Below are 57,671 nucleotides of genomic sequence, written 5' to 3'. Positions count from 1 at the left end.
AATTAAATCAACATCGTATTTAAGTACTTCCATTACGATTTCTTTGTTGTTTATAGACTGTATGTTTATTTCATCTATGAAAGAGGTCTTATTTTTTGCAGCCAAAAGCAACACATCATGATCTTTTTGTAAGGCTTTGCTTGCATATCGGATCGCATTTGCATCATTACTTATAGCAGTTAGAACAATTTTCTTATGATTTTTTAATTTAGGATCTAATGTTTTTAGTAATCTACCATTATGTTTAACAGCTACAAGTACTATGTCCTCATCTTTTTGAAACTCATTTGATAAGCTGTAAAATATTCTAGGTTGTAATTTGATTGCAGATAACATGAAGCTTTTGTTTTTTTCAACCGATGTACCTTGAATATAGGATAAATTTGTAATCTCCCGCTTAACCTCATCTAAAATTATTTTTAAAACATCCTCGTCGTTTTGTATTGATGGGTCAAAATATCTAATAGCTGGTGGGTAATCCTTTATTGTGATTAAGGCGATTTCTTTCTTCTTCTTTATATCCTTTCCAGCAAATTCAATTGAGTGGACTGTATTCTTTATTGCTGCTAATGCGATCTCTGTATCATTTTTCAAGGTATCTCCAGCGTATTGTAGAGCCCTTCCATTTTGTTTGACAGCCAGCAAAACAATGTCTTTATTTTGTTTTAAACGGTCTGAGGCAAATTGAATATTAAGCCCATCTTTCATTACCTGAGTTTTTACATAATCAAAATCGTTAAGAAGAATTTTATTGAGCCTTGCAAAAAGTTTGATGTCTCTTTGCATTGCTACATTCATGGTTTTCTTCGATTGGTCATTTAGGTGAGAGAGGATAGATGGATTCGTTTCTAAAGCTTTGAAAATGAATTCGTGATCTTTTATGTGTTGATCGATTAAGGTAATTTCTTTGGGGCGGTATTTTAAGACAGCAAAAATAACCTCCTCATCCTGCCTGAGGCGTGTGTCTATGTTTTTTAGGTAGCCGTAAGTTTCACTATTGGTGTTGTTTTTATTCAATTCAATTATCGATAATACAGTTTCTTTGTTTGTGCTTCCTAATTTCGCTTTCCATTGCTCAAGTGAGTCGAAAGTAAAACTATTGGTAGAAACAGATATATCAGCAATAACAGATCCACCGATAAACCCATCATCAAATTCGTGTTGAATGTAGGTACAACCAATTTTATCTGCACATATATGTTTCTTGTTCGTTATTGCCGAATAACAGGAGAAATTTTCTGAAGAATTTTTTGGTACCTTTAGTTCTGTATCGGAACTAGAGCAGTAATTAGTTACAAAAGTTATATCTTGATTAGTTTTATTGGCAATAATTAAGTGCCATTTATTATATTTAATATAAAAGTAACTGGTGGTCAAAAGCGATATAAATATAAATAGAGATATAGCTATTACAGATGTTTTAATTATTTTTGTCATAGCTTTTCTATTATTTTTATTATTTAGTTTTTGTGCTTATTATTTAATAATAATATATTGGCTAAACTTAATCTAAGATATTTGATTAAGGGTATGCATGAAGCTAAAACTTATAGTTTTGAATGGTAATAGAGTCAGAGTATAAAAAGTGCCAAAAAGTAGGGGGATGACTTAAAAACAGAGCCCATAAGTAATTTTCTGTTATTTATCCATAATTCGCTTTCTTATTCGCCATACGACTAATGGTATGCAAAGTAACATATAAAACTAATATACTAATCTGAATAAAAAGGAACGGTATAGATATGAATTCTTATGAAAAGCTTGCAATGATAATCGTCCCGTCAATGGGCTTAGCAGCAATTTTGTATTTCTTCGCATGGTATCTACCAGATGTAGAAAATGGGCATTTTAACGATAGTCAGCGTTTAAAGGGAGCATCTTATCAATCTAAGGTTGTCTATCAAAAAACTGGCACTTTAACTCCAATGAATAATCAAATAAGACATAATGTTAAGAATAATAATACTCATAAGAAAGGTTACATAAAATGGCAAGGTGAAAAAAAGGTTACCGTTATGCCAGAATCATTAAAAAACCGCAGATATAAGCAAACGAGTAATTACATACCACAACCCGTTTATAACGATATGAACAACCGCTTACAGTCTGATTATTCTCAAAAAATAAGATTACAAAAACAGGCTCAGGCTCGGAAGCAAAAGAAATTAGATAAAGACATTAATGATCGGGAATGTTCATACATTGAAGAAATGAAGGAAAGAGCTGAAGATCGTATGAAAAGAGGGTACAAAGCAAGCCAATATAATCGTCTAGAAAAGAAGCGAAAATTCTGGGCTAAAAAATACGCTAATAACTGCTTTGGCGGAATTAGATATCCAAGATAAAATATTAGACATCTATAGTTTGACTAATAACAAGCCCGATAATTTCGGGCTTTTTTGTATCCGCGATTTTTACTTAATCAAATATAAAAACCTCCTCAAACTAGGGGGGTGTCAAAGATCGTTTTTTATATTAACTAAGATTCTTAATTAGCATTGTTTCTTCCGCTAAAGATAGATAACGCCATTTACCGCTTTCGATGTTTGGTCTGAAACTACCAATACTGATTCGTGTTAGTTTTAAGACTTTTAAAGCGGTCGCAAATTTGGGATCTTTCAATGCGCCAAAAAGCCGACGAATATGCCGGTTTTTTCCTTCGTCAATCGCTACCCAAAGTTTTGTTTTTGCGCCTCCCGTGCCTTTTCTTTCAACACTGAGCACTTTCAGCATATCTTCTCTGCTTTCCACGCCTTTCAGCGCGGCTGCAATATGCTCGTCTGTTACGTGACCTCTGACCCAAATCTCGTAGACTTTGATGCAATTCCCCGGTCTGGTGAGTCTTTCACCCATTTTGCCGTTAGTTGTAAATAATAGAATCCCTTTGGATTCCAGGTCTAGTCGTCCGATGGGCATCCACCCATCATTAAAAACCCATTGAGGTAAAAGGTCGTAGACTGTTTTTCGTCCTAGCTCATCAGAGCGCGTGACGACATAACCCTTAGGTTTATTGAGCGCCAACAGTTTTCTCGAATCGTTCGCTGCTGTATTCATTGTTTTTTTCAGTGGGTGTTCTTGCACACTTAAGTGAGATTATTTTGAGTAAACGAAATAATGGCGAGTTTCCCTGTGCTTGAAAAAAGATATGAAATCAATAATTAGGGCGGGAGAGAAAATGTGGATTCAAGCAGTTATCTTTATCACTGTAACACACGTTCTTAAAATAGCTTGGTGAAATACCTACTGTTTATGAATTACCATTGAAAGCAAAGTAGGTCGGTTAAGGTACGCCATCCGACATTTGTATGAGAGCTGTAGTACGAGAGCTATTGTATGAGAGCTATAGTATGAAAATCATCATGGTCATGTCGGATGGCGCTAGGCTAATCCAAGGTACATTTTCATTGTTCATTGAGTAAAAGTGTTTGATAGTCAGACGGTGATATTTATTGGTTGATTAGACATATTTAAAATATGGACTAATATTTAACTATGAAACTTTTAAAATCCTTCAGTTTATTTTTAATGGTGATGTTTGTGTTTTCTGCACCTGCTTTTGCTAAACCGCTATTTAGTAAGAGTGAAATGGCTGCGATTCAAAAGTTAGATAAGGTAGTCGCTGAGATTGAGAGAAAGAAAAAAGAAACTAAAAGAAGACGTCAATCTGCAGCAAATGTTAGAAAAAATAACAAAGTAAAACCTTATGCATTAATAGATGGCGATGTTGATAAAAATACTTTGGATCCGGAAATATTTGGTAGTGATCCTAAGAATATTCAAGATAATTCCAGCCCTGATCCTCAAAACCCTGAGATATTCATGCTTGATGCGGATAACAATATAGTGCCAACAGTAGGGCGGGATGATATGGAACTCTTAGAAAAATTTAAAGAGAGGCTTCGCTAAGTAACGCGAGCTCCGGGAAAAGTTATCAAATAGCTTGTATGGCGCTTTGCTTATCCGACCTACATACTTTATTTGTCATCGAAAAAAGTACCTAAATACACGCGTAAGGTCTAGAGTTGTGTTACAGACGAGCTAGTCCTAAACTCCGGCATAAATATTCGGCTAAGGCCTCACCCTTCGGGTCGTCGTTACTGCGTTCCAGCGTTGTCTCGGTTGCACCTCGGCTGAGTTGTCCATTTCAAAAAACGAAATGGAAAGCTCATGGTAAGTAGAGGGGTAACTTTCTGATTTTTCTACGCCCAATAAACAACTAATTAACATAAAAACTAATTAAAATAAGTAATTAAGGGCTTTCCATACTTTAATTATGTTTTTCGATGGTATCTGTGTAAATTAATAATGTGAATTTACTCATTGCAAATAGTTAACATCGTTAGAGATATGATTAGAACGTATAGAAAAGACGAGCATAAGGCAGGGTTCATCGGCGTCCGTGTTGCTGTTATGGTCGATTCGAAATTAATGCAAAAGTATTATAGTTTTAAATCGACGGATAAATCAGAAGATGAGATTTTATCAGATGCTAAATCACTCCATGCAAAATGGATGATGGAAAAAAACCTGGCAAGTAGTAAACGCGATATTGCAGCTAAGGAATTGAGAAGAATCAGTTCTCCTTATTCTACCGGCGTTAAAGGCATTAAGTTTAGAATTTCGTACAACACCTGTTATTTTCATGTGCAGGGTACGACAAATAATATTCGTTTTCATAAGAACTTTAGTATTAACAAATACGGTTATGAAATGGCATGGTTTAAAGCCTGTGAGTTTCTACAAAAAAATAAAGACTATGCTTTATTCGATTCGATTTATAAAAATATACCGGTTAAGGAAAGGCTGTTAATCGTTTTCAGGTATTTATATTTTACGCAAAAGCAGGCAGTACATATTGGAGCACTTGCACCTGTGATTTCAGAAGATATTTTGGTGTCATGGTTTAAACAATTATTGATGCAGTTTAAAAATAACAAACCATTTAAGGCAGAAGTATTGAAATATATGAGCGATCATAATATTAAAGATGCTGAGCTTTTAAGTATGACTTGAAGAGATTAGTGGGATAAGTCGGGTGGCGCCATGCTTATCCAACCTACATTATTTTATTATTCATTCAGAAAAAGTGCCCGTAAGGTAGGGGGTGGCTTAATAAAAGCAATTCAAAGCACAATTACTACCTTCTATTCTTATGTCGCTTATCAATTCCGTGTGGATGATTTATTACTGTAAGGGTAATGAAAAAACTCACCATTCCCTATTTGAAAACACTGCTTTTACTGACCTTATTCGTCGGTTTGTTAGGTGTTGCCAAAACGATATTGCTGAATAAAGTGGGCAGTCTGAAACAACCATTGCCAAGTGTTTCGGATGCGTCGAAAACAATTGAATCACACGATTCTGTAGCTCATCAACAACCGATCAATAAGCAAACATCCTCTGCAAAATATGCTTTACCGACCATTTACGTATGGTCAGCTCAAGGTACACAGGCGAAACCTTCATCTTGGAATATTGGAGATGATGTTATTAAAGGTGTAACTGAAGATGAATTTGGGTTAGCGCATCAGGATATTGATCAGTCTTATTATTTTTTATTTGAGTTAGCGAGCGATGAAGATAATGAAATTGTTGATGTACATAAAGATGCAAATAAAGATGTAGCTAAACTTGCAACACTTAAACTCTCTGAGTTTAAAATCGCAGAGCAATTCACAGAAAGTATTGAAAACGATCTTAAAGATGCGCTGCAAAGAGCATCAATACCGAGAGCTACACCTAGCATTCAAGCCTCACCCATTGTCGCCATCTCATCTTTTCAGGATCACCTCGCGAGACAGGCTGAATTGCGTCTGCAATCGAATGTTACCTATGACGGTCGCTATGTGAAAATCGGCTATCCAATGGGTGATGTGCCTAAAAACATCGGCGTATGTACCGACGTTGTGATTCGATCATTTCGTGGTTTAGGGATTGATCTGCAACAACGTGTGCATGAGGATATGAAACGTAATTTCCATCGTTATCCGAATAATTGGCGATTATCTAAACCTGATACCAATATTGATCATCGGCGTGTCCCCAATTTGATCACATATTTTAAGCGTATTGGCGCATCCTTAGCCGTTACGCATAACCCTGCGGATTATAAAGTAGGGAATATCGTGACTTGGGATTTGGGTCAAGGGCTCACGCATATTGGCATTGTGTCTAATTCAGTTTCTGCGATTACGGGTAATCCGTTAATTGTGCATAATATCGGAGCAGGCCCTGAGTTAAACGACATGTTGTTCAAACACAGGATTACGGGTCATTTTAATTACGGTACTGCATTGTCCTCTTCGAGAATGAAATCGTTTGCGAAAAACAATGATTACTTGGATTACGTTGATTACGAGGGTGAAACCGGCTCATAAAAAAGTGCCTCTAAGCCGGGGGGTGGCAATTATTCTTTTCGTTTTTATCAGTTTTTATCAGGTTTCGCAACCGACATGTTTATTAAGGCTTTCGACCAGTCCATCAATATCAAAGCCGTGCTTAGCGATTGATTTAGGCACGATATGGTACAAACGCGGCATCGGGTAGAGCAAAATATAATCGTCGTTTTGCCGCCATTTCAGAATATTGTCCCATTTGACTATACCTTCGCCACTTGAAGAGCCTATGAATACGCCATTATCCTGTTGCTGTATGGTAAATTCTTCATGCATGGCTTTGTACTTGCGGTAATGTCGTTTTAGCATGTAGGGCGAGATGATGTATTTAATCAGTACCGCGACTAAAGTGCCTCCCAGCAATCCGCCGATTAATGCCCCCGACAAACTGCGCGGACCAAATACTTCTCCCAATACCAAAAGCACCACACCCAGAAGTAGAATGAGTTTTACCTTGGTGGTCGTTCTGCTAAAGAGTTTTCCGGCATTCACGTAATCTGCTTCAGTTATTCTGAATTTGGCATCCATGGTTTATTAAATCCCTCGTGCTTTTTTATAGGTTTTTATCATAGATAACTTAATACTATCTTCTTGACGAGTAAATCATATCCGAAATTTCTGGGGGGATGGATGCTTTGTTAATATTTCCAGATAGAAACTAAATAAAGTTATGTAAATGCTATGTGAAAGCGAAGTAAAAGTAATCATTGTAAAAAAGTGCCCCCAAAGCCGGGGGGTGGCTTAATAAACTATTTGAACCCTTTATTTCGTTATTTCTGAGTCTCACACTCAAGTGACTTATCAATGTTTCCATTTATGATCTAGACTTGATCCATTATGAAACATTTCTTATCGACACCCCTTGGTTCAATTCTTGGCAGTTTACTGTTTGCTGTGGTTGGTATCTTTCTGCTTAATCAAACAGGTTTAGTACCTAAGGTGATTGGCGTTTTATCCGTGCTGTTTTTTGGTGGTGGCGCTTTATTGCTGATTTGGCGAAATTATATGCAACGCCAGAAACAAAAAGAGGATGCGCGACCTTGTATCTGTGCGTCATCTATTGGTGATGTAATGGTTGAAAAACAAAACGTGAATGACGATGAGGTGTTAGAAGTTTGGGAAAGAGTGGGGACTAACCTTAATAAATCATTGCAGGGAATTTCTGCAATAAAATCGATAGGCGATGAGTTTGAGTGGTCGGTGATGGTTTCCTCAGGAGAGTTTTTCAGAAGTGGAGATGTTGCAACCGCATTCAACAATGAGATTTATCAGTCACTTGCTAAAGTACCCGGTGTAAAAACGGTAGTGCATGAAGATAATGAATACTGGGCTGTCGATGGTGATTGTCACGGAAAGGCTTTGGTTGAAGCGGCATCCTTAGCAAATGATGCTGTGTTACTGAAATACCAAGCCGGTGATTTTGATCAATGAGCCTGCGCGTTAACTTGTAGGCGTCAATCAAGTAGGTCGTATAAAACGTGATTGGATAACTTTGTTGGATCAACCTATGCCATGTATAGTGATGTCGTATTAAGCTCTGCTTAATTAGTGGCTAGATATACTAAGTTATTCAGTAAATATTTATTTTTGAATTTTTACTAGAAAAGCTGGTCTGATTTTAATAATAACAATAATCAACAAGGCAATATGAAACACTTATTCCGTCAATTAAACATTGCTAATTCCATTCTGTTAATCGTTTTATTTTTCGCAAATAGTCACGCTTATGCAGAAGAGTTTGTAACCTTTGCCAAGGGTTATGCCAAGGACAATTCTCAATTTCAAATCGAGATGCCAAGCTTATCTTCAAGCAAGCTGGATAAAATTAATGCTGCTGACATTATCAATAATAATATTGTCTTCAACGTGTTTAATTTTCAGCAACTGTCAGAGGTTTTAGATAATGCCACGGGCGGCGAGATTATTGTCGTAAGAAGCAACCTCAGAGATAAGCGTTACCATTACAAACAAAAGCGCCGTTTTAATGCGCCGGTGCTTATCCTTGGTATGTTGGGTCAAAATAGGGCGCCTTTCCTGGAAAATATAACCTGGGAAAATCTGCACAATGTCACCATCAGTCATTTTAAGGTCAGTAATTTATGGGATACCGCCCGAAATAATTACTCATGGCAGATCAGGAATTCAAATAACGTTCGTTTAAGCAATTTACACTTTAGCGATAAAAACAATAATCTAGTCGCATTAAAACGCGGAAAACTCGATACGATTCTGGCCAGTCAATCAGGTCTGCTGATTAAACAAAGTAACAACATTATCATCGATAGAACGCTGTTTACCGATTTGTTTCATGGGGTTGAATTTCATGATATGAATGGATTTTACGCGGTAGCCAATAAAGCCGTGAGAGTGGCGAGCGATATGTTTTCTGGTGGTGGTGTGAATAATGCATTATTCGATTCTAATTTAATGCATACCCGAACCCCTGTTTTTTATAAACAACGCTTTCGCAAAACACAGTATGTTCATAGCGATATGATCCAGTTATATACCAGTAAACAGAAGCGCAATAACACCAATATCACGATTCGTAATAATGTTTCGCTGGTGGGTAAGACACCGTTGAGGAATCCTAATTTAACGGGATGGCAGTGCTTTTTTACGCGTGATGAAAAAGGAGATTCTTTTTTTGGACGATTTAGGTCTTTGCCTTACGCCAATATAAAGATCATCAATAATTTCTGCGCCTCGAATCAACATCATGGTGTGACGCTATCCAGAGGGATTGATAACGTGGTTGCCGGTAATTTTGTGTTATTGGTTGATCAGGTAAAAAACAAACGACAGGCGACAGGTTCGATCAAAGTTTTTGAAAATAAAAACTGTAGAATTTTGGGTAATGTGTCGAATGAATTTGAATTCAAGAATATGTCGAATTGCCAAATTACGAATAATATAAATGGCTTTAAACCAGACTATAACAACATCATTTTTAATATGAGGGAAGCGATCCATTCAGCCCCACAACGCGCGGCGATTGAGGTTGCTTCAAGCTCAAATGATTTAAGCCGATTTTATACAAATACAGGTTTGCAAGAGAACCCATTGCAATACCTTGATTATTCGAAGTTAACCTTGGTGCCAGTTTTTTAGATGATTAGTGTGGGTCGGATGGCGCAATGCTTGTCTGACAGTTCAATCAATCATTCATTCATTGAAAAAGTGCCCCCGCAAAGCATAAATTATTCGGCTACGCCTCACCCTGAAGGGTCAGCTAAAGCTTTTGTCTCGCAAGCTCGGCTCTATTTACGTTTTCAAAAAACAAAAACCTAATATCATTCAAAGGTGGGGGGGGTGAAAATAAATTATACCGGTGAACTTGAAAGCACTAGATACAAATCCCCGTTGACGTCATAGGAAAATTAGCTTCAAACTGTTATGACTCTATCATGTTCAGTTTTTTTTGGGAAACTATGCCGCCAAAGATGCCACCAAAAATGGCGGCAAATTAAACTGCTGGAAGATGTATTTCCAGTAAACTATGGTTTATTTCTATTAAATTCACGTCTATTTTAAGGATTTTTGCTTGTAGTATATAAAGTAAATTAAACCCGAATTACACAAAAAACATAAAGTTAATTAAACTGAAATCGAATCAGTTTAAAAATAATTTCTTACAAATATTTCTAAAAGCTTAAAACTCTCAATCTGGTGGATTAATACATACTATTCCACAAGAGGAGTCTGGGGCGAGTGAACCATCATTGCACAAAGGAAGCGTTGCACCCCCATCCAATGAAATACAAGAATAATCATTCTCTTCTAAAGTGATTGTTAAAGCTTGAGCATTCGTGTTTTTAAATGTGTATGGAGTGTATGTATCTAACGTTCTTGTAATGTTTTCAGGAATATTAATAAATACAGCATCATTACCGGCATTAACTTCAGATATCATCTTAATTCCGCCACTGCCTGAAACAATTGCTGTGACACCTATTAAGGTAACAAAGAATTTTCCGGTATTAGCATTTTTTTGTTTGGAAATTTTAAGAGCTACTACGAACAATAGTAAACTCAATATAACAAGCATTGTTCCTGAAAGTGAAGGCACAGCTGTTGCTCCAGCTGGGAGAGCAAAATTAATGACGGGTAAACTAGCATCTCCGGCAAATACTGAAGAAGGTACTGCTATTAACAGCAATGATAAAGTAATAAGCTTTGCAAAAAATGTTTTTAATGTTTTCATTTTTAATCCTATCCTTAGATAATGTATTTACTTTCCAATTATGTGTTCAAATTAAAATATATACTTTGGTTAGTCTAGTTCACTTAAGCGTTATCATGATTCGACTGAATATTCCGTTATTACATATTCAGTTTTAAACTATAAAGCACTCTCAATATAATCCATCACTTCTTTACGCACTTTCTGAGTTGATACTTGCATCTTGTTGAGGTCTTTTTCAAGAACTACCAAAGCTTCTTGTAGGACCTTAACCATGCCCATTTCTTTGTCTATATAATACTCAGTTTCTGCAATCTGGCGCAAAGCATCGTGTGCTTTTTTAGCTTGCTTCTCATCATCTGATGATCCGCCAATTGAAACGCCCATGGATGAATTCTGATACGTCGCGCTTGGGGCAGCGGCCATTAAGTCTCTAATGGATGGGCTTACTTTTTTGCCGGAGTCTTTCAGTTTTACCAGATTTCTATCCATTACCTGAAAGGCATTAGACTTCATGTCCTTAACGGAGCTCTTAACCTGTTTACGCAATTGTTCATCAGCTGAAGTGGGTTTTTGCTTTAAGTAGGGCTTAACCTCAGCACTATAAAGGTCCTTACCTGCGGATAAGGCTTGATCGACCACCATGCCTACAGCAGCACCTAACCCCGGGGCCATGCCTGCAAAATCCAGCGACCCTAATGCAATTTGCTTGGGTGCATTACGAATGGCTTTTCGTGCGCCTTTGTTTTGTCCGAATACCTTGCTGTTATTTCCGTACCAGAGCGCGCGTTTGAATGATCCTTTAGAGCGGTTGCCAGCTTCTCCTTGAACATCTGTCCAAATTTTTTCAACATCAACTTTATTCAATTTTAATACTCCTTTATCGCGTTAAATTTTCAGTAATGTCTTAATCCTGTTGAAGGTACATCCCATGTTCCGCCGCGATCTATGGCCGTGGTGTTTTGTAATACCCATGCGCGAAGACGCGGTAACTCTTGCTCTTTCCAGCGTATGTATCTTAGTCCCTGAGTGACGAGTGTTTGGTTGTACTCTATGGCGCGTTGCAGATTGTTGTCTGAAGCGCTACTGGCATACACCCAAATGAGGTGCGCATAGACCTGTTGAGTACGAAAACTATTGCGTCGACCTGCATCGCGAGAGTCCCAACGGCTTTGATCGTAAACGCTTTGAAGACCAGTTAGATAGGTCAGTGGTGATCCCATTAATCTCATCACGAATTGGGGTAGCATTCTGGATAAGCCGGCATCGCGGATATTCTCTAGTACGTTTTGAAGCACTGATTGAAACAGCCGTATTGCCTGATTTGGGTTAGCATCAAGTGTGGTGAAGCTTTCGTATGACATGCTGGCACTCATACGGCGGGCTTCGGAGAGTAATGTGGCATGAAGTCGTTCTATCGCTTCATTGATGCCAGCACGTTCCAGTGAAAGCTCGAAACGTCTTTGATATTGTCGTTGAAGGTTGCTGTTAGTACCTGTTGTACCACGCGTTGTTGGTGAATTTTCTGGCGGTGGATTGGTTTCATAACATTGAGGATGCCTTGGCATCCTGTGTCTGACTCTTCTACCTCCCGGTAATATGTCGCACATATTATTCCTTTTTGAATGTTGTCATTTGCGTTGTTTTGCGATATCAGCGTATGCTATTAGTCGTTATTTTAAACGTGACTCAGGATTCAAAATGTGATCGATTTACATTTTTAGAAATTAATGAAAAAAAGTATCCTTATAAAACGTAAATATCATTCAAAGTAGGGGGGTGGCAAACGTAATCATGAAAAGCACACAGCACCATGTCCGAACAGCAATATTATTACTCGCCTTAATAGTTGGTTTAGTTGCTACTGTGCAGCTTTCATCGATCAAACATCACATATTCAAAGACGATACTCTTAACGGCGATGCCATTATCCGCGATGTCATTATCGGCGATGCAATTATTGACGATGTGAATATCGACCAGAGTACAAAGCCCAGCCACACTCAACTCACTACTGATCAGCAAGAAATCGATGTGGAGCCAGAGAGAGAATTAACGTTTCAGGATCACTTGGCGATTCAAGCTGAATTGCGCCTTCAATCTAATGTCAGATACGACGGTAGTTATCGCAAAATTGCATATCCTATGGGTGATGTTCCTGCAGATATCGGCGTTTGTACCGATGTGGTGATACGCTCATTTCGTGGCCTAGGGATCGATTTGCAACAACGTGTCCACGAGGATATGAAGCGTAATTTCCGTAGTTATCCCAACAAATGGAAGCTGTCTAAACCGGATACCAATATCGATCATCGGCGTGTGCCTAATTTAATGACGTTCTTCGAACGCGCTGGCGCATCGTTACCCATCTCGGATGACCCGATGGATTACTTAGCAGGTAATGTCGTCGCCTGGGATTTGAGTAAACCAAGTGGCAGTAGCGCGAAAGGAACAAACATGGTGCATATCGGCATCGTCTCGAATTACGTATCTGAACATACCAGTAATCCTTTAATCGTTCACAACATTGGTGGTGGCCCACAAATGAATGATATGTTGTTTGATTTCAAGATTATTGGGCATTACAAGAGTGAGGCATTATCTCCAGAATGATGCTGAAAAAAACTGCCTATAAGTAGGGGGGTGGCTTAGATATATTTATTAGACGCCAATAAATACTGATTCGAATAAACAATGATTATTTATAATAAAAAACTCGGTTAGTTGAATAGACAATTGAGTTAAAACCATCCGACGTTTATATGCGTTTTGTTAGGCATTTGTCGGATGGTCTTTTATGTATCAATACGATACCTTATAGCTGTTCCATTGAAATGAGTTCGGCTGTTCCGATGAGATCACCGTCTGAATTTCGGCCTTCACTAATTACCCATAATCCCGTGGCTTTATCAAACCAGATGGTATTTACCCCATTAGCGTCTTCCTGACGTATTTGATAAGTCGAGAAGGTTCCTGCGGTTACTGTTTTCTGGATGTTTACGCTTTCTATGGTGAATATGATATTTTGATTGTTTGTCATGGTGTTAGCAGATGGATCGGCACTAGATGTTACCGTGGTGGTTACGACCGAATCTGTTGTCCACGTTTGACCTTCACAAATTTCATCAGAGGCAACTCGCCAGTAAGGTGAATATTCATTGACCAGATTGGTTTCAATTTCACCTGTGAGTGAATTATTAGTCACTAAGTTGGTTTCTAATTTGGTAATGTCCCGAAAGTTATTGGCTATGGTATAGGTGAATGTCATATCACCCGTGCTGGAAATATTAAAGCCAGCAACATTTTGTTCGTAGGTGGTATCTAACGATAATGTTGTATTATTAGAGACAGTCACGGTTTCTGTTTCTGTACTAACGGTACTATCTTGATCGCTGGTTCTTTTCAGGGTGATTTTTTGTCCTACAATAGGGCGAGGTATTGTGATGCAATTTCCTGCGGAGCCACCTGTATCATCGCCGCCTGTTTCACCGCCATCATCAGAACCGTCGTCATTGTTACTATCACTGCCACTGTCGCTGTAACTGTCATCAGATTCTTCAGTATCATCGTCGTTTTCAGGATTTGTATCTTCTTCAGATGTCATATCTTCGGTCATATCGTCATTTGTGTCAGAGTTACTTCCTCCGCCACCGCAAGCCACAAAAGTGAAACAAATACTAAGTAGTAAGATTATTTTAAGTCGCATCGTTTTTCCCTCAAGTTGATAGATGTTTAGACTTGATCTGACAGGTATTGCTTACATTGTTTTTTCTGACATTTTCCAACTAACAGTCAAATCCAATATTTTCAATAACTCGATTAAGTCTGTTATTTGATACAACGAAATACGTATTATTGTTGTGTATATATGTGATTTGAACGATGTATCAGTATTTCTTATAGAAGCAAAAATAATATTCGTCCAGAAGTTTTTTGAGAGAAAAAAGTCTGATGCCTATTGGATAAATGACTTTAAAACGTCTAAAAATATATAAAAAATTATTAAGTAACTAATATTACAGGTTATCTAATTTAAACAAGCGGGTTAGTATTTCTATATCCAAACCGCGTTTTAACCAAGATTATAATGTTTAATTAAGATATATTTTAAATTCCTAACTCACCAGAAAGTACTTAAGTATGAAGAAACTTCCTGCAGACACTATCAGCCAGATAGTTACCCGTTTAAATTTTTTGTACGGTGAGGAGGTCGCAGAATGGTTTATTCCCGAGTTAGAACAGCGCATACAGAAATATCAGAAAGCGATTGATAAACACCATTTCAAAAGCCATTGGGATGAGAAAGACGTCACCCTGATTAGTTATGGTGACTCGATTCAATCGAGTTCACAGCAGGAAAGTACCAATCAAGGTACGCCTGAAAAAGCATCGCTACAAACCCTTAAAGAATTTGCTGATAAACGCCTCAGTGATTATTTTAATGTGATTCATTTATTGCCGATTTTTCCTTACACGTCTGACGATGGTTTTTCTGTTGCTGACTATCGTGTGATTCGGTCGGATTTAGGCACCTGGGATGATGTAGATAAGCTCGGTGAAAATTTCAATCTGATGTTTGATTTCGTATTGAACCATTGTTCGCGCGTGAGTCTGTATTTCTCTGATTTTCGTGCTGATCGCGACCCTTATAAAGATTTCTTCATTTACGAAGATCCAAACAAAGACTGGTCTCACGTGGTGCGTCCCAGAAGTACGCCGTTGTTGACGGATATCCCGACGCATTCCGGTATTCGCCATGTCTGGACGACGTTTAGTGCAGATCAGGTCGACTTAAATTACAAGAACCCCAAAGTGTTGTTGGAAATGCTGGATATTTTGCTGTTTTATATCAGCCAGGGTTCGCGCATTACGCGTCTTGATGCAATTGCTTTCTTATGGAAAGAAGAGGGCACGTCTTGTTTGCATTTACCTCAAACACACGAGGTGGTGAAACTATTACGCGATGTGACGGACGCGGTAAGCCCAGGGGCAATTCTATTAACAGAAACGAATGTGCCGCACGAAGAAAACATCAGTTATTTTGGTGAAGGCGATGAAGCCCAGATGGTGTATCAGTTTAGTTTGCCACCGTTGTTGCTACACGCGATTCACACCAGTAATACCCTTTACTTATATGAATGGTTGAAACATCTAACGCCACCGCCAGAGGGGTGTACCTATTTTAACTTTACGGCATCGCACGATGGAATCGGCGTTCGTCCACTGGAAGGATTGATTCCTGAAGATGAGCTAAAACAGTTGCTTGAGGATATGCGTGCCGGTGGTGCGTATATTTCTACCCGCAAGAATGTTGAAGGTAAGAATGTCCCGTATGAAATCAATGTAACGTATTTCGATGCGTTTAGAAATCCGGGTAATCAGTCTGCACCATGGCAAGTCGCGCGTTTTCTTCTGTCACAAACAGTTGCTTTGTCGATGCGTGGTATTCCGGGTATTTATATTCATTCCTTGCTCGCTACGCCGAACGATCACGAACACGTCGAAGTCACAGGTACGACGCGTTCGATCAATCGTCATCAATGGAATATTGATGAGTTAGAAGCTTTGCTGGAAGTACCAGAGAGTAGTACGCATCTTTTAATGAATGAGTATTTGCGCCGCATCAAAGTGCGCCGCGAGCAGGCTGCTTTCCACCCAGATGCAACGCAGGATGTGCTAGATCTGGATGACAAGGTGTTAGGCGTGGTGCGTGTTTCGCTGGATTGTAAACAGAAGATTGTGGCTTTATATAATTTCAGTAAAGTGAATCAGTATCTGGATGATGCGAAAATACGCCCGATTCTTGGTGAACCGGGCGAATGGAAAAATGTTCTCTATGACGTAGAACCAGAAAGAGAAGGCAATATGCTGGTGTTAAAGCCGTATGCCTGTCTTTGGTTGGCAGTGTCTGTATAACTCATCCGTATTTGAAGCGACGTTTGATTCGCTTCTTTTCATTTAATTATCAGGCGTTGTCCAGTTCAACCGCTTCCAGTATTTGATCGGTTAAATCTGGTACAGCGCTGAATACACGACGCCAGTTAGGGATGAAAGGCACTTCCATCGGGTTTTTCAGATAGGTTTCACCCGCTTCAATAATACTGCTGGCGAAGAGTTCGATGGTCTTTTCTTCGGCATGGATATCCATGGTTAAACCATTAATTTGCGCATCTGCGTTAAAGTTATCCAGCAAGTCTAATGCTTCGCGCAGGTAGGTGGCTTTTACTGCGCGGAAGAAGGCTTTATTCATCGCATGGCCTTCAGTACCTAATTTTCTAAACAGCGCTTTGGTAATTTCATGACTCATGCGAGACAAGCCTTGTGTGTGATCTTCGCCACCCATTTCCTGATGCTTGTGATCGTAATTATCGGCAATATCAACCTGACAAACGCGTCGTGGCGATGTGTTGCGATAAGCTTCGGAGAGTATGCCGATTTCCAGACCCCAGTCACTCGGGATTCGCATTGAGTTGAGCATGTCATCACTCATGGAGAATTCACCTGATAATGGGTAGCGGAATGCATCGAGAAATTCGATGTATTCGATATTACCTAATACCTTTTTCAGCGCCAGCAACATCGGTTGTACAAATAAACGTGTGACACGACCACTGAGTTGTTGTTTAGCATTTACGCGGGCGTAATAGCCCTTACAGAATTCAAAATCCAGTGCAGGGTTGGCAATGGGGTAAAACAGCCGAGCCGGAATTTCACGGGTATAGGTAAGAATATCGCAATCGTGTAGGGCAATCGCTTTACTGTTATTAGCAGCTAGAATATAGCCCATGCAGTACCAGACATTGCGTCCTTTGCCGGGTTGATCGGGCGCCAGTTTTTTGTCTTCCAGCATTTTAGCAACGGCTTTTAAGCGAGGTCCGTCATTCCAAAGAATGCGTTTTTTCTGGGGTAATCTGGAAAAGAACTCACGTGCATAATCAAACTGTTTTTGATCTGCCTGATCCAGACCAATGACGATTTCATTGATGTAATCGGCATGTTGTAGCTCATCTAAAATTCCCGATAATGCAGGGCCTTCCAGTTCAGAAAATAAGGAGGGCAGGATGAGAGTCATTGGATGTCTTTTGGATAGGCGTCTTAATTCATTCTCAATTTTTTCTAATGACGCACCCGGTAATTTGTGGAGTGTTGTAATTGGTCCTGTTTGTTTAAAGTCTGACATGACATCCTTTTTATTTTTGAGTGAGTTTCTTTCTGTAATTCTTTCTTTTGACTATCTGCTAGTTTGTTGTTGATCCCTGCAAGAGTTGCATTATTGCTTCGTTCCAACCAGCAGGGCCTTCTAATGTGGTTTTTATCAGGTGATTGGGTGTTGGTCTTTTATTCGCGTCGATAGTAAACGGTGTGCCTTTTGGGTTGCTGACGATAATCGCGACATTGGCTGCTGTCAGCATGTCTTTATCATTCGCACTATCGCCAAGGGCAATGGTAAAAGCTTTCGAGTTATTATTTAGATGTTTCTGCACAAAATGCATCGCTTCAACTTTATCGGTTTGTCCCATTACATGCCAAAAACGTCCACCCCGTTTTAATTCTAGACCATGTTGTTTTAAGTATTGACGGAAATCTTCGATCAGCGCTTCGTCATCTTCCCATAATAAGGGTTCACTGCCTTGGCGTTGGGCTGCATTTCTTGCTGCCTGAAGGCTTAAGCCAGTGTGTTCAACGATTTGCTCTGCACTCCAGTCATGAAAACCGTTAAAGCAATATCCATGTTCTCGTCTCAGGGCATCTAGCACCTGACAAATTGTTGTGTAATCTGCGCCTAAAATATGTGTCTGCGTTTCTTCAGGGTCGAAAATGATACTGCCATTTTCTGCAATTTGAGGGGTATTCATACCTAAATCGCTGGAAATCTGTGCAATTTCAGCAAGGGTTTTACTGGAGTTTATGATTACCGGAATGCCACGTTGTTTGAGTTGTTTTAATGCTGGTTGGGCAGCAGTGAAACGATAATCATGATGGTCTAATAAAGTACCGTCGAGATCAGTAAAAATTAACCAATTTTTTGTGTCGGGAAGTGTTGTTAAATCCATTTATTAAAAGCTGTTTTTTTAGGTTAGTTTTAAGTGTTTCATAGTGTTTTTGCTATTTTACTGAGCTCTCTCACGGAGCTGCTCACAGGGTGTTTACAGAACTTTTTCTATAAAAAAATATAAGAAAATATTAGAACCCCTTGTTTGATGTGAATGACTTCACCTTAACATTTATTTATAGCTTAGAACATTTAAACAAATAAGTAAGTTGATATGCGCCATGTTCAAGTACAGATTTAATCGCAACTGTGTCTATTTATCAGCAGATCTTGGTGCTAATTTACAAAATTAGTTTCATCCAAATTACTTTTTTTGGGTTTATAGACGTTACCTCGAGCATTGTCATGAGTAAATCACATCAGCTTCTCGCTTTCTTTGTTACCTTGATTTGGGGTACAAATTTCGTATTTATTAAATACGGTCTGGATGAGTTGCCACCATTTTTATTTGCTGCGATTCGCTTCTTTTTAGTGGCATTCCCTCTGGTCTTTTTTATGAAGCGTCCCAAAGCGGGTTGGGGGTTAATAGCGGCGTATGGATTGTTAATTGGTTTCGGCCAGTTTGGTGTGCTGTTTTATGCGATGCAAAATGATATATCGCCAGGCCTTGCATCTCTGGTGGTACAAACGCAGATTTTCTTCAGTATTATCTTCGCGATCTTTATGTTCAAAGAAACGATAAAGCCAGCGCAATGGATTGCATTGCTGATTAGTTTTTCTGGCATCGCTTTAATCGGCAGTAAGGTCGATGACAACACAACACTATTAGGTCTGGTTCTGGTGTTGATTGCGGCGATGAGTTGGGCCATGGGGAATATGGTGATCAAGAAAGCGGGTAAGGTTGATATTATTGCGTTTCTCGCTTATTCGTCGTTGTTTACCGTGCCTGTATTGTTTGCAATGTCGCTGTATTTTGAAGGTTGGACGTTGATGAAAAGCAGTATCCAATCGGCATCAATGACTAGCGTTTACGTGGTGTTGTGGCAAACCATCGGAAATACGCTGATCGGTTATGGCATCTGGAATTATTTAATCAGTCGTTACAATGCTTCGGTGGTGACACCCTGGGCGTTACTGGTTCCTGTATCCGGAATGATGGCTTCGTATTTGATGTTAGGTGAACCCATGCCGATCTGGAAAATTATTGCAGCATTATTGATCCTAACAGGCCTTGCGTTGAATATTTATATGTCAGTCAGGACGGTTAGGAAAGCCAGAGTTAGCAAAGTGGCTTAATGAAAACGTTACCGGTCAAATTGAGTATTAACGATTTGTAGTTAATGTCTTTGAAAAAAAGTGCCCCAAAGGTGGGGGGTGCCTATTGAAGTGTTGCTAGCGCTTCAGAACGAAGCGCTAGCATTAAGTTGATTGCTGATCGTAATTGGTATCTTTCTATTTTAAGCGAATTATCGACACCGAACCTATTGGGTCGATACTGTAATCATCGTTTGGCTCACCTTCATCAGCAGTAATGATCATGGTTCCATCTTTACTAAATGTAACCATATCAGGCAGCGCACCAACAACTGCAGAATCAATCAGGCTGAGCGTGTCGGTATCGTAGATGGCTACTTTTCCCGCATCTGTTTTTTCATCTGCCTGAATTGCCACAGCGAGTAAACCATTCGATACGGCCACTGAGTTTATTCCACCGCCTAGCGTACTGGTGCTAATGCTTGATTCGAGAACAGGGTTCGCAGTATCGCTGATATCGATTACATCGACTTGTGATGCCGTTAAGTCTTCACCGTTATTGAGTACAAATAAACGTTTAGTGGTTTTGTCATAAGCGCTGATTTCAGCCGCTGCTTCGCCACCCACAAGAACAAGACGTCCTGTATTCGTACCAAATTTACCATCAGCATCTGCTTCATAAATGGTGATGCTGCCTGACACTTCATTAGAAACGATCAGTGTTGCAAGTTCATTCGGGCTGTCATCAGCAGATATAAATAGAATACCTTCTGGGGCTACATCATCCGCATGGGTGAGCATTTCCACAAACGTTACATCACTTAAATCGCTAATATCATAAACAGCGACTGCGTTTGCGCGCTCTAATCCGATAAATGCCAAACGTTTGCCAGCGACAGTACCGATTGCGACATTCTCAGGTTCTGTACCTTTCGAGTCGCTTCGTCCATCAGGATAAACACCTGCTGTCACGGCTTGTTTGGCCAAGTCGCTACCGCTATCAAAAACGAGTGCACCTGTTTCGCCATTCCAGATACTGAATGAGCGTGCGCCATAACTATTCAAAGTTGTATAAGGCGTGCTTTGAGTAACTGCAGATGTCAGGTTTTGAGTGATGTTTAAACGACCTAAAATTGTCTCGTCTTGAAGGGTGGCAGCATCTGGAAATGCGCTTGCATTTAAAGTGATATCTTCAACGCGTGATTCTTCTACAAAGCCATCGTATTCGCGTGCATCACCTTCATTAGCAGAAACGATATACGTTACGCCATCTTGTTCGAAACTGGCGATACCATCTGGTTGATACATGCCTTTGAGATTTGGGAACGAACGCAGGATAACTGCATCGTCGTCTTTATCACTGGCGTCCAGTTCATTGCCCGCGGCGCCATGGTCTTTAAAACCCAATGGGAATATATCTGTGATTGTCGCTGACAGTAGATCTACTTTAGCGATACCATTATTTTCCTGTAATGAGACCCATGCTGTTGTGGAATCGGCAGAAACTGTCACATATTCAGGCTCAAGGTCAGCGGCTAAATCGGCATTTGGACCAAAAACACGTAAGCCTTTAGCTTCCAGAGCGTTCTCTTGAGCGTTGAATGATTGAAAGTCCAACGTTGCTACAGAATCAACGTATCCTTCGATTTTTGCGGATTTATCGTCGCTCGATGAATTACACGCAATCAGTGTAGATGAGAGCAGTAAAACTGCTAGAGGGGGAAGGTTTCGGTTTAAGCGCATGGTTAATATCCTACTCATTAAAAATTGCTGCACCATACTGAGTTATTGTTAACGTTTAATGACAGTCACGGATAAAAACAAGAATGTAATCGCCTATAGGGAAGGGTCGGTAACAAAGCGAAACTAAACTAAGTTTAAAAAAAAGATTAAAACAAAAGTTAAAACATCACTGTATTTAATAGAACTAGAAACCGTTTAATCAATGAGTGATAATCGCCCGCCTTGTTTATTTGATCGTTAACCCAATCTTTATTTTTTATTTCTAAACCTAAATCAAAACCTAATTCAAACATAAGAAGACTTTTATTATGGCTAAACTCGTAACTGAGACAGTGACAGATGTTCATCACTGGAATGATTCTTTATTCTCATTTAAAACCACTCGTGAACACAATTTTCGTTTTCATAATGGTCACTTTGTGATGATTGGTTTAGAGGTTGAAGGGAAACCGTTAACCCGTGCATACAGTATTGCCAGTGCCAATTACGAAGAAGAGCTCGAGTTTTTCAGCATCAAAGTTACGGACGGTCCGTTAACGTCTCGACTACGTAATCTTAAAATTGGCGATGAGGTATTAGTCAGCACCAAGCCAACAGGCACGTTGATTGCGGATAATTTGCTTCCTGGCAAGCACCTGTATTTAATCAGCACCGGTACCGGTTTAGCACCGTTTATGAGCATTATCAAAGACCCGGATATTTATGAGCGTTACGACAAAGTGATTCTTACACATGGCGTGCGCACGGTTTCTGAACTCGCTTATGAAAACTACATCTCCAACGAATTACCGAATAACGAATACTTCGGCGATTTAGTGAAAGAAAAGCTTATCTATTATCCCACTGTGACCCGCGAGGAATTTCGCAATCAGGGCAGATTATCCAATTTGATTCAGTCGGGTAAATTATTCGAAGATATCGGTTTACCCAAAGCCAATCCGGAAGACGACCGCTTTATGCTGTGCGGCAGTCCATCAATGTTAGAAGAGATGTGTGGCATTCTTGATGGCATGGGCTTTGTGGAATTTAACAAGGGTAAATTAGGACATTACGTGATTGAACGCGCCTTTGTAGAGCGTTAACGGGTTTCGTTAATACCGGCTAAAAAAAGCCCTGTAAGTAGGGGGGTGGCTTTGCTTAGATTAGCAAAGCCTGGTGTATGTTTGAACTTTAGTGCCTTAACATTATCTAGTCATTAACCTTATCAATTTACTGCACGGGCTTCGCAATGAATCATTCAAATCATAAATGGTTAGTTCTACCACTGTTTTTATTACTGATAGCCTGTGGTGGTGGATCAAATTCCAGTAGTGTCAATTCTGACGAAATAACTGGCAACACAGAAGACGAAGTCGATACTCCTGTAGAAACAGAAACAGAAACAGAAACAGAAACAGAAACAGAAACAGAAACAGAAACAGAAACAGAAACAGAAACAGAAACAGAAACAGAAACAGAAATTAATCCAATCCCGAGTTCTGCAAACCCAGCACAAGGGTTGACCGCGAATGATATGGCGTTTCACCCGATGCAGGATATCGCCAAACCTGCTTATCTCGAAGCGATCACCGACCCGTCATTTGGCACCAGCATTCGTCGTATCAGTAATGCGGGTACGGGAAATGTCATTAAACCGATGTACAGCACGATTCAGGCATGGAATGCGGATGAATCGTTTATGCTTTTATACGATCAGGCGAATGGCGTTCATCAATTACTGGATGGCCACACTTATGTCTTTATTCGCAATCTGGATGATGTTATCCCCGATGATATCGAACAGATTTTCTGGGATTATGTAAACCCCGATAACTTTTACTATGTCGATAAAATCACCGCGGATTTAATCCGCTATTCCGTAAGCACGCGCAACAAGAAGGTATTGGTGAATCTGGCAGCAAAGTCGAATTGCGATCAGTACAGTGTGAACCTGGGTAACGATGTACAGATGATGTCTTACGATTCTGACGTGTTTGGTTTCCGTTGTGCCAATGATGTTGCATTTTCTTATCGGATTTCTACGGATACCTTAACCACGTTTAGCATGTCTGATGTGCGTTATTTGGCACCGATGCCAACACCCAGTGGAAAGCGCTATTTTCATCACACAACGGTTTATGGTGCAGATGGTGTCGCGTTACGCCAATTGAATAAGAATAATCCAGAACATGAAAGTCTGGGCCGTTTAGGAAATGGTAATGATGCCTTATTCTCCGTCGAATTTAACCCAGGTCCTCAGGGTGGTTGTGATGGGAATATCATTGCGCATGACCTCACAACGGCTGAATGTTTTGATGTGATTAGTCAGAGGCAAGGTTATGATTATGCCAAAACGGGTACGCATATTTCGGCATTGGCGCATCGTAATCCTGGCTGGATCGCTGCATCGATGGTTGGATATCAGGAAGACGGCCAAGCATTGTTAGATCAGGAATTGATCATTGCAAACGTGCAAGATAAGGATAATGTGCAGGTGTATCGCATTGGACATCATCGTGCTGATGAAAATGAGTTTGATTACTGGGGTGAGCCGCATGCGGTGATTAGCCCATCGGGAACTCGTGTGTTGTTTGGCTCTGACTGGAGTGGTGCTGACGATGGTCAATCGGTAGATGCTTATGTGGTTGAATTACCCGCTTACCAAGCGCCTTGATGTTGTGATTTTATGATGCAATTGAACATTAAAACAAATACAGAATGACTAACGAAAATAAAAATATATTTCTTACTATAGCGCTCGGCACAATGGTGATTGCAACGATTTTGACGGTGCTCGTATATTCTGTGTTCGGCGAGAGTGCGGGTTACTTTTTTATGATAGTGCTGGCGGTGCCGTCGGGTGCGATAAGCTCTTTAATTCTCATGATTATTTATAATGCGGTTAAGGCAAAATCAAACGAGTAACCGATAAAGCAGTAAACAAAACAGAAAAAAGTGCCCCAAAGGTGGGGGGTGCCATTATTATCATTATCGTCTTAGATTTATCGCAGTAAGGAGAGGCGCTTATCAAAGAATGTAATTCATGCGGAAAATGCTGTATCAAATACAGCAATGGTCAGCTCTCAGCTTCGCCAGATGAAATCGAATATTGGGAGGTCTTCCGGCCTGATATTGCAGAGTATGTCGCTAATAGCAAAATCTGGACGAGCCCGGAAACTGGTAAACTGATTGAGCTTTGCCCGTGGTTGAGAAAAGCACCAGACTCCAATGTGTACACCTGCGATATCTATTTCGATCGACCTGAAGATTGCCGTTACTATCCTTCGACCATTGCTGAAATGATTAAGGATGGCTGTGAAATGATGGATGATAATGACAAGGCAAACCCGAAAAAAGCGCAACAGGATTTGGATCGCATTATGGTTGATAGTCGTCCCGCATTAGAATAAGCCCTTATATTTTTTGCTATAACGCAATTCACTTGAATACGTGAGTTGCTAGTCCAGTATCACTCTAAACTTTACCGTAAACGAAGGAGCGGTAGCGCCTGTTTGTGGTAGAAAACTTCCACTCATTGCGGTTTTAAAATTCGTTACCAGGGTATTTGCACCTTCAGCATCGGGAGTTGCGGTAAAGGTGTAAGTAGCGCCATTGTCGTTCGAATACGTTGTCGAAGCGAGGCTTAAGCCACTATTTTGTGCGCCATTGGTAAAGTAGGGTGCTTTACAATTAGCGATATCAGCCACACACAATTTTGTGTTTGCCGGCACTAAGTCGGTTAATACGATGGAATTATTATCTGCAGGACCGTCACCAGAATTTTCCCCCAGAAGCGTATATTCCAGCACTGCGCCTGGTATCGATTTTGGGTTGCTTGTCAGATTGATTGGGTCGTAAATTGTCGCGATGGTTTTCTTCAAGCTTAATTCTGGATGTTGAATGGGCTCCATAACCCAGTAAGCCACTTGCTCTGTTGTATGGTTTCTCTCGGTATTTCTGACGGTATCCTCATCAATCGCTAAGCTGATAGAAGTGGAGATAGGGTTTGATCCATAGAGAACGGCCCAGCCTCCATCACCACCATCCATCGCTGAGAGTGTTGCTGTTGCGTAACTGTAAGAACGCGGCAAAGTATAGTTATACGGAGGTGCAGGTGTGGGCGTCACTGCGCCTCTTACAGTATCCGCACCCAAAGCAATTTTTACATGAGCATTGGCTAAGGTATATTCAGCTTGTTCTGCAATGAAGTACCCTAAGGTTTCGGTATATTCGGTGGTAATATCCGATTCACCTGTATGCTTCCCTACACAGATAGCAGCGTTGGTGGCGGGGTTGTTTTTATTACAAGCGCTTGACCAGAAAGTGACAAAATTTGGATCGTTAAAGCTCATTACCTGACCCGTGACTACGGGATTGGTATAGTTTTGAACTTTAGAACCGGTGACATTAATTGTTTTAGGAATCCCCCAATTACCATTACTGTTGGTCTGGGTTGAATCGATGGTATACGCTTCGTATTTTATCGGGGAGGTGTATGAGCCAGCTTCAGAGACTGTACAGTACACATCAGATGCGCTAACAGCACCATTTAGCGGGCGTTGCACTCTAACTAGAATTGTTGACCCAAGCACTTGTACTCTGACCGAACCCTCTGCATTCGCACCCGATGTTAAGTTATAGGTACAGGCAACAACCGGATTAGAGTAGGAATTATCTAACGTTAATGATTTCCACGAATTACTGACACTGCTGACTTTTACCATCTCAAGGTAAGACGTAATCGGGTATGCGCCAGCAATGACTGGGCATAGAGCAATCAAAATTAATAAGTAACGTCGTATCAAAATAGTTAGGTCTGGTATCTAGTATTTGTTATAAATACTTGAAAAATAGCATGTTTAAACCAAACCCATGATGAATAGATGCGTGTTTTTATGTTGTCATTTTGATTCTTGTATTTGAAATGTAAAACGTATTGCGTTTCTCATTTCTTTCTAACAAATTTCAGGCAGTTAAAAGCCAGTATAGGATTGGCTTCTCTTGATAATATTTCGCCATACCAGCATTAAAATAAAACCAATAATGGCACCGCCAACATGTGCAAAGTGAGCAACACCGCCACCAAATAATGAAAATCCTGTAACCCCAGAAAACAGGTCTATAGCAATAAGGACCGGCACAAAATACTTGGCCGCAATCGGATAAGGAATAAATATCAGCATCAGCTTGGCGTTAGGAAAGGTCAGCGCGTATGCCACCAACACGCCGTAAATGGCCCCAGAAGCACCAACCATAGGCGCATGATAGATATTAAGCATGGTTGAAGCTTGATCGGCGCTGAGTATTTTCGGTGGATAAACCTGCTGCGTAATCATTGAGCTAATTTCAGCGGTACTGATACCTGCATTAACCAGAATGTCGTAAACTTCATTAAACTGGAACTGGTTAACCGCATTGTAGATTAACGCCGCGCCAATACCGCAGGCAAAGTAAAACAGGATAAAGCGCGATTTACCGAGGACTTTTTCCAGTTGAGTACCAAACATCCACAATGCGAACATATTGAACAGTAAGTGTGGCAAACTTCCATGCATAAACATGTGAGTCACGTATTGCCATACATGGTAGTTTTCGTTTTGGGAAAAGTGCAATGCAAGCAGATCGTTTAATCCACTCTGATTTCCTGACGTGCCGATAAACATCACGATGTTTATCGCGATAAGAATATTGACGACACTCGACAATAATTGAAGTGGACTTTGCATTGATTGAAATACCATACATATTTTAAAGTAGCTGTAGTATAACCAATTAAAATAGAGAAATTACTATGAAAGACAAACTCAATGTTCTTAAATTAATCCTGCTTTTTTCAGTATTTTCGATGAGCACAAATGTAACCGCAAATATGTCGAATAATGATTCGCGTGAGCTTGTGAAATTTCCTGAGATGATGCAACAACATATGATGGCGAATATGCGAGATCACGTCGCTGCATTGAATGAAATTCTTGAATTTATGGGGAATAACGAACCAGATAAAGCGGCAGATGTGGCTGAAAACAGATTGGGCATGAGTTCGCTGGATAACCACGGCGCTAGCCATATGGCGAGTATGATGCCCAAAGGGATGCAGGCTGCGGGTACCGCTATGCATCGTGCAGCCAGTCGTTTTGCGTTAAAAGCGCAGGAAGGCGATTTGTTGCCAGCCTACAAAGCGTTATCTGATATCACGGCTGCGTGCGTATCTTGTCATACGGCTTATCGGATTCGTTAATCGATATAGTTGAAACAGTGCTAGTATATTCGCACAAGGTTATAACGGTTATACGCCTGGCCAGAATGGCAAATAGGAAATTAGCGATCGTTTATTGATGTGTTAGTTATTGGGTTTAGAAAAATAATTATAATTAGAGAGTTGTTTCGGAATATCTCATGCCTTCTTTAAAAGTATTTTCTCATAAAAAAAAGACCAAGGAATTGGCCAAAGAAAGCGCTAATAACACTGTGAGCTCCAAGCCCAGCATTAGCAACAGCAATAACCTGAAAAATGATATCAATTCAATACTCCACACCTACGATGTCAGCCTGATTGGGGCACTAGAAAATGATCATATTCAGATCATGGCGCTGTATAGAAAAGCCTTAAAACAAGCGAGAGAAAAAGACATCGTGAGCTTACAACTCACCCTCGTGGAGTTTGCTACCGAGTTCACAAATCACATTCAGATAGAAGACGAAAGACTTTATAGCTATCTGAAAATGATGGCGAGTTCTAAAAGTTCTACCGAGCAGAAAGTGGTGGCTAAGTTTTCATCTGAGATGAAAAACATTTCAATTTCTATCTTTTCGTTTCTAAGTCAGAGTCCTTGTATTCCAGTCACTGAAGACAATATAGAGTTTTTTCTTGAGGAATTTAAGCAGATGGGAGCGCTGTTAGAAGAGAGAATCGAACGAGAAGAAAAGATCCTTTATCCGATTTATAAAAGCAGTCGCAAAGTCGTCGATATTTCTTAGTGCATCGAGAGTGTATAGACCCGTTTTCAGCCTGCATAAAAACCTTGTAAAAACCCTCTATAAGTAGGGGGGTGCCTAATTAAATCTACAGATAATATTATCTGGATTGTTACTAAAGTCGTTTCTCCAATATACTCTAATATTGTTTCAATGTTACTTTAAAGTTACGCTAATTAACTCAGTTTAATTGCGTCTCGGACTATCTTCACGCCTGATCCTTTGTCATTATGCTGCTTCATTACAGATTTATTGAAGAGTATCATCCATGCACATAATTGAAATTACCCGCGAGCCATTAGAACTTTATAAAGTCTTAAAATTTGAAGGCATTCTACCGAGTGGTGGCGAAGCCAAGCATGTGATTGCTGAAGGATTTGTTACCCTGAATGGCGTGACTGAAACGAGAAAAAGAAAAAAAGTCGTTAACGGTGATGTGATTGAATTTAACGGTGAAGAGTACCAGTTGAATCTGGTTTAATTGAGTACGTTATACTTAACTGCGATTAATAATGAAGCCAGCTCATATAGCTGGCTTCATTACATAAATCTTACTGCCCTGCAGCGCGAAGCGCGTAATCCTGATAAGCAGGTAAAGCAATAGCCGCTACAATACTAAGCACAAACAGTGCTAATAATATAAATGCACCTATGGTGATCGCTGTACTGTTTGGTGGTGGTTGATGCCCGAAATTGTTTTCGCCTTTTGTGCCAGGCCAGAAATAGAAGATCAACGAAACAATGGGTATTAATAACAATAAAGAAAACCAGCCGCTTTTGTTGAAGTCGTGACAACGTTGAATCGTAAGCAATACAGATATCACAATAATTCCAATATACAATGCAATGCCTAGGAAAATGCCAATAAACGGAATCATAAACAACAGCATCGCTAATATACCGCCTACAAGACCCACACCCATGGTGTACATCAAATAGCGAATACGCCCGAGTCTTCCGGCTGCAGTAAATATATTTAGGTCTCCGACACCATCAGTTTCAGTGCCTCTTGTTGTGAGTGGCGCCTGTGGCGTTGCGTAGGGATTATTCGCTGACATGTTTTTTCCTTATTTATTATTAAATTTTCGGACACTATATCTCACCTGACATGAATGTTAGCTTAAACTGATAAAAACAGTTTATAGAAGGATTGATTTGACAGCGCGTAAAAAAAGGGTCTAAAAGTAGGGGGGTGCCTATTGATCTAATAGAGTATATATTTTAAAACTCTGGTACAGTTCTTAACTATAAGGTCTGCAAAGACAATCACTGTTATTTGCCTTGAGGGTATATTTTTTGAAAAGTAATGATATTTTGCGTCGCGTTCGTTTTATCTTTAATTTTGATGATTCAAAGATGATCGCATTAATGAGTTCTGCGGATGAAAAAGTAACACGTGCTCAAATCAGTAATTGGTTGAAACGCGATGATGATCCAGAACAAGTAGCACTGACTGATAGCCAGCTCGCATTATTTTTGAATAACTTTATCGAATCCAAACGTGGTAAACGCGAAGGCCCTAAACCACCGCTTGAAAAGAGACTCAATAACAATCAGGTTTTCATGAAAATGAAGATCGCTTTGAGTTTACAAGCCGAAGATGTGCTGGATATTCTGGCAAAAGCTAATTTTAAAATGAGCAAACACGAACTGAGTGCTTTTTTTAGAAAGCCCGGTCATAAGCATTATCGTGAATGCAAAGACCAGATTTTACGTAATTTCCTGCATGGTCTGCAGGTGATTCATCGTCCTGATAAAATTGCTCCTTCGAATTCTACTGTAAAGACCACGGCGAAAAAGCCGTCAGCTAAGAAACCATCAGCTAAGAAACCATCAGCTAAGAAACCATCAGCGGCAAAACCTGCCTCTGAGGGATCGTCTAACGTAGCACCTCCAGCAGGCTATCAATGGAAAAAGAAACCAGATACTAAGTCAGATACAGATAAATAATAAGGCACAGTAAAACTCTCTGAATGTGTGGGGTGTGGACCTAATACTGGTCGTTCTTATTAAAGAGACTAAATGAGTTAAATTGCTTAATATCAATGTGGGTTGAATTCATTCATCTTAGTATCCTTTTTTTTGTTCCTAAATATTCTTGGAGTACGTATGTCTTACACATTATCTACCAGCATCAAACAACCTATTGATCAAGCTATCGAAACACTAAAAGCAACCTGCATGAATCACAAGCTAGGTATCGTGAGCGAAGTGGATGTTCAGGCTACGATTAAAAACAAGCTCGGTGAAGAAATCCCACCTTATAAAATACTGGGTGCCTGCAATCCGGCAATGGCAAAACAGGTTATAACTGCTTCACCCAAGGCTGGTGCTTTATTACCTTGTACGATTGCGGTACGAGAAGTGGATGGTGAAACGTTCTTTGATTTTATGGCACCAGAAGTGGTACTCACGCTTGATACGAATCCTGAGATTCAGGCTGTAGCGACTGAAGCGACCAAGCATATCAATGCGGTTATTGCGGAGTTGGAAGCATTGTAAACTGAGGATCATTATTTTTATACGAGTGTTTGACTGAATTTAAACACTAAACTATAAACACAAAAAAGCCAGACAGAAAAATCTCTCTGGCTTTTTTGTGACAACGATAAAATGACGGTTTTGCTCGGTAATCCAGTTAAAAGAAATATCGTAAAAAAAATCCCCCAAAGTAGGGGGGTGACTTACTGATTCTATCGATGAGTCTAATTATGCTATTTGAAACCAGACAAATACTAGATAAATACTAGATAAAAACAGCGAATAGACCTGCAACGATTAATCCTGCTTTTATGAGAATTTTTGGCTTGCCGATTAACCCATAGGAAACAAATGCCAATCCTACGGCAAGTTTTACAAATACTAATAAGGCCATAAGTGGATCAGTCGCGATCGTAATTATCGCTGGGTTGGCAATCATTCCTAATGGGATTATATAAAGCCCTACGCCCAAAGCCATTGCGGTAAGCGCTACCTTCAACCAGTTTTCGCCGATCATGCCGGCTGCAATGAAAACAGCTCCGCAAACTGGCGGGGTGATGGTAGATAACAGTGCGAACCAAAAGACAAACAAGTGCGCAATGAGTGGTTCTAATCCTAGTTTTTGTAGCGCAGGACCTGCAACTGAAATACAAATCACATAAGCAGCCGTAGTGGGTACTTCCATCCCTAGAATTAAACAGGCTAGGGCGGTGAGCAATAACGCTGGCCAGATCTGTTCGCCACCTACGGATAAAATTAACGAAGTAATTTTTATACCAAGGCCAGTCTGTCCTAGCACGCTGATAATTAATCCTGCACAAAGAATAATCGATGCAATTACGGCGATTTGTTCGCCTGCATTCAGACATACGCTCTTTAAGCGTTGCGTCGTTCGTTTTATATCGATACTTAAGTTGGCATCAAGAAATAACAATACAAAGCCAGAAAGAATTGCGCCTGCTGCTGCAAATTGTGGGGTATAGCCGCCGATAAACATCAGCCCTAATAGAATAATAAAAGGCACCGCAAAAAAACTAGCCGTAATGATAACGGTGCGCTTTTCGGGTAATTGGTCTTTTGCGAGTGGTTGTAGATCATAGCGATCTGCGTAGGCATTGATGCCAATCCAGACGGTTAAGAAATATAAGACCGCAGGCAAGATGGCTGCTCCCATAATTTGAGTATAGGGAGTTCCTGTGAGCTCCACCATGACGAAAGCCCCAGCTCCCATGAGTGGTGGCATGATTTGTCCACCAGAAGAAGCCACGGCTTCTACAGCGCCAGCAAGTCGTTTAGGGTAATTGAGTTTTTCCATCGCCGGCAAGGTAATCGCGCCAGTTGATGCAACATTGGCAGAGGCAGAACCCGAGATAGAGCCAAACAAAGCACTGGATAGTACGGAGACTTTGGCAGCTCCGCCTTTGAGTCTGCCAGCCGCAGAGGTTGCAAGATTCATAAAACCTTGACCCGCTTCACCAGCATTAAGAACAGCCCCCATAATCACAAAAATGGCGACTATATTGACTGAAACGCCGGTAAGGCTACCCCATAATCCGCCTTCTGCAACGGTCATGGTTCCGAGAAAACTTTCTATGGGTAAGCCCGGGTGTCCAAATTCACCAGGCAAGTGACTACCAAATAATCCATATAAAAGCGCGAGTGCAGCTATTGTTGGTAATGGCCAGCCAATGGCGCGTCGAGCCATCTCCAATACACAAATAATCAGAAAACCGGCAAGCCAGATTTGCCATTGTCCTTCTAAAGAACCGTATTGATCTGATAATAATTCGTGTTTAAAAACAATATAAAAACACGCCGCTAGTCCCAGAACAGTAAATACACCCCCACACTTTTGGGCACTTTTTGTTTTCGCCAGATAAATGAATACCCACGGAAGTGCGAGTGCCATGTGCAACGGGCGGCTAACTAAACTAGGGATTAAGCCACTGAAAATAAGCCAGATATGAAAAACCACAGAGAGTGCGCCGAGGAGCACCCAGAGTGGTTCAGTCGAGCCGAGTGACTCTTTTTTATTAAGCATCTTTTATACTTGTTTCTTTTTACTTGGATTTATTGGGTATTAACTGTTTTTGGACGGTTATTAACGATGATGATTAGCAACGGTTATAAACAATGAAGCAAGCAATAAATAAAGCCTGCTTCATTGTGCTACTAAATAGTTTATTGATAAACCGAATTAGCGAATTGCTTCCGGAACGTCTGCTTTAATCTCGTCGTAATACTTAAGCGCACCAGGGTGTAGTTTGCCATACACGTTTTCTAACATTTTAGGTGTAACAGCATTCCACCAAGCGGTATCTTTTCCTAAATTTTCTTTCTGTGTCCAGAACGTTTTAGTGAGTAAATACGCCGTGTCATCATCCATTTGAGTGGTCGCATGAGCAACTACAGGTAATGATGTGGTCACAGTGTCTTTATCAACACCCGTGTAAGTGCCAGCAGGGATCACTAGACGAGTACGTTTGGTTTGCTTTATCTGGTCGTCTGTTAAAGAAAGAATAGAGACGCCGGTGCTTGCCGCAGCTTCGATAACATTAGGTGCAGGATATGAACCTGCGGTAACAAAACCATCGATTTGTTTATTTTTGAGGGCTGCAACGGCTGCGTTTAACTCTGCACCGGCTTGCTTTACTTTACCTTCTAGACCGAAAAGCTTTAGGTATTTTGTGCCTTCTTTCGCACCAAATGAGCCTTTGCCGATAAGCATTGTTTTGCCTTCTAATCCTGCGAAATCAGTGATGCCACTATCTGCTCTTACTACAAAGTGCATGGTTAACGAAGGAATCGGGAATAACGCACGGATCTCGCTAAATTTAGGGTTACCTTTGCCTTTAAACATGGCAATTTCTTTTTGTGCTAATTTGACCAGGACCGGAGGCGTGGTGAATACATAATTACCAGGTCGCTTTGCCGCTTCCATAACATTCTGTACCGAACCCTGACTCTCTTCGACGGTCACAATCACTTCGCCATCGCTGCCTTTTTTCATGGCTTCAGCTAGTTGTACTGCCATCTGGTAATAAGATGAGCTGGTTTTCGCCGATTTAAAGGTAACGCGCGTTTCTGCCTGTGCACTTAAACTGGTGGTTAAACCTAGCGCTATGGTTGCCATGAATATAGCAAATTTAGTTTTCATAAATTATTTCTCCTGGTTAAATAAGTCACTTTTCTTTTTTTATAAGCTTAAGCGTAGTTTAAGATAGTGTGAATATCCGTTAAAAAATGAGTGAAATTAGCGGGATGCTTAAATATTAAGCATCGTTTTCACGTTTACGCTCTAAACGGCTTTGTTCTTCATCGAAGGCTGCCTGAATCTCTTCAAGTACGCCATCCACATCGGCGGCACTGGTATCTTCAACATACTCACCGGTTAAAATTGTGTCGGGCTTGAGTTTACCTTCTTCATAGAGCTGCCAGATCTCTTCGGCAAAATGTGTTTCATGCAGATAAGGATCAAACTGACCAAAGTAAGTGATCATATTTTGTACATCGCGAAATAACATGGATTTCGCGTTGTTGTTAGCAGCGGCATTAACCGCTTGAGGTAGGTCGATAATGACCGGTCCGTATTCGTCTAGCAGTACATTAAACTCGGATAAATCACCATGAATGGTGCCGGCGCATAACATTCTTACAACATCCTGCATCACGATCGCAAAGTTTTCGATTGCTTCCTCTTCGGTCATGGTGACATCACCAAGACGTGGGGCTACATCGCCATTCTTATCGACAATCAGTTCCATTAACAGAACGCCATCGAGACAGCCATAAGGCTCGGGCACACGCACATCGGCATCTGCAAGCAAATACAGTGCATCGACTTCGGCATTCTGCCAGATTTTTTCTTGTTCTTTACGGCCGAATTTTGAGCCTTTTTCCATGGCACGGGCGCGTCGGCTATTTTTGACTTTACGACCTTCGGTGTATTGCACGGCTTTCTTGAAGTTACGCTTAGCCGCTTCTTTATAGACTTTTGCAGCACGTATTTCAGTACCACAGCGAACTACGTAAACATCAGCTTCTTTTCCGCTCATCAAGCGGCTTAGTACTTCATCGACTAAACCATCATCTACCAGAGGTTGTATTCTCTTTGGAATTTTAATGCGTGTTACCCCAATTATTTTAGAGACCCTTTGTACCTTATTTTGAGTGCTTAGGGAATATGCTTGTCCGGTTAAATTTTCTTTATATTGGTAAGGCTTTAAAATGTTTTGTTATGATCCTGAATAATTTAAAAATATCGTCCTATACTCAATCCTTAGTTTGATTAGCTATTTGCCAGTCAAATCTCTTTAAATAATTCTTCGTTATAAGCGATTACAATCTGGAAAAGTACAATGCACAACCTGAATAATGAATTAGAAATGCTCAAGCAAGTCATCCAGGATTTTGAAAAAGATCGTCCCGTTAATACGGCGGCTTCTGCCAGAGAAGTACTTGAGACACTAGATGTTGGATTATCAGATTCAGGCTGTGATTCAGAAACACTTATTGCGTTTGCGAAACAGTATGTGGGACTTAACCCAGATGTCAGTCAAACAGACTTCTTCAAACTCTTATATTCCGGTTTAAATGCACCTGCATTGTTTGGTGAATGGGTAGCAAGCTTAAGCAACGCAAATATGCATACCTATCAAATGAGCCCCGTCGCTACATTGATGGAGTTAGAATTAATCAAGCAATGGAATCAATTGATTGGCTACGAACACGGTGAAGGGGTGCTAGTGAGTGGTGGTAGTCAGGGTAATCTTATCGGCATGATGTTAGGCCGTCATCATAAAGTAGGTGACTGTAAACGTTTGGGCTTACTGGGTAAAACCTTGGTCGCTTATGTCTCTGATCAAGCGCATTACTCCAGTCAGCGTGCTGCCAATTTATTAGGGATTGGTACGGATAATTTGATCGGTGTGGCCAGTGATGAAGAAGGGCGCCTGATCCCAGAAGAGCTGGAAAAAGAGATCAAGTCTTCCCTGGAAAAAGGACATACGCCTTTTTACATTGGGTTAACCGCAGGTACCACTGTGATAGGTGCTTATGATCCGATTAAGCCGTGTGCTGAAATCGCTAAACGTTATGCGCTTTGGTTGCATGTCGATGGCGCATGGGGCGCACCTGTGTTATTCAGTAAAGACCATCGTCATTTAATGTCAGATGTTTCGTTGTCGGATTCGATGAGTTGGGATGCGCACAAATTACTCAGCGTACCTTTGACGGCTTCGGGTATTCAGGTAAAAAATCCAGGCATGTTGAAAGACGCAATTGCTGGCGGCGGCGGTGAGTACTTGTTCCATCAAGATGAAAATGCAGACTTTAATCTGGGTGAGAAGTCCATTCAGTGTGGGCGCAGAGCAGATTCATTAAAAGTGTGGATGAGTTGGAAAGCCAATGGTTCCCAGGGTTTTGCGAATAAAGTCGAGCATTTGCAAATAATGAAAGCTCATTGTGTTGAGCAAATTGAAAATCACCCACGTTTTACATTATTAGCACCTTCAGCGTATTTGAATATTCTATTTAGATACGAACCAGAAGCGGCACTGTCAGAAGAACAATTGCGTGAACTTAATATTACCATCTGTAAAAATCTGAAAAGCAAAGGGTCTTCGTTTATTGATTACGCAAGCTTTAAAGGCCGTAGTGGCATCCGTTTGATTTTAGGGAATGTTGATACAACGAGTGAAATTGTAGATAACGTATTAGCGTTATGTGCAGAAGAAGGCGATTTACTGACTCAATAAAAAAACGCCTCAAAGGTGGGGGGTGCCTTTAGTAATCTACAGGCTCGTTTTTCAGTGTCTTAATTAAAGAATCTGTCATTCGAGCGGTCGCGCCCCATAGTAATTCACCTTCATATTCCTTGAAATACAACACTGGAATAGGTTCTTTTACATTCGGCACTTCCCGATAACGGATTTCATGATTATTCTCATCTGCCAGCCAATCAAGCGGCAATGTAAAGGCATGACTGACTTCTGATTTTTGTAAAGTTAGGTCGTAGGGCCAGGCTACAGTGGCGATTACGGGTGTCACTTCAAACCGACTTACAGTGTAATGTGGGTTCAATTTTCCCAGTACATTAACATCGTTAGGATTGATCCCGATTTCCTCATGAGTTTCGCGCAATGCGGTATGTATGATGGACGGATCATTTTCTTCATGCTTGCCGCCGACAAAGGCAACTTGCCCGCTGTGCATATCATTTTCGATAATTGAGCGCCGAATAAACAGAATGTGCCAGCTCTCTTCAATTCTTAGAAAAGGGATCAAGACTGCCGCTTTGCGTTGTGCTTTATTCAGTTGATTAGGATATTGGCCCGTTTCACTGTTGTTGCTATTGCCGGGAGAAGTAGGAACATCATAACTGGATGGTATTTGTTTATTTAAACATTGCTGAATTTCTTCAGGACTTAAGTCATTGATTATTTTCATTTTAAAATTATCTTTGTCGTCTGTTTATTTACTTATATCTACTTACTGGCTTATGTCTATATTCTTGCATTAACTTGCATATAGCTGATTTCTATCAGGCTAATGATTAACTGCTTCTCTTTAAATTAACCTTAGCAGTTAGGATTCAATTTATCTAAATTTTAATCATTTAAATTTCAACAGCAAGATAATCTAGTAGAAAACAGTAACTAAGTTTATATTGGTATCAGTTAAGTTTATTAAATAGAGGTGTCGCTATGTTTGAGAAAAATTTAAGTTGTGAATTGCGTGTCGTGTTTGCCGTTTTATCTGTCATGTTCTTACTGACTGCGTTATTCGGTAAATTCTTCGCCATTATTGGTCTATTAGTCACTGCATTTGTCGCAGCAACGGGCGTCTGTTTGGGAGCTAAAATCCTGGGCCCTGCATTTTGTAAGAAATCAGTCACTGATGCGTTAAGCAATGCTACCGATGAAGTGAAATCTGCAGCTGATGAGGCCTATGATAATGTAAAAGATGCCACTGATGATTTTGTTGATAATGTGAAAGACAAAATTTCCAAGAAAGATTAATCACATTTTTACATACAAAAAGCCCGGCTTATCCGGGCTTTTTGTATGTATCTAGGTATTAATAAAAGTACCTGTAATGTTAGTTGGAACTCTGTTGCTTAGTACCAGGCATAATCGTAGTGGTTATTTCTTGGTTGAGACCAGCGTGTTAAACGATTATTCATCTTGTTACGAATATTATTAGAAGCAACGTTTTGCAAATGATTGATTCTTGATTTTTCGTGTCGGTTTAATCTTCCATCGCGCTTATAGTAAGCAATCTTATGTTGAATCTGGCGCTGTTCCTGACGAAGTTGCTTCACTTCACGCTTTACTAGTTGGCCATTTTCTCTACCTTGATGAATTCTACTCTGTTGTCTCTTCTTACGTTCATAGATATTAAACGCTTGGCGTGCACCCTTGTTGTAAACGCCTTTTCTGTGCACGTTGTTATAGCCAATTTGGGGTGCGTTGCTACTCCATGTAATTGAGAACGACGACTGTGGCTTATTGTAATGACGTCTTTCATTATGATGTTTCACATGCTTTTTAACGTGTTTGCGATTATCGATATAACGCTTGTTGTGTCTCTTTTGAGATTTGTTATCTAATTTTGCGATTATTCTTTTGTGCGGAAGTTGATGAAGTTTTGGTGGCTTAGGAGGTTTCACCTTAGTCACGCGACGAATTTGCTTTTGTTTGGCGTTGTGATGTTTCGCGACATCTTTTTTAACGCGTTTGTGTTTATGGTTTCTGTGTTGATCGTTTTTATAGTTTTTATTCGGACCAAATTTAAAGTCATCCGCTGCTGCGATTGAAGGCGTTACTACCGAAACTGTTAGGCCTAGCAATGCTATCAATAGTGAATTCTTCATCTGTTACTCCTTCCTGAGTTAAATAATTTTCGAGATTTATGATGAGAATATGACGAGAGATAAATGAGCGTAATTTCTTAGGTTTTTCGTAAAAAAAGATGAATAGTAAGGCCATTTATCGTGTTTTACGGAAAAACTAGGGAATTCAAGCCATTTTTATCCGGCATCATTCTCGTGTATAGGTCTCCTTAAATAGATTGTTACAACCTATATAAGGTATGAGGGCTGGATAAGGTAATGGTTTAGTTCTTTACATTTATTTACAAAGACTTAACAAAACTGACTTAAAAGAATATGTATTTCAACAAAACTAATGTAGTAAACAAAAAATGCTTGAATGTTTAAAAGCCATTGATAGCGGATAAACGAGGAAACTTGGGATAATAAAACAAGGATCAATAAAACAAGGAATACCGATAATGGTGAATAAAGAAAATTAGGCAGGATCGAATGGGTTATTCGAGATACTCGTTAAGACAAATAAAAAAGCCGAAAAGCAATCTCAGCTTTTCGGCTTCACTACATTAATCGAAAGATTTATGCGCTTAGCTTTTTATAAGTGTTTATTCAAACGGAAACACAAACTTAAGCTTTCTTGGCATAAGCTGTACACCAGCCCGTAGCGCTTACTTGTTTTCCTGCAAAGATAGTACAAGTGCCTGCTGTATCAGATTTACTCGTATATAAAACACATGAAGAACAGCTTTGTTCAGCCGTGTGCTTAGTCTGAACAGCACCATCTACAGTGGCTGTATCTTTTTTGTAACCTAAGCCTATTGCCATTGGATCATCTTCAGTGAGTTCTGGAAGATCATCAGCGTAAACGCTTGGTGCAATAATTGACGCTGCTACAACTGCCGATAAACCGAAAAGGCTTTTCTTAAGAATGTTTCTACGTTTTAGATCGATAATACTTTGTTCCATTTTTTTGTCCTTCGTTTATTAGTTAAGACATTTTTAGTTATGGCTTATCAGTGTTGATAGCCATGATTGAGTGTGCGCGAACGAGAGTATCTTCCTTTAAAAAAAACAGAGCATTGATATTTATCACTCAATTTATTTTTATTTTGTAATGAATTTGAGCGTAATTTTTTAGAACAAGACGAGTAAATGATGAATAAATGATGAATAAATGGCGATTGAGCTATGAATAAAGAACTAATAAATTCAGAGCGTATTATGTGCGTTTAGATTTTTGTAGACTAGAATGAAAACTGCCGGAAAGAATTTCCAGCAGTTTTAGCGCTATTTTATAGCGTTTTTAACACTTGGTGTTTGCTTATACTTTTTCCAGAGCCTGGCTCACATCAGCAATGATATCGTCGATGTTTTCAATACCCACCGAGATTCTTATCAGATCTTCACTGACACCGGCTTTGGCTAATTCTTCTGGGTTTAACTGGCGATGTGTAGTGGTTGCAGGATGACAAGCCAATGACTTTGCATCGCCGATATTCACTAAACGTAAGATCATATCAAGTGCATCGATGAATTTACCACCGGCTTCTAATCCACCTTTAACGCCAAAGCTCAAAATACCTGATGCTTTACCTTTGGTAATTTTTTTACAGGTTTCAGCGTAAGGGCTATCTGGCAATGTTGCGTAATTTACCCAGCTCACTTTTTCGTGATTGCTAAGGTAAGCGGCTAGTTTTTCTGCGTTTTCACAGTGTCTTTCCATACGAAGCCCGAGTGTTTCCAAGCCCTGTAAAATCAGGAATGCACTGTGTGGTGCAAGTGCCGAACCGGTGTTTCTTAATGGACCAACACGACAACGACCGATATACGCGGCAGGGCCAAGCGCTTCTGTATAAACCACACCATGATAAGAAGGGTCTGGTTCATTCAAGATAGGGAACCTAGCTTTGTTTGCCACCCAGTCAAACTTACCTGAATCAACAATCATTCCACCTATGGAGTTTCCGTGACCGCCGATGTATTTAGTCAAAGAGTGAATCACAATATCAGCGCCAAAATCGATAGGGCGACATAAAAATGGTGTCGCTACCGTATTATCAACCATTAACGGAACACCATGTTTGTGCGCAATTTCTGCTAACTTTTCCAAGTCAACGATATTACCGGCTGGGTTACCAATGGATTCGCAGAAAATGGCTTTGGTGTTTTCGTCTATCGCATTTTCAAAACCTTCGTAATCATCATGAGTGACCATACGAACATCTATACCTTGACGAGGCAAAGCATGAGCGAATAGATTATAAGTACCACCGTAAAGCTGACTAGTGCTGACGATATTTGACCCTACGTCACAAATACCCTGAATCGCATAGGTTATCGCAGACATACCGGATGACACGGCTAATCCGGCGATACCACCTTCCATTTCTGCAACACGTTGCTCCAGAACATCATTGGTAGGATTCATGATGCGCGTATAGATATTGCCGGGAACTTTCAGATCGAACAAATCCGCACCGTGCTGGGTATCGTCAAACGTATAAGACGTAGTTTGATAGATAGGAACGGCAGCAGCTTTAGTTGTCGCTTCCGATTTATAGCCGTGGTGAAGTGCAATTGATTCTAATTTCATAGCGGTACTCTTTATTTTTGAGAAAATTAAATAATGAATGTGAATGTATAATTATTGTAACAACGTAGTTTTTTAATTCGGTTAAATAATAGCGTAAAAAAGGCTCCAAAGTAGGGGGGTGTATTAAATTTAATAGAACATTGTTTTAGGGGCACTGGTTTTGGGGTACTGGTTTAGGGATACTGTTTAATAAAACTAATTTTTTAATCGATTTTCGTTCTGTAAAAGAAGAACGTAGTCAATCAGGTAGGGGCACCATGATAGTAGTGCCATAAAAATAAGCTACCGATTGAACGCCACGGAGACCAGTGTTCAATTATTTTTTTAGCTTCGGCTGGGGTTGGTTTCTCATCCAGCCCTTTGAGTTTTTGTAAGGCTACTAGTAAGGCTAAATCCCCAGAGGGGAAAATATCGGTGCGTTGCAGCGAGAACATCAAATATATTTCAGCACTCCATGGGCCAAAACCCTTGAGTGCAACAATCGCTTTGATCGCTTCTTCGTCATCCATGGTTTCAAGCGATTCAGGGGTAAACTCACCTTGGGCGATGGCTTCTGCCATACCTTGAATGTAAGTCGTTTTTTGTTTTGATAGCCCAATACTTCGCAGTTGTTCATCAGTAACGGCGAGCACTTTCTCGGCGGTGAGTTCAGGTAATAGTTCGCGTGCACGAAGCATAATTGCTGCTGCAGCATGTGTGGATAGCTGTTGACCAACCACGATGGAGAAAAAAGTTTCAAACCCTGGTGGTCGAATTCTAGGTTCTGGATAACCCAACTGAAGTAATGCAGTTGCTACATCTGAATCCCGTGTGGCAATTTCATCGAGGCCTTGTTTAATAATTTTATTGTTCATGATATATATCCAGAAAGAGTGTAAAACTCGATAATCTTTGTGCATTTTTGCTATAACAGTAGGTGTATTAAATACCCTGTTAATTTCGATGAAACAGGGTTATCTGCTTAATAGTCATAACAATAAATGATTTCTGTACTAATATATTCAAAAATATACGCATGCAAATTATTGTTCATCGATAACCTCCGGCATTAACAATTAAGAAAGGATAAAAATTAAGGTGTACTCACTTATATGAAACGATGTTTTATAAAGCTGATTTCTCTATTGGTTGTTACGGGTGTTTGTGCTTTTTCATACCCTGTACTCGCAACAGTTAGTACCATAAAAAAACCATCAATAGTTTTCATTAGTCCAGATTTTGCTGAAAGCCAATTTTTTAATATTGTTAATAAAATCATGCGAGATGCTGCCGATGATTTGGGGATTTCATTAGAAATTTTATATGCTGATGATAACCCTACCACTACGATAAAAATAGGCACGAGTGTATTAAACAGAACCACAAGACCAGATTATCTAGTGATGGTTAACGAAGTCGTTGCCACGGCTAAATTGATGAAATTGGCTAATCAGCTGGGTCAAAAAACCTTTTTATTCAATGCCGACTACCAGGAAGGTCAGTATGACCAGTATCAATCGAAAACATGGTCAGGGAGTTTATTGCCAGATGACGAACAGGCGGGTTATCAGTTAGCAAAAGTATTAGTCACTGAAGCGAGAAAGAAAAAGTTATCCGATAAAAATGGAAAAATAAATATTATTGGCATTAACGGCGACCATCGCAGTCGGGTATCTATTAGCAGAAAGAAGGGCTTGCAGGTATTTGTCGATGAGAATAATGATGTGGAGTTATTACACATCGTGAATGCGTATTGGAGTAAGAGAAGAGCGACAGAAACCGTTGAAAACCTACTGAAGTTATTCCCCGAAACTAATCTGATTTGGTCTGCTTCAGATTACATGGCAAGCGGCGCAGCAATAGGTGCTGAGAATATGAACAGAGTCATAGGTAAAGACACGCTCACCTGCGGTATTGATTGGTTACCTTCGACATTTGAGGAAATCAAAGATCAGCGTTTATCTTGCTCCATAGGTGGTCATATTTTTGATGGTGCCTGGTTGATGGTACTATTGCATGATCAATTCAATCACTTTTATCCTGATTTCATCCAGAAGAGAACGCATTTCAGCTCAATCAATAATGAAAATTTGAGTGGTATAGAGCGTATTTTTGATCAGGAATTATGGAAGAAAATAGATTATAAAAAATTCAGTAAGGCTTATAACCAGAGTTTTTCAACCAGTCATTTCGGATCACAACTATTGATTGATGAGCTAAGCACGTTTAGTAACACGCTAAACAAAGAACGTCACGTCTTTAATAACGTTAACTAACAAGAAGTATCAATGCATACCATTACTCATAAACTAAATAGAACCCTGCTGTTTTACGTATTCATATTTAGTACGTTCGTCACAATGTTGGCAACCAGTTTGCAACTATATTTAGATTACAAAAAAGATATTGAGTATCTCGATACGCTTTCTACACAAATATCAAAAAGTCATGTGAAAGGGCTTTCAACAGCCGCCTGGAATATGGATGTGCTGCAAATTCAGGTGTTGCTTGATGGATTGGTGGCAATCCCAGAAGTAACCTATGCGAGCGTATTGTTTCAGGGTGAAAAAATATCAGAATCCGGTAATGAAAATAATAAAAACACCATAAAACACAAACGTAACCTCAAGTACGAAAGGCGAAATGAAATTATTCATATCGGTGAGTTTGATTTCCATATAAGTAAAGATCACGCCATACAGTCATTAATTAATCAGTTTTTTGTCGTGCTGTTTATCAACTTCATTCGTACCTTCCTGGTTGCGGGCTTTATTTTGTTTGTTGTCGATTTCTTGATTACCAAACACCTTGTCAATATCACCCAATCTTTGAAGAAAATTGAATCCTTCGAATTACTCGATAATGAAATAGTTCTGGAAGGGAATCGGAGTAAAAGAAATGAACTGGATGTCGTTGTCAGTTCCATCAATGAACTATTGAAAAACTTGAAAGAACTCTGGGAAAGCTATCGTATCAGTGAAAATAATTTCTTCCAGCTGGTTGACCATTCCAGTCAGGGGATTTTGATTAGTACCGATGGCAAGATAGATTTTTGCAATAAACAGTTTCTCAGAATGTTTGACATAAAGTCACTGCAAGATATCGATTACGAACAATTCTCTCCGTATTTTATTAATTACGGTAAAGAAATCTACAACGTCGATATCCAGACGCTGAACAAAAAGAATGAAGAATATCGAAAAGTAAGAAATGAAATTCATTTGAAAGACACTAATCAGGATTTTCTTTTTTATACCTCTGCTGCCATCTGGAACAATAAATTTGGCACTTTGTTAATGTTTGTTGATATTACTGAAGCGGTAGAGTTAAAGAAACGCCTAAAAGAACAACAGGCAAAATTAATACAAAAAGATAAAATGAATACCTTAGGTGTGATGGTTACTGGTATTACACATGAGGTTAATAATCCGAATAATTTAATCAAGATTAATGCGGAAGTGATCCAGAATAGCTGGAATGAAGTGTTACCGATTCTGGATGAATATTACGCCAAGCATCCTGATCAAGAACTGCAGAATATTCCTTATGATGAAATGCGCGGGCTGCTGACTGCTGCAATGGAAGATACAGCGAGTGCGAGTAAACGCATCGAAAAAATTATATCGGGTTTATCTACCTTCATCAGGGGCGAAGAAACACTGGAGATGAGTAAGTGTGAACTGCCCAAAATCATCGTAGAAACCATCAAGATGCTTCAGCCCCAAATTAAAAAAAGAAGGGTACACATTGTTTTTGATAACAGTGTAGAACTGCCGGCATTTGAAGCAAATTCATCGTTGATCAATCAGGTATTTGTGAATCTGATTTTGAATGCTGTGGAAGCTTGTGATCCGAGGAATTTCCAAAATGATCAGCAGGGTGAGGTAAAAATAGAGACATCTGTGACAGAAGATTACGTTTATGTCATTATCAAAGACAATGGTATTGGTATTAAGGAAAAAGATATCAATAAAGTATTCGATTTGTTCCAGTCATCAAAGTCAACGATAGGTGGAACAGGTATCGGTTTGTCCATTGTATATGCCTTAATCAAATTGCATCATGGTGAGATTTGGGTAGAAAGTGAAGAAGGCTTTGGTTCAACATTTACCGTCAAGCTTCCAATCAAGCAGGGTAAATCTGAGTCAAAGGATAATAAGGAAGGAATATCTCTAGGATGAGGAATGAATAACACAAGTTCGATTTTACTGGTAGATGATCAGCAGGATGTATTGCGCAGTCTTTCTTTATTATTTCGTACTGAAAAATTCACCAATGTTACGGCGATATCAAATTCAGAAGAGGTAATGCCATACCTCAAAAACAACACGCCAGATGTGATCTTGCTTGATATACACATGCCAGTAATTGAAGGCAGTGAATTACTCAAATTAATCAAAATCGAATATCCGGAAATTATCGTGATCATGGTGACTGCTAATGATCAAGTGAGTATCGCCGTTGAATGTACCAAATTAGGTGCTCACGACTATTTCGTTAAACCCGTCGATCAATCACGCCTAATACACGTTATCAGGAATGCACTGGAGAACAAATCGCTCAGCGATGAGCTAATGTCGGTGCAAAACTTTTTGATGTCGGTAAAGCAATCCAGTAATCCAGCATTTTCCTCGATATTGACCGTTAATGAAGAGATGAAAAAGCTGTTTGTGTATATCGAAGCGATCGCACAATCGAAACGACCCGTACTGATATTAGGCGAAACCGGAACAGGCAAAGAGCTGATGGCTCAAGCGGTTTATGATGTTTCGAATAAAAAAGGTAAAATGGTATCGGTTAATATTGCAGGGCTTGATGATACGGCGTTTAGCGATACCTTGTTCGGACATAAAAAAGGTGCATTTACAGGTGCATCAACATCTCGTGAAGGACTTATTAAGCAAGCTGGTGAAGGCGCTATCTTCCTCGATGAAATTGGCGATCTGGATCATCAATCACAAATCAAATTGCTCCGATTAATTCAGGAAAATAATTATTATCCGCTGGGTTCCGATACCCTCGAAGAAAATAATGCACGTATTATTACGGCCACGCATCACGAGTTAAATAAGCTAATCACCGAAGGGAATTTCAGGCAGGATTTATTCTATCGCTTACAAATACACACGATTAGAATTCCACCGCTAAGAGAGCGAAAGGAAGATATTCCGTTATTGTGTGAATACTTTTCGATTAAAGCCTGTAATGAATTACAACTGTCTAAAATAGAAATCCCCGATTCCTTGTACGAGTTCTTATCTCAATACGATTTCCCGGGGAATGTCAGAGAACTTGAAATGCTGATTTATGATTCGGTCACGCAAACAACCGGGTCAGTCTTGAATGTGGAACATTTAAAACAACAGATTACCTTAAATGCTAGCCATCATAATCCTGTTGAAGATAGCGAGGGCTTATCGCCTGAATTAACAATATCACCCGAGACCAAGACCTTACCAACCATCAAAGAGTTTAACGATAATCTAATCAAAGAAGCATTACGCCGAACCAATAATAATCAAAGTGAAGCGGCGAAAATACTCGGTTTGACACGTCAGGCGTTGAATAAGCGCTTAACCAGAAATAAAACATCTGGTTCATAAACACCGCTATATTTACTTTAAAATCGAGTCTTACTTATAGCTGTAAAGGCTTCCAGTCAGTGTCTGTTAGCAGGATAAAGCTAAAGATTTTTTCAGGCACGTATTAGCTACAGAAAAGCTAATACGTGGTAAAAAAAAAGCCCCTGTAAGTAGGGGGGTGCCTATATTAATTCTTGCCGATAGATATCATGACATAACAAGATATATCAATGAGTATCAAGTGACGGCAAAAGACTATTCGCAGTTATCCCACCAACACGTTTCAACAGCTTCCTGAAAGGTCATCACACCATCAAATTTGGGTGAATCGTTACGCGACATATTCAAATGCTCTTTCATCCCAAAGTTACCAAAACGGTAATAAGATTGCGGTAATGTATACAGCGTAAACAGTGCAGTTCCTTCATCTGACAGGTCTTTCCATGCATTGAGGAACGTAATGTAACGCTGCTTCATCCGAGGATCTCGGTTGGCCTCATTAAACAGAGCGCGAAGTCGTGCTTTATCGTCTTCACTGACATCATTGCTGCCCAGCACACCCGTTACTAAATGTTGTCCGCCTTCATAAGCGACTAAATCAAGATTGTAAGCACTGGTAATTGTCAGCTGACTTTTAACCGCTTCGATAGTGCCATCCAGAGATTTAACATCGATATCACTCGACTGATCAATCGCAGCAAATACATCATCAACGCTGGTTGCATCTAAAAGGTTATTGGGAGCATCGATACAGATCGCTTCATAAGGACACCCAAAGAAATAGGGTGCAATCGCTACTGCATCGATATTGTTTATATTGACGATACTGTCTTTAATCATCTGCTCGGTGAGCACTTTATCTCCAATAAATGAGCCTAAAACGCGCACCAAACGGGTATCACTTTCTGTATCAAACTGGGCTTTCCAGAGAATGAATATTTCCTCGGCACGCTTGCTGTAAAAACGTAAACGCGCAAAATAATCGGCATCTCTATTGCTGCCTTCAAATATCTCAGGAACAGTGTCGTATCCCAGTTCGATACCTTTTGATACGGCGTAACTGTGTGCAGAAAAGCCCGGATTCCATACCTCGTTAGAGTATTCCACATAGGCTTTTAGATTCGTATCGAGGTTATCGTAAACGTATTTCGCATAGGTTTTAACATAATCGTTGGTTGCCACATGCGGCATGTTTACCCAGATATCACGTTGCAAGGTATTCGCTAATGCAACCATCACTTCAATCGGTACGCCTTTATGATCTTCATCGGGTGTACGACCGTCATTGCCGCCCCAAACAGCATCTTCAAGTTTCGCTCGGTGATCCCAGGTGCCCACACCTTCAGGGCAATCATCCGCAGTAAAACATAGCTTCTTAAGGCTCGCTTCCATCAGATTCATCATTCTTATAACTTTGAAATTACGCAAAAATGCCAGGTAATCAGGGTTGAAGATAATTGCATTGCGGTCCGCTTCTAAACGCTCTGCAAACGATTCGTAAATGTCTCCGTCTGGACAATCATCCTGTGAATCAACTCTGGTAAAAGGATTGCCTGCGCATGTTCCGCCCGGCATTGCGATTCTGATATTCTTTATCGGGTTGCTGGTGTTGATGTCTTTAACGTTCATATTAAAGGCATTGGTGTCAGAAGCAGCGACTTCGTCTTCGAGATCAAAACTTCGAAGATTCAAATCGAAGGTGTATTTATTTTCACCAGTTACTTTTTTGACATTAGAAACAGCACCGGAAGACCCGAATTCCAGAATGCCTTCGCCTTCATAAATAACAGTGTATTGACCTTCTGGAATTGAATCGTCCAACGCGCCTTGCAATAGTTTGGTGCGCGCGAAACGGGTGCCATTAGCGAACTCAGACTCATCGGCAAATTCAAGCACCCAGCCATTCTCATCTAAAAGTGTACCTTCGGCAGAAAGCTCGGCAAAAGGACGCGCGGTTCTGAAAATATCTGCAAATGGCATTGGCATTCCTGCCGTATCTGCTCCACCTTGAGGTGCTTCTGTATTGACACCCACAGAAGGTGTGAACGATAGTTTAGGTAATATACCTGTAGCCAGATAGAGTGCTTTTTCAATTGATTTACTTTCAATAATGGTAGGTGCAGAAGTTACATCGTTTTTGGCACTGGTAATGAATACTTCACCCATAGGTTGAGATGCATCGCTAGACACGCTGTAGTTACCACTACTGTTGGCACTCACTACTTCTGTGTTGCCATCAGGAAAAACCGCTGTTATTGAAGAGTCCGCAGCTGCTTTACCGCTAATAACAAGAGAGCCATCAGAATTTGCTTTGAGATTAGTCACCGCAGGTGCGTCGGTAGGGGAGATAATCATAGTCTCAGGGCCATTGCTCGAAATGCTGATAATTGTAGTGTCGCCAGAAGGTTGTGAGTGTGTACTGGTCGCAGAGTAGTTACCGTCGGAGTCAGTCGTAAGTGTTTCTTTGGAACCATCGGGAAAGGTAATATTTACCACAGAATTAGGAGATGCCTGACCTGTAATCGTAATCACGCCGCTGGCAGAAACGCCTAATTCCGCTGTGCTGAGTTGTTCAGGTGAAAGCGGCGTATCGGTATTATTGTCAGAAGTGTTATTACTTTTACTTCCACCGCCACCGCAAGCGGTCAATGCGCTAAATACCGCTAAGATTAAAACTGATTTTAATGTACCCACATTATTCCCCTGATTTTTATACTTCTTAATTAATATTGATTACACATGATAGATAGGTCAACTTGCGCCCAGACAAGTTCATCTATTTACAATAACTTACAAGTTTTTGCGTAGTTAATGACGCAGGTATTTGCCCATAACATTGTAAGATTAGCCCTAAAATCCAAGTAAGCTGCTTTTCAATTACAAGTGTCAACTTACAAAACTGCTCTACCTTCTTGTATTTTAAGCGATTATACGCGATAAAATAGCTGAATTCACACCCCCCCACTTATAGGCAGTTTTTTAGTAGTTTTCACTGCCAAATCAGTTCACTGCATAGATGTTATCGTTATACGCGTATTTGTTTGAGTGATACAATTCGACTGTGAATAAGCCAAATCAAAATCAAATAAATAACCACGCCGAGCATAAACCGTTAGCCGAGCGTATGCGCCCAAGAACGCTCGAAGAATATACTGGGCAGCAACATATTCTGGGTGAAGGTAAACAATTACGTGCAGCGATAGAACAGGATCGATTGCATTCGATGCTATTCTGGGGGCCTCCCGGAACAGGCAAAACAACGCTTGCCCGTTTGATTGCCCGCTACAGTGGTGCTGAATTCATTACCATGTCCGCGGTACTTTCCGGTGTTAAGGATATTCGCGAAGCGGTTAAATTGGCAAAACAAAGCCATGAACTGGACGGGCGCGCGACCGTGTTATTTGTCGATGAGGTACATCGCTTTAACAAGTCGCAACAAGATGCGTTTTTACCGCATGTTGAAGATGGCACCTTTAGTTTTATTGGCGCAACCACCGAAAACCCCTCGTTTGAATTAAACAACGCTTTGTTATCACGTGTGCGTACCTATGTGTTGCGTTCGCTTAGCGAAATTGACATCAAAGCCATATTACAATCAGCGATTGATGATTCTGAAAGAGGACTAGGCGAGAAAAAACTGAAAATCGATCCAGAAGCTTTAGACTTTCTCGCTAAGGCTGCCGATGGTGATGCTCGTCGTGGTTTAAATTGGCTGGAGATTGCCACGGATTTGGCGGATAACGGAAGGATCACTCAAGCCACGATCGAAGAAATTGCCAGTGAAGGCGTGCGTCGTTTTGACAAAGGTGGCGATCTTTTTTACGAACAAATTTCTGCCTTACACAAATCAATGCGCGGCAGTAATCCGGATGCCACTCTGTACTGGTTTTGTCGGATGATCGATGGCGGTTGTGATCCACTGTACATCGCCAGACGCGTAGTACGTATGGCCAGTGAAGATATCGGTAATGCTGATCCTCGGGGTTTAGAATTGGCATTAAATGCCTGGAAAACCTACGAAAGACTGGGAAGTCCTGAAGGTGAATTAGCAATTGCCCATGCGCTGGTTTATTTGGCTTCTGCGCCTAAAAGTAACGCCGTTTATAATGCTTATAATACGGCGATGAAAGCGGCGCGTGAATCCGGGTCGCTGGATGTACCAATGCATCTGCGCAATGCACCAACCACTTTAATGAAAGATCTGGATTTCGGTAAAGACTATCGCTATGCGCACACCGAAGAGGGCGCGTATGCTGCCGGTGAATACTACTTTCCTGAAGAAATGGGAGAGCAGATATACTATGAACCTGTGCCCAGAGGTCTGGAAATTAAAATTGGTGAAAAGCTCAATCACTTACGCGAACAGGATCGACTTGCACGTGCAAAAAACGCTAATAAAAAATAATACCGATTCATCACCCCAGATAAGCGAAGACTAAAACGACCTCTATGCTCAGCAATAATTTACTCCATGATAATTTATTAAACGATACAGATTCTGCTGACAAAACCTTTATCCCGGTTTCCCGACGAGAGTTACTCAAAAAAATCATTAGTAGCGCACGAGAAAGTGATAATTTAAGTAAGCACTCTGTGCGTCACTTACATACCTTCACCGAAGTATTACAAACGATTTATCATGCGCGTTATCACCGTCACTATCTCTCGCTAAAAAATGCTTATCGTCCCTTTAACCCAGATAGGGATGTGGTCTCAAATCATTCATGGACCGATAGCGAGAAGCGTTGTTTACAGAAAAAACTGTTCAGAGAAGTATCCGCCTTATTACAAAAAGCGAATTATGATGAGTTAGACGAAGTTGATATAAATGAAGCACTTAACATAGAAATGTCACGTGGCTTATCGATAGGCGTAGAGCTCGACGATTATCAACAGGTATTAATTTATACACGCGGAAAGTCACTAGTGAGAGTCAAACAAAGGCATTGGCGAACCCTGTTTCTAAAAGAAATAGATGTAGATATCCCAATCTACAGTCGCTTGACGATGGTATTTCGTTTCCGCGGTGAGAAAGAATTAAAACAGCTCTTAATCGATAAGGGTAAAAACCGTTTTAACCAATGGCTGTATCTGCGCCGACACAAACGCTTGATGCAAAATAAAAGCTCCGATGATTACATCTTTATGCGTCAGTTTCGGGATATACCGTGCTCCGATCTTGAGATGTTGTTTCCCAATTCCACCTTGCGTTTTACACTATTAGATAAAATTAAACTGACGGCAGCCGGTGGTGCTGGCACTGTCGGCGGCGTAATGGCGTTCTTGTCTAAACTGGCGTTAGCGGTTAAGCCATTGACCATTCTGATCGCAGTAGTGGGTTTTGGTGGCGTATTAGGGCGTCAGGTGAGTAGCATACTCAACCAGCAGAATCATTATAAAATGGTGCTTTCGCGCAGTTTGTATACGCATAGTCTGGATATCAATGTCGGGGTGATTGCGACTTTGCTCGATCAGGCCCTGGATGAAGATGTGAAAGAGGCGATTCTCGCGTATTACATTTTATTGAATGCAACGGAAACAGATCTGGATATGGCGCAGATTAAAACATTGTCTGAAGCGTTTTTACGGGAACACTTCACTATTTCGATTAACTTTGAAGTCACTGATGCATTGTCCAAATTAAAAAAAGATGAGTTGGTCGTACAAAATGGGAATCGATATAGCGCTATTAACGTTGAGGAAACGGGTGCAAAACTGGAATCTCATTGGTTTGACTTGTATTCGGCAACTGAAAGCCTGGCTTCTGCATCTCCCGATTTCTAGTTTGCTAATCCAGATTAGATTAAATAATAAAGCCACCCCCCTACTTATAGGCACTTTTTAAAAAAGTGCCTATAAGTAGGGGGGTGGCTATCATTTGTATCTGCTTGTTGGTTGAGTGAGTGATGAACCTGATTGTTTTCTTGATTAGTCTATGAGTTATTTACTCAAGCAATCTTTTACATTCTGCTGATTCAGTAACAACGCCACAATGATCAGAATTATCGGAGCAATAAATGCTCCCAGTGAAGAGATTGCAGACATGCCACCAGCGGCGTTTGCCATTTCTGGACTCATTTCTGCAAACATTTCATCCATCATGCTTTTGGTATAAAAGAAAGTGAAGATGCTCACGATGATGGTGAAAATAGTATAATAATTAAAGTGTTGGCGACCAATATCAAAATACTTGAGAAGTTTAAAGCCAATCCAGATGGCCCAGATGGAGGTTAAAACAGATAACGCTGTCGTGCCCAGAAGATAGGTTTTACTCATGCCCATCATTCCTCCACCTTGAGAAAGTGCATCTAAAGCCCCCGAAGCAAACATCAAAGAAGCCAGCCCAAACAAACCAAAAATTAAACCTAATGCGCCTAATATGATTGAAATAATTCCAATGACTTTAGGTATTGAGCTGCGCGCGACTAAATTGTTATTAACGTCAGACTCTGGCGGCGTATAGGGGTTATTGGCATTATTATTCATAAGGAGTTCCTCGTAACTAATGGGTAAATGTGGTGAAAGAGATCAATGTTTAGGGTTTACGTTTTACTCAAATAAACCATAATCTATTTCTAATTTAAAACGACTATAAAATTAATGTATGCGTATCTTAAGGCATTGTTGTCAATGAAACAGTGAACTATTTACGCTTTTTATCAGACAGATAGTTTAACAAGCATGATTTTATAATTTACGTTAATCTGACTTTATCAGTGAATTTATATTCGTAAATGATGTGAGTGAAATTGTACTAAATTTCTTTCATATCGAATAGTGGGTTATTCAGCGAAACGGTTTGGGTATGATGGCACACTAAATTAATTATCAGAAAATAGACACAAGGCATTGAATATTCAGTGAATAGCCGTTGCATGTAAAGTGTCTGTGTTTCAGAAAATCAATCTATACAATCAACGATTATTTAAGACATTATTTAAAATATTATTGAAAACAGGGGAGTCACCATGAGAGTGTTTTTTTTAAACTCAATTAAAGCGATAGCCATGCTAGCAGCTGCAACAACGGCAACAGCAAGCTTTGCCGGACCAGCTGCAGTCAGTCATACGCACGACGGCAGACAACACAGTCACGTTTTACCCGCAGAAGGCTTGGCACACAGACATGGAGGCGCAACCGGGCAGGCGACCTCAAATGTTGTAAGGCGCACTGGCACAATTGTTTACGGAAGTACTCAGCCTTCTCAATCAACGGCTAAACCACCTAAGCCCGATTACTATGACTTTTCAAGTAGTGGTAATCAGTCAGCAACGGTGATTAGCTCTGGTTCTAGTGCATCGCACTTTCATGATGGCAGACAGCATACTCATCCATTACCTGCTCAGGGGTACGCACACCGACATGGTGCGGGTTCTTTAGGTACCCGAATAAATAGTAATACCACCAGACATACCAATACGGTTATTTACGGCAACACACAACGTTCAACCCGATCTGATAATGATGGTTTAGTATTCGGTCCGAGCGATTCGGCGCGTAATACGCAAGTACAAAAAACCACCAGCAATAACGGCTATTTTAATAAATACAAAGATCGCGACAATCGACGCGATAGAAGAAGGAGCTTAAGCAAAGGCGACACCAACTGTAGAGTTGGACAACCTAACTGTAATATGTGTGCAGCCAACGTACAACAGCAATTCAAGCGCGCCGCAGCGAATCAAATCAGATGGCAAACCAAGCCATGGTCATTTACCTGGCCACAAAAATACCCACCGCAAAACTTAAGACCGCTGGATATTTTTGACGGTGATCCTGCGCATGCTTTAGGTATTCCTGATACGCACGTTCAAGGTTTTGTGCGCACTAATTCATCACTTTACCCTTATGCCGGAAGCCATAGTCATAAAAAACGCGGCGGCATCTTTGTTGTAAAACAATCGGGTAATGGCACAAAATATTTGTCGACGTTGCACCGTACCAAGGGTAGACATCCGAGTGGTGTGCATATTATCGGTAAATACCTGGTGTATGGTTTAGGCAAACGCCTTTATTTCATGGATATCAATAGCCAGAATCAAGACCTTGAATTTAGTTTGCCGATTGAAAAGGCGAATTTTGGTGGTGGTCTGGGTATTGTAAAACTGGCCAATGATCGTCATCTAGTTGTAACTACTGGCCCTGGCGGACAAGATAATAGACCACGCTATAATCAGTTTTATATTCTAGAAACGTCGAACGGTCGTCCTTCTTCATTAAAACTCATCAATCAATCATCCACCCAGAAACCTTCTCAATGGCCGAGAGGTTTAGCCTATTCAGAAAACCTGTCACTGATCACCGAATGTGGAACAGGTGATATTTATGCGGTACATACAACCGGTGATGAGAAGGGAATTTCTGCTATTACGGGTAATGGTTACTGGAAATTATCGAAATTAGTGCAAAAAGATAGAGCACTTGGATTAACCGCAATTAATGCCTTCACCATGCGCCAGGACATGAAAATTTGTAATGTCAGAGCTGCTGCAACCGTTGGAGTTACGCCACAAAAGCGTATGGAGTTCAGCTGTCATGGATACGCAAAAGACCCAGATGGTTCAACGTTTAACGTGTTAGGCCGTTCTAGCCGAAATAAAGATAAGTTTTACTATAGAACAGGCACTGTCTTTTAGAAGTATTGCTACAGGCATTTTCACTTACGCCAATTGATGGTACTAGAAATCATTAGTACAAATCAGTAGTACATATCATCAGTACAAAAAAGCTCTGAATGAATATTAATTCTTCAGAGCTTTTTTAACGCTTAAATTAATTTTTTGTCTATACTCATGACCGTCCGAGAGACTTGAAAGTGCGTTACAAATCATCGGATAATCATACGTTAATAAAGCGCAAATATAGCGCAGCATCAGTAAATGCGGGGATTAAATAAATGAAAACAATTAGTTGCGATGGTAAAGACATAACTCCGTCTAAGATAATCTGTATTGGTAGAAATTATGTGGAGCATATTCAGGAGTTGGATAATGCAATGCCTGATGAGCCAGTAATTTTTCTTAAACCGAACTCAGCAATTTCACATGAAATCGTTACTCATGAGACAGATGCTATCCATTACGAAGCTGAGATCAGTTTTTTAGTGCATGATAAGCAACTGACTGCGGTAGGTTTCGGCCTGGATTTAACCAAAAGAGAAGTCCAGTCAAATCTAAAAGGTAAAGGATTGCCGTGGGAGCGAGCCAAAGCCTTTGATAATTCAGCGGTGCTCAGTGATTTCAAACCGTTCGATGGCGACATACACGCGTTGCGTCTTGAATTGTTCATCAATGGTGAATTAATTCAATATGGCGGTACCCCGCTTATGCTTTATAAGCCCAGCGAAATACTGGAAGAAGTGTCCAAATTCATGACGATTGCCGATAACGACATTATCATGACCGGTACGCCTAAAGGCGTGGGTGTGGTGAATAAGGGTGATGTGTTTGTGGGTAAGATCTTTGAGAATGATGACTTACTTGTAGACGTTGAATGGCAGGTGCAATAAGTCGTTTTAAAGTTAAATAATGACTGTAACTCAATAATAAATTTCGTGTTTTTCTGGAAGGCTGTTTTTTCATCAACAGAAAAAACAGCCTCAAAGTAGGGGGGGTGACTATGCTATTTTAGTCAGGCTCCTAATCGCTTTAAACTTGTCTGTTTCCATGTATTAAAGCGTCTTTTATTGAAGTGCTTAGTATTATAGTGCTTAGTATCAATGCGCCTTGGATTTAAGCGCGGCGAAATAAGCCGCCCAACTCTGGTGGTCTCTACCTGCTGCTTCATGATATTGACTCGGATTATCCGACTTACCTTCGCGAATCCCTTGATAAATCCCAGCGATAACAGTACCTAAAAATTCGCCCAACTCAGCCACCCGATCTTCACGGAATGCTTCGACTGACATCGCTTCATAACGCAAATCCGTGCCAAATGCTGCGTTCAGGTATTCCGCAAGTTGGCTTTGTGTAATAGCTTCACCATGTAAGTTATAGATCTGCGCATTGTGCTTATCTTCGGTGAGCATTTTTGCATAGGCGTATGCGAGTTCTGGGCGTGTGGTGTAACCACATTTGCCATCAGCCGCACAATTGGCAATCACTCCCGCTTTTTTATACGCTTCGATATATTCAATATCAGGCTCTATGTATATGCCATTACGGCCTATGACCCAATCCAGACCGCTGTCGATGATATCCTGCTCGGTCTGTCGATTACTTTGAATCACCGGAGAAAAAGCCGTGCCTTCTTCAGCGCCTTGAACGCTGGTATAGACAATCTTCTTCACGCCACTTTTCTTGGCGGCATTAATCACATTTCGATGCTGCTGGATACGTTTATCCGGATCATCCATGCCAGAGACTAATAATAAAGTATCTACCGATTCTAGCGATGTTTCCAAGGCGTCAGGGTCATTGTAGTCGCCAGGTCGCACTTCAATACCCAAGTCCTTCGCTTTATCAGGTGTGCGAGCCAAACCGATGACATCATCTTTGGGGACTACAGCGAGTAATGCCTTAACAATTTCTTTTCCTAAATGTCCGCTTGCTGCGGTTACTGCGATTTTCATATTTTCTTCCTATTGCTATAGGTTAATTTGTAAGCTTAATGCTATTAAAAAGTGTTACTAACGTTTGTTATGTATGTAGTAAATAATGACTGTGACAAATAATACTCGCCACA

At 40.3% G+C, this 57,671-nt stretch carries 51 protein-coding genes (1 of these 51 cut by a window edge); 27 read left to right on the top strand and 24 right to left on the bottom strand.

Annotation, left to right across the window (positions count from 1 at the left end):
* Nucleotides 1–1,437, bottom strand: partial view of a DUF4116 domain-containing protein gene (locus tag EV695_RS12800; protein WP_131906381.1) — the 5' portion only. Its footprint begins 432 nt before the window's first position; 1,437 of the gene's 1,869 nt are visible here — the first part of the coding sequence; the start codon lies at nt 1,435–1,437; its stop codon lies beyond the left edge, outside the window.
* 305 nt (nt 1,438–1,742) lie between these two features.
* Here EV695_RS12800 and EV695_RS12795 point away from each other — a divergent pair, with 305 nt between their 5' ends.
* Nucleotides 1,743–2,345, top strand: a complete 603-nt coding sequence (locus EV695_RS12795) for a hypothetical protein (RefSeq protein WP_131906380.1) — start codon at nt 1,743–1,745, stop codon at nt 2,343–2,345.
* A 130-nt stretch (nt 2,346–2,475) separates the two neighbouring features.
* Here the strand turns inward: EV695_RS12795 and EV695_RS12790 are convergent, their stop codons facing one another.
* Nucleotides 2,476–3,054 (bottom strand): pseudouridine synthase, encoded by a 579-nt coding sequence (locus EV695_RS12790; protein WP_131906379.1) that lies wholly within the window; start codon nt 3,052–3,054, stop codon nt 2,476–2,478.
* Nucleotides 3,055–3,492: 438 nt separating this feature from the next.
* On the opposite strand from EV695_RS12790, the gene EV695_RS12785 reads away from it, so the two are divergent.
* The 3 genes from EV695_RS12785 to EV695_RS12775 all read left to right on the top strand — a co-directional run bounded on the left by EV695_RS12785 (nt 3,493) and on the right by EV695_RS12775 (nt 6,377).
* The gene (locus EV695_RS12785; RefSeq protein WP_131906378.1) at nt 3,493–3,906 is read left to right on the top strand and encodes a hypothetical protein; all 414 of its coding nucleotides are present in this window, start codon (nt 3,493–3,495) and stop codon (nt 3,904–3,906) included.
* Nucleotides 3,907–4,347: 441 nt separating this feature from the next.
* Entirely contained in the window at nt 4,348–5,013 is a 666-nt protein-coding gene (locus EV695_RS12780; protein ID WP_131906377.1) for an AP2/ERF family transcription factor, read from the top strand.
* A 185-nt stretch (nt 5,014–5,198) separates the two neighbouring features.
* On the top strand, nt 5,199–6,377 hold the full coding sequence (locus EV695_RS12775) for a DUF1287 domain-containing protein (protein WP_131906376.1): 1,179 nt from the start codon (nt 5,199–5,201) through the stop codon (nt 6,375–6,377).
* A gap of 57 nt (nt 6,378–6,434) precedes the next feature.
* On the opposite strand, the gene EV695_RS12770 is transcribed toward EV695_RS12775, so the two are convergent.
* Nucleotides 6,435–6,923, bottom strand: a complete 489-nt coding sequence (locus EV695_RS12770) for a YcxB family protein (RefSeq protein WP_131906375.1) — start codon at nt 6,921–6,923, stop codon at nt 6,435–6,437.
* A gap of 309 nt (nt 6,924–7,232) precedes the next feature.
* On the opposite strand from EV695_RS12770, the gene EV695_RS12765 reads away from it, so the two are divergent.
* Nucleotides 7,233–7,826 carry a hypothetical protein gene (locus tag EV695_RS12765; protein WP_131906374.1) on the top strand — a complete coding sequence of 198 codons (594 nt, stop codon included), beginning with the start codon at nt 7,233–7,235 and terminating at the stop codon, nt 7,824–7,826.
* A 216-nt stretch (nt 7,827–8,042) separates the two neighbouring features.
* The gene (locus EV695_RS12760) at nt 8,043–9,506 is read left to right on the top strand and encodes a hypothetical protein (RefSeq protein WP_131906373.1); all 1,464 of its coding nucleotides are present in this window, start codon (nt 8,043–8,045) and stop codon (nt 9,504–9,506) included.
* Between the two features lie 550 nt (nt 9,507–10,056).
* On the opposite strand, the gene EV695_RS12755 is transcribed toward EV695_RS12760, so the two are convergent.
* From EV695_RS12755 to EV695_RS12745, 3 genes are all read right to left on the bottom strand, one after another.
* A complete protein-coding gene (locus EV695_RS12755; RefSeq protein WP_131906372.1) occupies nt 10,057–10,599 on the bottom strand; it encodes a hypothetical protein in 543 nt (180 codons plus the stop codon).
* A gap of 138 nt (nt 10,600–10,737) precedes the next feature.
* Nucleotides 10,738–11,445: a hypothetical protein gene (locus EV695_RS12750; RefSeq protein ID WP_131906371.1), complete on the bottom strand. Its 708-nt coding sequence runs from the start codon at nt 11,443–11,445 to the stop codon at nt 10,738–10,740.
* A 29-nt stretch (nt 11,446–11,474) separates the two neighbouring features.
* A complete protein-coding gene (locus EV695_RS12745; protein ID WP_131906370.1) occupies nt 11,475–12,188 on the bottom strand; it encodes a hypothetical protein in 714 nt (237 codons plus the stop codon).
* 184 nt (nt 12,189–12,372) lie between these two features.
* On the opposite strand from EV695_RS12745, the gene EV695_RS12740 reads away from it, so the two are divergent.
* Entirely contained in the window at nt 12,373–13,191 is an 819-nt protein-coding gene (locus tag EV695_RS12740; protein ID WP_131906369.1) for a DUF1287 domain-containing protein, read from the top strand.
* Between the two features lie 202 nt (nt 13,192–13,393).
* On the opposite strand, the gene EV695_RS12735 is transcribed toward EV695_RS12740, so the two are convergent.
* Nucleotides 13,394–14,284: a hypothetical protein gene (locus tag EV695_RS12735; protein WP_131906368.1), complete on the bottom strand. Its 891-nt coding sequence runs from the start codon at nt 14,282–14,284 to the stop codon at nt 13,394–13,396.
* A gap of 434 nt (nt 14,285–14,718) precedes the next feature.
* Here EV695_RS12735 and EV695_RS12730 point away from each other — a divergent pair, with 434 nt between their 5' ends.
* Nucleotides 14,719–16,494, top strand: a complete 1,776-nt coding sequence (locus tag EV695_RS12730) for a sugar phosphorylase (protein WP_131906367.1) — start codon at nt 14,719–14,721, stop codon at nt 16,492–16,494.
* Between the two features lie 49 nt (nt 16,495–16,543).
* On the opposite strand, the gene EV695_RS12725 is transcribed toward EV695_RS12730, so the two are convergent.
* On the bottom strand, nt 16,544–17,758 hold the full coding sequence (locus EV695_RS12725) for a glycosyltransferase family protein (protein ID WP_131906366.1): 1,215 nt from the start codon (nt 17,756–17,758) through the stop codon (nt 16,544–16,546).
* Nucleotides 17,759–17,816: 58 nt separating this feature from the next.
* Nucleotides 17,817–18,632 carry an HAD-IIB family hydrolase gene (locus tag EV695_RS12720; RefSeq protein WP_131906365.1) on the bottom strand — a complete coding sequence of 272 codons (816 nt, stop codon included), beginning with the start codon at nt 18,630–18,632 and terminating at the stop codon, nt 17,817–17,819.
* A 344-nt stretch (nt 18,633–18,976) separates the two neighbouring features.
* Here EV695_RS12720 and EV695_RS12715 point away from each other — a divergent pair, with 344 nt between their 5' ends.
* On the top strand, nt 18,977–19,867 hold the full coding sequence (locus EV695_RS12715) for an EamA family transporter (protein ID WP_131906364.1): 891 nt from the start codon (nt 18,977–18,979) through the stop codon (nt 19,865–19,867).
* 156 nt (nt 19,868–20,023) lie between these two features.
* Here the strand turns inward: EV695_RS12715 and EV695_RS12710 are convergent, their stop codons facing one another.
* Nucleotides 20,024–21,586: a choice-of-anchor I family protein gene (locus EV695_RS12710; RefSeq protein ID WP_131906363.1), complete on the bottom strand. Its 1,563-nt coding sequence runs from the start codon at nt 21,584–21,586 to the stop codon at nt 20,024–20,026.
* Between the two features lie 290 nt (nt 21,587–21,876).
* Here EV695_RS12710 and EV695_RS12705 point away from each other — a divergent pair, with 290 nt between their 5' ends.
* The 4 genes from EV695_RS12705 (at nt 21,877) to EV695_RS12695 (ending at nt 24,957) form a co-directional block, all read left to right on the top strand.
* Entirely contained in the window at nt 21,877–22,650 is a 774-nt protein-coding gene (locus EV695_RS12705; RefSeq protein WP_131906362.1) for a ferredoxin--NADP reductase, read from the top strand.
* A 146-nt stretch (nt 22,651–22,796) separates the two neighbouring features.
* A complete protein-coding gene (locus EV695_RS12700; protein WP_131906361.1) occupies nt 22,797–24,221 on the top strand; it encodes a hypothetical protein in 1,425 nt (474 codons plus the stop codon).
* 44 nt (nt 24,222–24,265) lie between these two features.
* Nucleotides 24,266–24,472, top strand: a complete 207-nt coding sequence (locus EV695_RS20270; protein ID WP_207907079.1) for a hypothetical protein — start codon at nt 24,266–24,268, stop codon at nt 24,470–24,472.
* A 101-nt stretch (nt 24,473–24,573) separates the two neighbouring features.
* Entirely contained in the window at nt 24,574–24,957 is a 384-nt protein-coding gene (locus tag EV695_RS12695; RefSeq protein ID WP_131906360.1) for a YkgJ family cysteine cluster protein, read from the top strand.
* A 48-nt stretch (nt 24,958–25,005) separates the two neighbouring features.
* Here EV695_RS12695 and EV695_RS12690 read toward each other — a convergent pair whose 3' ends face one another.
* A complete protein-coding gene (locus EV695_RS12690; protein WP_131906359.1) occupies nt 25,006–26,328 on the bottom strand; it encodes a DUF11 domain-containing protein in 1,323 nt (440 codons plus the stop codon).
* A 192-nt stretch (nt 26,329–26,520) separates the two neighbouring features.
* Complete coding sequence (locus EV695_RS12685) at nt 26,521–27,273, bottom strand: rhomboid family intramembrane serine protease (RefSeq protein ID WP_131906358.1); 753 nt, start codon at nt 27,271–27,273, stop codon at nt 26,521–26,523.
* 65 nt (nt 27,274–27,338) lie between these two features.
* Here EV695_RS12685 and EV695_RS12680 point away from each other — a divergent pair, with 65 nt between their 5' ends.
* From EV695_RS12680 to EV695_RS12670, 3 genes are all read left to right on the top strand, one after another.
* Nucleotides 27,339–27,785: a cytochrome c gene (locus EV695_RS12680; protein WP_131906357.1), complete on the top strand. Its 447-nt coding sequence runs from the start codon at nt 27,339–27,341 to the stop codon at nt 27,783–27,785.
* Between the two features lie 158 nt (nt 27,786–27,943).
* Complete coding sequence (locus EV695_RS12675) at nt 27,944–28,525, top strand: hemerythrin domain-containing protein (RefSeq protein ID WP_131906356.1); 582 nt, start codon at nt 27,944–27,946, stop codon at nt 28,523–28,525.
* 265 nt (nt 28,526–28,790) lie between these two features.
* On the top strand, nt 28,791–29,003 hold the full coding sequence (locus EV695_RS12670; RefSeq protein WP_131906355.1) for an RNA-binding S4 domain-containing protein: 213 nt from the start codon (nt 28,791–28,793) through the stop codon (nt 29,001–29,003).
* Nucleotides 29,004–29,073: 70 nt separating this feature from the next.
* On the opposite strand, the gene EV695_RS12665 is transcribed toward EV695_RS12670, so the two are convergent.
* Nucleotides 29,074–29,580 (bottom strand): DUF805 domain-containing protein, encoded by a 507-nt coding sequence (locus EV695_RS12665; protein ID WP_131906354.1) that lies wholly within the window; start codon nt 29,578–29,580, stop codon nt 29,074–29,076.
* 238 nt (nt 29,581–29,818) lie between these two features.
* Here EV695_RS12665 and EV695_RS12660 point away from each other — a divergent pair, with 238 nt between their 5' ends.
* Together EV695_RS12660 and EV695_RS12655 are read left to right on the top strand one after the other, a co-directional pair.
* The gene (locus tag EV695_RS12660) at nt 29,819–30,472 is read left to right on the top strand and encodes a YehS family protein (protein WP_131906353.1); all 654 of its coding nucleotides are present in this window, start codon (nt 29,819–29,821) and stop codon (nt 30,470–30,472) included.
* Nucleotides 30,473–30,631: 159 nt separating this feature from the next.
* Nucleotides 30,632–31,024: a DUF302 domain-containing protein gene (locus tag EV695_RS12655; RefSeq protein ID WP_131906352.1), complete on the top strand. Its 393-nt coding sequence runs from the start codon at nt 30,632–30,634 to the stop codon at nt 31,022–31,024.
* Nucleotides 31,025–31,268: 244 nt separating this feature from the next.
* Here the strand turns inward: EV695_RS12655 and EV695_RS12650 are convergent, their stop codons facing one another.
* The 3 genes from EV695_RS12650 to EV695_RS12640 all read right to left on the bottom strand — a co-directional run bounded on the left by EV695_RS12650 (nt 31,269) and on the right by EV695_RS12640 (nt 35,121).
* On the bottom strand, nt 31,269–33,044 hold the full coding sequence (locus EV695_RS12650) for a TRAP transporter permease (RefSeq protein WP_131906351.1): 1,776 nt from the start codon (nt 33,042–33,044) through the stop codon (nt 31,269–31,271).
* A 156-nt stretch (nt 33,045–33,200) separates the two neighbouring features.
* Nucleotides 33,201–34,160 (bottom strand): TAXI family TRAP transporter solute-binding subunit, encoded by a 960-nt coding sequence (locus EV695_RS12645; RefSeq protein WP_131906350.1) that lies wholly within the window; start codon nt 34,158–34,160, stop codon nt 33,201–33,203.
* A 115-nt stretch (nt 34,161–34,275) separates the two neighbouring features.
* Nucleotides 34,276–35,121, bottom strand: a complete 846-nt coding sequence (locus tag EV695_RS12640) for a PA4780 family RIO1-like protein kinase (protein ID WP_425545143.1) — start codon at nt 35,119–35,121, stop codon at nt 34,276–34,278.
* A gap of 240 nt (nt 35,122–35,361) precedes the next feature.
* Here EV695_RS12640 and EV695_RS12635 point away from each other — a divergent pair, with 240 nt between their 5' ends.
* Nucleotides 35,362–36,759: a pyridoxal phosphate-dependent decarboxylase family protein gene (locus tag EV695_RS12635; RefSeq protein ID WP_131906348.1), complete on the top strand. Its 1,398-nt coding sequence runs from the start codon at nt 35,362–35,364 to the stop codon at nt 36,757–36,759.
* Between the two features lie 28 nt (nt 36,760–36,787).
* Here EV695_RS12635 and EV695_RS12630 read toward each other — a convergent pair whose 3' ends face one another.
* The gene (locus EV695_RS12630) at nt 36,788–37,450 is read right to left on the bottom strand and encodes an NUDIX hydrolase (RefSeq protein ID WP_131906347.1); all 663 of its coding nucleotides are present in this window, start codon (nt 37,448–37,450) and stop codon (nt 36,788–36,790) included.
* Between the two features lie 257 nt (nt 37,451–37,707).
* Between EV695_RS12630 and EV695_RS12625 the strand changes: the two genes are divergently transcribed.
* The gene (locus EV695_RS12625) at nt 37,708–38,022 is read left to right on the top strand and encodes a hypothetical protein (RefSeq protein WP_131906346.1); all 315 of its coding nucleotides are present in this window, start codon (nt 37,708–37,710) and stop codon (nt 38,020–38,022) included.
* A 98-nt stretch (nt 38,023–38,120) separates the two neighbouring features.
* Here EV695_RS12625 and EV695_RS12620 read toward each other — a convergent pair whose 3' ends face one another.
* The 4 genes from EV695_RS12620 to EV695_RS12605 all read right to left on the bottom strand — a co-directional run bounded on the left by EV695_RS12620 (nt 38,121) and on the right by EV695_RS12605 (nt 42,281).
* A complete protein-coding gene (locus EV695_RS12620) occupies nt 38,121–38,876 on the bottom strand; it encodes a hypothetical protein (protein ID WP_131906345.1) in 756 nt (251 codons plus the stop codon).
* Between the two features lie 585 nt (nt 38,877–39,461).
* Complete coding sequence (locus tag EV695_RS12615; protein WP_131906344.1) at nt 39,462–39,800, bottom strand: high-potential iron-sulfur protein; 339 nt, start codon at nt 39,798–39,800, stop codon at nt 39,462–39,464.
* Between the two features lie 355 nt (nt 39,801–40,155).
* Nucleotides 40,156–41,427 carry an O-acetylhomoserine aminocarboxypropyltransferase/cysteine synthase family protein gene (locus tag EV695_RS12610; protein WP_131906343.1) on the bottom strand — a complete coding sequence of 424 codons (1,272 nt, stop codon included), beginning with the start codon at nt 41,425–41,427 and terminating at the stop codon, nt 40,156–40,158.
* Nucleotides 41,428–41,669: 242 nt separating this feature from the next.
* Nucleotides 41,670–42,281 carry a DNA-3-methyladenine glycosylase family protein gene (locus tag EV695_RS12605; RefSeq protein ID WP_131906342.1) on the bottom strand — a complete coding sequence of 204 codons (612 nt, stop codon included), beginning with the start codon at nt 42,279–42,281 and terminating at the stop codon, nt 41,670–41,672.
* Nucleotides 42,282–42,518: 237 nt separating this feature from the next.
* Between EV695_RS12605 and EV695_RS12600 the strand changes: the two genes are divergently transcribed.
* The 3 genes from EV695_RS12600 to EV695_RS12590 are packed head-to-tail and all read left to right on the top strand — an operon-like array spanning nt 42,519 to nt 47,009.
* Nucleotides 42,519–43,682, top strand: coding sequence for an ABC transporter substrate-binding protein (locus EV695_RS12600; protein WP_131906341.1), 1,164 nt, complete (start codon nt 42,519–42,521; stop codon nt 43,680–43,682).
* A 12-nt stretch (nt 43,683–43,694) separates the two neighbouring features.
* Nucleotides 43,695–45,587, top strand: a complete 1,893-nt coding sequence (locus EV695_RS12595; RefSeq protein WP_131906340.1) for an ATP-binding protein — start codon at nt 43,695–43,697, stop codon at nt 45,585–45,587.
* A gap of 3 nt (nt 45,588–45,590) precedes the next feature.
* On the top strand, nt 45,591–47,009 hold the full coding sequence (locus EV695_RS12590) for a sigma-54-dependent transcriptional regulator (RefSeq protein WP_131906339.1): 1,419 nt from the start codon (nt 45,591–45,593) through the stop codon (nt 47,007–47,009).
* 234 nt (nt 47,010–47,243) lie between these two features.
* Here EV695_RS12590 and EV695_RS12585 read toward each other — a convergent pair whose 3' ends face one another.
* Nucleotides 47,244–49,682 (bottom strand): Ig-like domain-containing protein, encoded by a 2,439-nt coding sequence (locus EV695_RS12585; protein WP_131906338.1) that lies wholly within the window; start codon nt 49,680–49,682, stop codon nt 47,244–47,246.
* Between the two features lie 430 nt (nt 49,683–50,112).
* On the opposite strand from EV695_RS12585, the gene EV695_RS12580 reads away from it, so the two are divergent.
* Both EV695_RS12580 and EV695_RS12575 read left to right on the top strand, forming a co-directional pair.
* Nucleotides 50,113–51,393, top strand: a complete 1,281-nt coding sequence (locus EV695_RS12580) for a replication-associated recombination protein A (protein WP_131907054.1) — start codon at nt 50,113–50,115, stop codon at nt 51,391–51,393.
* Between the two features lie 44 nt (nt 51,394–51,437).
* Nucleotides 51,438–52,772 (top strand): DUF3754 domain-containing protein, encoded by a 1,335-nt coding sequence (locus EV695_RS12575; RefSeq protein ID WP_131906337.1) that lies wholly within the window; start codon nt 51,438–51,440, stop codon nt 52,770–52,772.
* A 156-nt stretch (nt 52,773–52,928) separates the two neighbouring features.
* On the opposite strand, the gene EV695_RS12570 is transcribed toward EV695_RS12575, so the two are convergent.
* A complete protein-coding gene (locus EV695_RS12570; protein WP_131906336.1) occupies nt 52,929–53,474 on the bottom strand; it encodes a hypothetical protein in 546 nt (181 codons plus the stop codon).
* Between the two features lie 482 nt (nt 53,475–53,956).
* Between EV695_RS12570 and EV695_RS12565 the strand changes: the two genes are divergently transcribed.
* Both EV695_RS12565 and EV695_RS12560 read left to right on the top strand, forming a co-directional pair.
* Nucleotides 53,957–55,624, top strand: coding sequence for a hypothetical protein (locus EV695_RS12565; RefSeq protein WP_131906335.1), 1,668 nt, complete (start codon nt 53,957–53,959; stop codon nt 55,622–55,624).
* Nucleotides 55,625–55,884: 260 nt separating this feature from the next.
* A complete protein-coding gene (locus EV695_RS12560; RefSeq protein ID WP_131906334.1) occupies nt 55,885–56,496 on the top strand; it encodes a fumarylacetoacetate hydrolase family protein in 612 nt (203 codons plus the stop codon).
* Between the two features lie 207 nt (nt 56,497–56,703).
* Here the strand turns inward: EV695_RS12560 and EV695_RS12555 are convergent, their stop codons facing one another.
* Nucleotides 56,704–57,558 carry an SDR family oxidoreductase gene (locus EV695_RS12555; protein WP_131906333.1) on the bottom strand — a complete coding sequence of 285 codons (855 nt, stop codon included), beginning with the start codon at nt 57,556–57,558 and terminating at the stop codon, nt 56,704–56,706.
* Between the last annotated feature and the right edge of the window lie 113 nt (nt 57,559–57,671).

Origin of the sequence: Cocleimonas flava, assembly GCF_004339015.1 — a bacterium.
GTDB classification, from domain to species: Bacteria; Pseudomonadota; Gammaproteobacteria; order Thiotrichales; family Thiotrichaceae; genus Cocleimonas; species Cocleimonas flava.
Note: the sequence above shows the minus strand (reverse complement) of the source record. Positions and strands in the feature narration are given on the sequence as shown.

Coding starts and splice junctions, on each gene's coding strand:
- EV695_RS20270 (WP_207907079.1), top strand. CDS start 24,266: ATGACTAACGAAAATAAAAATATATTTCTTACTATAGCGCTCGGCACA.
- EV695_RS12605 (WP_131906342.1), bottom strand. CDS start 42,281: ATGAACAATAAAATTATTAAACAAGGCCTCGATGAAATTGCCACACGG.
- EV695_RS12600 (WP_131906341.1), top strand. CDS start 42,519: ATGAAACGATGTTTTATAAAGCTGATTTCTCTATTGGTTGTTACGGGT.
- EV695_RS12630 (WP_131906347.1), bottom strand. CDS start 37,450: ATGAAAATAATCAATGACTTAAGTCCTGAAGAAATTCAGCAATGTTTA.
- EV695_RS12745 (WP_131906370.1), bottom strand. CDS start 12,188: ATGTGCGACATATTACCGGGAGGTAGAAGAGTCAGACACAGGATGCCA.
- EV695_RS12670 (WP_131906355.1), top strand. CDS start 28,791: ATGCACATAATTGAAATTACCCGCGAGCCATTAGAACTTTATAAAGTC.
- EV695_RS12655 (WP_131906352.1), top strand. CDS start 30,632: ATGTCTTACACATTATCTACCAGCATCAAACAACCTATTGATCAAGCT.
- EV695_RS12645 (WP_131906350.1), bottom strand. CDS start 34,160: ATGAAAACTAAATTTGCTATATTCATGGCAACCATAGCGCTAGGTTTA.
- EV695_RS12725 (WP_131906366.1), bottom strand. CDS start 17,758: ATGTCAGACTTTAAACAAACAGGACCAATTACAACACTCCACAAATTA.
- EV695_RS12610 (WP_131906343.1), bottom strand. CDS start 41,427: ATGAAATTAGAATCAATTGCACTTCACCACGGCTATAAATCGGAAGCG.
- EV695_RS12575 (WP_131906337.1), top strand. CDS start 51,438: ATGCTCAGCAATAATTTACTCCATGATAATTTATTAAACGATACAGAT.
- EV695_RS12765 (WP_131906374.1), top strand. CDS start 7,233: ATGAAACATTTCTTATCGACACCCCTTGGTTCAATTCTTGGCAGTTTA.
- EV695_RS12595 (WP_131906340.1), top strand. CDS start 43,695: ATGCATACCATTACTCATAAACTAAATAGAACCCTGCTGTTTTACGTA.
- EV695_RS12780 (WP_131906377.1), top strand. CDS start 4,348: ATGATTAGAACGTATAGAAAAGACGAGCATAAGGCAGGGTTCATCGGC.
- EV695_RS12560 (WP_131906334.1), top strand. CDS start 55,885: ATGAAAACAATTAGTTGCGATGGTAAAGACATAACTCCGTCTAAGATA.
- EV695_RS12730 (WP_131906367.1), top strand. CDS start 14,719: ATGAAGAAACTTCCTGCAGACACTATCAGCCAGATAGTTACCCGTTTA.
- EV695_RS12755 (WP_131906372.1), bottom strand. CDS start 10,599: ATGAAAACATTAAAAACATTTTTTGCAAAGCTTATTACTTTATCATTG.
- EV695_RS12785 (WP_131906378.1), top strand. CDS start 3,493: ATGAAACTTTTAAAATCCTTCAGTTTATTTTTAATGGTGATGTTTGTG.
- EV695_RS12580 (WP_131907054.1), top strand. CDS start 50,113: ATGCGCCCAAGAACGCTCGAAGAATATACTGGGCAGCAACATATTCTG.
- EV695_RS12555 (WP_131906333.1), bottom strand. CDS start 57,558: ATGAAAATCGCAGTAACCGCAGCAAGCGGACATTTAGGAAAAGAAATT.
- EV695_RS12710 (WP_131906363.1), bottom strand. CDS start 21,586: ATGAGTAGGATATTAACCATGCGCTTAAACCGAAACCTTCCCCCTCTA.
- EV695_RS12705 (WP_131906362.1), top strand. CDS start 21,877: ATGGCTAAACTCGTAACTGAGACAGTGACAGATGTTCATCACTGGAAT.
- EV695_RS12735 (WP_131906368.1), bottom strand. CDS start 14,284: ATGCGACTTAAAATAATCTTACTACTTAGTATTTGTTTCACTTTTGTG.
- EV695_RS12620 (WP_131906345.1), bottom strand. CDS start 38,876: ATGAAGAATTCACTATTGATAGCATTGCTAGGCCTAACAGTTTCGGTA.
- EV695_RS12615 (WP_131906344.1), bottom strand. CDS start 39,800: ATGGAACAAAGTATTATCGATCTAAAACGTAGAAACATTCTTAAGAAA.
- EV695_RS12760 (WP_131906373.1), top strand. CDS start 8,043: ATGAAACACTTATTCCGTCAATTAAACATTGCTAATTCCATTCTGTTA.
- EV695_RS12775 (WP_131906376.1), top strand. CDS start 5,199: ATGAAAAAACTCACCATTCCCTATTTGAAAACACTGCTTTTACTGACC.
- EV695_RS12665 (WP_131906354.1), bottom strand. CDS start 29,580: ATGTCAGCGAATAATCCCTACGCAACGCCACAGGCGCCACTCACAACA.
- EV695_RS12770 (WP_131906375.1), bottom strand. CDS start 6,923: ATGGATGCCAAATTCAGAATAACTGAAGCAGATTACGTGAATGCCGGA.
- EV695_RS12715 (WP_131906364.1), top strand. CDS start 18,977: ATGAGTAAATCACATCAGCTTCTCGCTTTCTTTGTTACCTTGATTTGG.
- EV695_RS12700 (WP_131906361.1), top strand. CDS start 22,797: ATGAATCATTCAAATCATAAATGGTTAGTTCTACCACTGTTTTTATTA.
- EV695_RS12720 (WP_131906365.1), bottom strand. CDS start 18,632: ATGGATTTAACAACACTTCCCGACACAAAAAATTGGTTAATTTTTACT.
- EV695_RS12590 (WP_131906339.1), top strand. CDS start 45,591: ATGAATAACACAAGTTCGATTTTACTGGTAGATGATCAGCAGGATGTA.
- EV695_RS12795 (WP_131906380.1), top strand. CDS start 1,743: ATGAATTCTTATGAAAAGCTTGCAATGATAATCGTCCCGTCAATGGGC.
- EV695_RS12680 (WP_131906357.1), top strand. CDS start 27,339: ATGAAAGACAAACTCAATGTTCTTAAATTAATCCTGCTTTTTTCAGTA.
- EV695_RS12685 (WP_131906358.1), bottom strand. CDS start 27,273: ATGCAAAGTCCACTTCAATTATTGTCGAGTGTCGTCAATATTCTTATC.
- EV695_RS12650 (WP_131906351.1), bottom strand. CDS start 33,044: ATGCTTAATAAAAAAGAGTCACTCGGCTCGACTGAACCACTCTGGGTG.
- EV695_RS12565 (WP_131906335.1), top strand. CDS start 53,957: ATGAGAGTGTTTTTTTTAAACTCAATTAAAGCGATAGCCATGCTAGCA.
- EV695_RS12675 (WP_131906356.1), top strand. CDS start 27,944: ATGCCTTCTTTAAAAGTATTTTCTCATAAAAAAAAGACCAAGGAATTG.
- EV695_RS12790 (WP_131906379.1), bottom strand. CDS start 3,054: ATGAATACAGCAGCGAACGATTCGAGAAAACTGTTGGCGCTCAATAAA.
- EV695_RS12635 (WP_131906348.1), top strand. CDS start 35,362: ATGCACAACCTGAATAATGAATTAGAAATGCTCAAGCAAGTCATCCAG.
- EV695_RS12625 (WP_131906346.1), top strand. CDS start 37,708: ATGTTTGAGAAAAATTTAAGTTGTGAATTGCGTGTCGTGTTTGCCGTT.
- EV695_RS12570 (WP_131906336.1), bottom strand. CDS start 53,474: ATGAATAATAATGCCAATAACCCCTATACGCCGCCAGAGTCTGACGTT.
- EV695_RS12740 (WP_131906369.1), top strand. CDS start 12,373: ATGAAAAGCACACAGCACCATGTCCGAACAGCAATATTATTACTCGCC.